Origin of the sequence: Actinoallomurus sp. CA-142502 (assembly GCF_050936355.1) — a bacterium.
Lineage (GTDB): Bacteria > Actinomycetota > Actinomycetes > Streptosporangiales > Streptosporangiaceae > Actinoallomurus > Actinoallomurus iriomotensis.
Genome location: NZ_JBNJMY010000001.1, coordinates 548,477 through 603,483, shown reverse-complemented (window position 1 = coordinate 603,483; position 55,007 = coordinate 548,477). Strand labels below are relative to the sequence as shown.

Sequence of the window (55,007 nt, the reverse complement as noted above, 5' to 3'; positions counted from 1 at the left end):
CGGCACCATCCGCCTGTGGGACCCGGTCGAGCGGCACCACATCGCCACGCTCACCGGGCACACCGCCGTCGTCGGCTCCGCGGCGTTCAGCCCGGATGGCAAGACTCTCGCCACCAACGGCTCCAACCGGGTCTGGCTGTGGAACCCGGCCAAGCGGCGTCGCGTCGCCGCCCTCAGCGACTACGGAGCCAGTGTCAACGCCGTGGCGTTCAGCCCCGACAGCAAGATCCTCGCAACCGGCGACGGCGACAGAACCGCGCGTCTGTGGGACGTCGGACGCCGACGTGTCGTGGCCACTCTCACCGGGCACACCGGCGCGCTGTCGGCCGTGGCGTTCAGCCGCAATGGTGGTTTCCTCGCCACCGGCGGCACGGACCGGACAGTACGGGTGTGGGAGATGGCCGGCCGACGCGCCATCGCCACCCTCACCGGGCATACCGGTTACGTCGAGGGTGTGGCGTTCAGCCCCGACTACACGCTGGCCAGTTGCAGCGACGACAAGACGGTCCGGCTGTGGACGTTCCGATGAACGTGACGCCGTCAGTGAGCCGGTTTCTTCGGTTCGATGGCCGGGCGTTCCCGGTGTTCGCCGTTCGGTAGCGGTACGAGGTCCTCCGTGTACAGGCGGTTCAGGCGGCGGCGGAGGCGGGCCGTCGGGCGGCGGGCCTCCTTCGGTTCGACGCCGGCGCTGTCCGGTCGCGGTTCGGGCAGCCGGTGGGGCAGGCGGCGGCCGCGGAGGACCGCTTCCTCGTCGGCGTCGAGGGGGCGGTCGGCCTCCTCGTACTCGCCGGAGGGGCGGCGGATGATCCTGCCGGTCTCCACGCCGTGTTCGAGTGTCTCGCGTTCGCGCCGCTGGAGGCCCAGGGCGATCCGGCGGGAGATCATGAACGCGAGGATCGGGCCGATGATGATCGCGATCCGGAAGAACCACGTCGTGCCGAACAGCGGGATGTTGAACGTCTTGGCGATGATGTCGTTGGCGCCGGCCGCCCACAGCAGGCCGTAGAACGTCACACCCGCCATGCCGATGCCCGTACGGGCGGGCACGTCGCGTGGCCGGTCGAGCAGGTGGTGGATCTGGTAGTCGCCGATCGCCCAGCGTTCGAGGAACGGGTACACGGCGAGGAACGTGAAGAGCAGGCCCGGGATCGCCAGTGCCGGGATCAGGACGTTCATCGGGATCGTGTGGCCGAAGGCGTTGATCTCCCACGACGGCATGAGCCGCAGCGAGCCCTCCAGCCAGCCCATGTACCAGTCGGGCTGCGAGCCGGCGCTGATGTGACCCGGGTTGTACGGGCCGAACAGCCAGATCGGGTTGACCTGGAAGGCCACCGAGAGCAGCGCGATCCCGAAGAACACCCACATCTGGAACGCCAGCGTCTTGATGACGAAGGACGGCCAGAACACCTTGCCCACGACGACGCGGTCGGTGCGGCCCTTGCCGGGGAACTGGGTGTGGGTCTGCCGCCAGGTCAGCACGACGGCGTGCAACGGGATCAGGGCCAGCAGGATCAGCGGGATCAGCAGCACGTGGATGGTGAACAGCCGCGGGATGATCGCGTCGCCCGGGAACGTCCCGCCGAACAGGAACATCGTCAGGTACGACCCGACGATCGGGATCGCCAGCAGCACGCCCTCGAGGATGCGGATGCCGGTGCCGGACAGCAGGTCGTCCGGGAGCGAGTAGCCGAACAGGCCGTTGAGCATGACCAGCAGGAACAGGATGACGCCGATCACCCAGTTCAGCTCGCGGGGCTTGCGGAAGGCGCCGGTGAAGAAGTTCCGCAGCATGTGCGCGATGATCGCGCTCAGGAACACGATCGTGCCCCAGTGGTGGAGCTGCCGTACGAGGAGGCCGCCGCGCACGTCGAAGCTGATCCGCAGCGTCGACTCGTACGCCTCGCTCATCCGGACGCCGCGCAGCGGCACGTACGAGCCCTTGTAGACCACGTCGGTCATGCTGGGTTTGAAGAAGAGCGTCAGGAAGATCCCGGTCAGCACGATGATCACGAACGAGTACATCGCGACCTCGCCCAGCAGGAACGTCCAGTGATCGGGGAAGACCTTCCTCAGCGCCTTCTTCAGGAAGCCGGCGAGCCCGAGGCGTTCGTCGATCCCCCGGGCGACCTCGCTCAGCGGTCTAGCAGCCATACCGATCTCCAGATCCGACGGCCGCGCGACCGTCTTCGGTTATCGGGCGCCCTCATCCATTAATACCCCTGTGACCTGCGCGAATCCGCATCTACCCGCCCATCCGCCGCCAGGCCGTCCTGCCGGTCGCGTACCTTTTCGGCGTGGACAGGTTCGTACGGCGTGGTGATCTGGTGCTCGCCGCGGTCGTCGGAGCGGTGGTGCTGGCCGGCACCGTGTTCTACACCGACGGCTTCCACATCGGTGACCTCAAGGCGTACGCGATGGTCGTCGTGGGGGTCGCCGCGCTGACCGTACGGCGACGGTTCCCCCTGTTCGCCGTCACCCTCGCGGGCCTGTCGACGGGGTTCTACTACGTCGGGCCGTTCCCCGACGGGCCGGAGATGCTCACGTTCGCGGTCGCGTCGTTCCTCGCGGTGGCGGAGGGGCACCGGCTCGCCGGCTACCTCGGCACGGCCGCCGGGCTGGCGGTGTTCGGCTCGGCGGAGTTCGCCGTCGGCCCGCCCCACGTCGGGCGGTTCGTGAGCGTTCTGGCCTGGGTGCTCGTGGTGCTGTGCGCGGGCGAGGTGTTCCGCTACCACCGCGCGTACGTCATCGAGGCCCGGCGGCGCAAGGACGAGGCGGAGCGCACCCGCGAGGAGGAGTTCCGGCGGCGCGCCACCGAGGAGCGGCTGCGCATCGCGCGCGAGGTGCACGACGTGCTCGCCCACCAGATCTCGCTGATCAACGTGCAGGCCGGCGCCGCGCTGCACCGCCGCGACCCCGAGCAGGCGTACGCCGCGCTGGACGCGATCAAGGACGCCAGCAAGCAGACGCTTCGGGAGCTGCGGCGGACGCTGGGCGTTCTGCGGCAGGTCGACGAGGCGCAGCCGCTCAGCCCCGCGCCCTCGCTCGACCGGATCGACGACCTGATCTCCCAGACCAAGGACGCCGGGCTGCCGGTACGCCTCGTCGTGTCCGGCGAGCAACGAGACCTGCCCACCCCGGTCGACCTGGCGGCCTACCGCATCGTGCAGGAGGCGCTCACCAACGCCGTACGGCACGCCGGCGAGGCGACCGCGACGGTCCTCGTGCGCTACGGACCCGACCAGGTGGTGGTCGAGGTGTGCGACGACGGCGCGGGCACCGGTGCGGCCGAGGGCAACGGAATCCGGGGAATGCGGGAGCGGGCGGCTACGCTGGGCGGCACGCTGGCCGCGGGTCCGCGCCCCGGCGGCGGCTTTCTCGTACGCGCCTCGCTGCCCCTGACCGAGACGGTGTGATCATGACCGACGTGGGCCCCCCGATCCGGGTCATGCTGGCCGACGACCAGAAGCTCGTACGGGCCGGTTTCCGCTCGATCCTCGACGGCGAGGACGACATCACCGTGGTCGCCGAGGCGGGTGACGGCGCTGAGGCGGTGCGCATCGCCGCGCAGACGCGGCCCGACGTCGTCCTCATGGACGTCCGGATGCCGGTGCTGGACGGGCTGGAGGCGACCAGGCGGATCGTCGCGGACCCGCGGCTGTCCGACGTGCGGGTCGTGATCCTGACCACCTTCGACCTCGACGACTACGTCTACACCGCGCTCAAGGTGGGGGCCAGCGGCTTCCTGGTCAAGGACACCGACCCGATCGAGCTGATCCACGGGGTGCGCGTGACGGCGCGCGGCGACGCGCTGCTCGCCCCGTCGGTGACCCGGCGCCTGATCGCCGAGTTCGCCACCCGCATCAAGCTCCCGCCGCCCGCACGCGACCTGGAGCAGCTCACCGAACGCGAGCGCGAGGTCATGACGCTGGTCGCCGGCGGCCTGTCCAACGACGAGATCGCCACCCGGCTCGTGGTCAGCCCGGCGACGGCCAAGACCCATGTCAGCCGCGTGCTGACCAAGCTCGGCGCCCGCGACCGCGCCCAGCTCGTCGTGCTCGCCTACGAGTCGGGGATGGTACGGCCCGGCTGGCTCGGCTGAGCACCCCCGGCCTCACCTCATGAACCCTTGGGCGACTATTCATTGAATGTATAGTTGCTCGTATGTCTATCGGGCATGTCCTACTCGGCCTGCTCACCGAGCGGCCCAAGCATGGTTACGAGCTCAAACGCGAGCACGATGATCGGTTTCCCGGGGTGAAGCCGATCGCGTACGGACAGGTGTACGCCACCTTGCAGCGCCTTGAGCGTGACGGAAAGGTCGCCGTGAGCGGCACCGCGAAGGAGGGCGGGCCCGAACGCGTCGTCTACGAGATCACCAGCGTCGGCACGGACGAGGTGCGCCGTTGGCTGGCCGAGATCGAACCGCCCGCGCCCTACGTCTCCAGCGCGCTGTCCACGCGGGTCGTCCTGGCGCTGATCGTCGGGGGAACGGCGGATGGATACCTGCTGCGGCAGCGTGCCGCCCACCTGGAGCGGATGCGCGAGCTGACCGCCCGCAAGAACACCGCCGGGATCTCGGCCGGCGAACTGCTCGCCACCGACTACGCCCTGCATCACCTCGACGCCGACCTGCGCTGGCTGGAGACGGCCCGGCAGCGCATCGGCGAACTCACCAAGGAGATCCGCCCATGACCCTGCTGGAAGCCCGCCGTATCGAGAAGACGTTCGGCCGTACGCACGCCCTGCGCGGCGTGTCCGTCGCGATCGAATCCGGCGAGGTCGTCGCGATCACCGGGCCGAGCGGCTCGGGCAAGTCGACGCTGCTGCACTGCCTCAGCGGGATCATGTGCCCCGAGGCCGGCGAGGTCCACTACGACGGGCGACGGATCGACACGCTCGACGAGGCGGCGCGCACACGGCTCCGCCGTGATGCGTTCGGCATCGTGTTCCAGTTCGGCCGGCTCGTCCCTGAACTGACCGCGGTGGAGAACGTCGCGCTGCCGCTGCTGTTCAACGGTGACGGTCGCGAGAAATCCGCGACAGTGGCCCGCGACTGGCTGGAGCAGATGGACGCGCTCGACGTCGCGGACGCGCGGCCCGGGGAACTGTCCGGGGGCCAGCTCCAGCGTGTCGCGATGGCTCGCGCCCTGGTCACCGGCCCGAAGGTGGTCTTCGCCGACGAGCCGACAGGAGCGCTGGACTCCCTCGCCGGCGAAAAGGTGCTGGGCCTGCTGCTGGAAGCCGCCCGGGTGAACGGCTCCACGGTCGTACTCGTCACCCACGACAATCAGGTCGCCGCACATGCGGACCGGGAGATCGTGGTACGCGACGGGGCCGCTGCCGGGGTGGTCGCGTGATGACCTTGCTGCGGGTCGCGGGAATGCTCGGACGCGGCGGGTCACGTGCCGAGCGCGCCCGCGCCCGGCTCGTCGCCGTCGGTGCGGCGCTCGCCACCTGGTTCCTGTTCGGCGCGGCCAACGTGCTCGCCCTGCACGGGCAACTCGACGACCGGCTAGGCCCCATCGCCAACCGGGGCACGCGTCCCGGCACCGCCTTCGCGTTCGGCCTGATGATCCTTCCGATCGCCGCCTTCCTCCACCAGACGGGGCGGCTGGCCTCGGCGGACCGGGAGCGACGGCTCGCCGCGCTTCGGCTTACCGGGGCGACACCGGCACAGGTGAGGCTGCTCGGTGCGTTGGAGACGACCCGCTCCGCCGCGCTCGGCACGGTGTGCGGCGCCATCGCCTACGTCCTACTGGAATGGTCGATCCGCGGGCTACTGCTGCACCTGCCGACGACGGCGGCCGGGGTGCCTCCGGCCCTGGGCCTGGCCGCCATGGCGCTGGTCATCGCCGTCGCCGCCGTCTCCGGCCTGCTCGCCGGGCGCCATGTCGTCACCAGCCCGCTCGGCGTGACCCGCCGTGCCACCCGGCGGCGACCCGGCCGGCGTGTGCTCCTGGTTCCCGTACTGGGCTGCGTTCCCATGGTCGCCCGGTTCGCCGGTCTTCCGGTCCCGTACCGCCCGTACTCCCTCCTGCTCGGCGCCGGATTGTTCGCCGTCGGGATGATGCTCTCCACGAGCCTGCTGGTCTGGGCGTCCGCCCGGGTCGCCGGGCGCCGAGCACGATCGGCGGAAACGCTGCTCGCGGCCCGCGCCCTGGAAACCGACGCCCGCCCGTGGGGCCGCACGATGTCCGTCCTCGGCCTGGCCGTGGCCATCGGCAGCGGCACCGGGTGGATCGAAGCGGGGATCATGGACGACCGGCACACGCTCGATCCGTTCTGGCTGACCAGCTTCACCCTCGTCGACCTGGCGCTGCTTGTGGCGATGGCCGTGACGGCCGCCGCCCTTCTCGTGCACCAGGCCGAGTACCTCATGGAGCATGGCCCGGTGCTGGCCACACTCCGAGCCACCGGCGTCGCCGACGGCGACTTGCGCCGTGTTCTCCTGCGGCAGGGGATCATCGCCGCGGTCCTGCCCTGCTCTGTCGCGGCGCTGATCGGCCTCCTCGGCCTGACCGATACCGGGGGACTGCACAACGAGACCTGGGCGTGGTGGCCGGTGACGAATGCGGTCCTCATGGCCGCCCTCGGCGTGCTGGCGGCGACGCTCACCACCAAGGCGTCACAGCGCCGGCTCCAACGCGCGGTCTCCCCCGGCCGCCTCCGCACGGAATGATCAGCGCACCGGCCGGCGGCCCAGGGTCGATCCCGGCCGGTGCGGCCCCCGGGTGACCGAGACCTCCGGTTCCCTGGACGCCGTCGCCTCCGAACTCGACTCCAGACAACGCGAAACGCTCGGCCGGCGAACGCCGGCCGAGCGCATCGCTGAATTCCTCACCACAACCAGCTGACCACCGATGTCGCGACGACCGGTTGAATCCGCCGGTTATGACGTCAAGCCGGGAACAGAGGTCCTTGGCGCCCGAGGGTCATCGGGAGGTCTCGGTGATCGTGCCGTTCAGCACCTGCCGGCTTTGTGCCGTGCCATCGCAGATCAAGTTGTACTGCGTGCCGGCCGGCACGGCCGTGGCGAGGATGACCGGTGCGGTGTCTCCGGCGGCGATGGTGCGAGACCGGCCGAGGTCGACGCCGTCGCGCTGTTCGGCAAAGCAGGACAGGCCGTGGTGCTTGGAGGTCACCCGGACGGCGATCTGGTATCGACCGGCCGAGGACGGCGTGGAGCCGTTGCGCAGGAACACGATCTGGCCCTTGGCCGGCTCGATCTGGTTGAACCAGTGCGACGCGGTCCGGCTCGCCTTGAGCGCTGGGGTGCCGGCCGAGGCCTCGTGGGTCCAGACGCCCGTCGTGACAGCGGCGGCCAGCACGGCCGCGCCCGAGCCGAGCAGGACTCCGAGAGATCGACGTTGCATGACGAAATCCCTTCTATTCACTGAATGTATACTCGTAGTGAATAGCACCTTGAGACTCCCTGTCAAACGCGTCGTCGGCGCCGAATATCACGTGTCGGACGGTCCGGCCGGGCGGGCTGAGAGGCTCGTACATTCCGCGATGTACGCCGCCACCTCCCCTGCATCTCCGGATGTACGTGGCATGTAGCGCGCAGCCGGACGCGTTCGCGGGGGTTCCTCCGGTTGAGTGAGACCGGCCGGTGTCGCCTGGCCGCACTCGACCTGGAGGGCTTCCGTTGAGCACACTGTCGCTCGCCCGGCTGCTGTTCGCGATCACGGCGGGCACCCACTTCCTGTTCGTCTCGCTGACGCTGGGGCTCGCCGCGCTCGTCGCGATCACGCAGACGCGGGCGGTCGTCACCGGCGACCCGGTGAGGCTGCGGATGGTGCGCTACTGGGGCCAGCTGTACGTGATCAACTACGCGGTCGGGATCGTGACCGGGCTGCTCATGGAGTTCCAGTTCGGGCTGAACTGGCCCGGTCTGACCGATCACGCGCAGGACGTGTTCGGGGCGCCGCTCGCGTTGGAGACGCTCGTCGCGTTCTTCGTCGAGGCCACGTTCCTCGGGCTGTGGATCTTCGGCTGGGACCGGCTGAACCGCTACGCGCACCTCGCGGTGATCTGGGTCGTGACGCTGACCGCGTACGTCTCGGCCTACTTCGTCCTGGTCGCGAACGGCTTCATGCGGCGTCCCGTCGGCTTCCTCCGCGTGGGCGACGAGCTGCGCGTCCACAGCGCGGCCGACCTGCTCACCAACTCCGCCGCGCTGCTGCCGCTCGCGCACGTCACCGCCGGGGCGTTCCTGGTCGCCGGGTTCTTCATGGCCGGGGTCAGCGCCTGGCACCTGCGGCGCGCCCGTATCGGCGAGCCGGTGGACCTGGAGTTCTTCCGGCGCTCGCTGCGGATCGGCCTCGTTTCGGCCGTCGTCGCCGTGGTGCCGTCGGCCGTGTTCGGCGGCCTGCAGTTCTCGATCATCCCGGACGGCGACGGCAAGTCCGTGCTCAGCGGGATCGCGAGCGAGGTGATGATGGCGGCCTGGCTGTGGATGTTCGGTGTCGCGGTCGCCGCGCTGGTCAAGCTGCCGTTCACCGGCTGGCTGCTGCGCGGGCGGGCCTTCCTGCGCACGGTGATGATCACCCTGCCGGTGCCGTACGCCGCCATGATGTTCGGCTGGATCTACCGCGAGGGCGGCCGGCAGCCCTGGCTGATCCAGGGGGTGCTGCGCACCGAGGACGCCGTACGGCCGATGGGGCACGGCGCGATGCTCGCCACGACGGTCGGCGTCAGCGCGCTGTTCGCCGTCCTGGCGGTCGTGAACATCGTCCTGCTGCGGCGGTTCGCCCGGCGGGGACCGGACGCGGCCGCGCTCGGCCGCCCGGCGCCCGCCGAGAGCCTCGAGCCCGTTCCCTCCTTCTGAGGAGCTTCTTCCGTGGACACCCTCGCGTACGCGCTGCTCGGCTTCTTCGGCGTCGGCTACTTCGTCCTGGGCGGCGCCGACATCGGCGTCGGCATGCTGTTGCCCTTCCTCGGCCGCGACCGGCGGCTGACGCTCGCGGCGATCGCGCCGTTCTTCCTCGGCAACGAGGTGTGGCTGGTCGCCACGGGCGGCCTGCTGACCGCGCTGTTCCCGGGCCTGGAGGCCGAGGTGTTCGGCCGGATCTGGGGCGCGCTCGTCGTGCTGATCGCCGCCTGGATCGTCCGCGACATGGGCCTGTGGCTGCGCGGCCGGGGCGACGGCGCGGCCTGGCGCACGTTCTGGGACGGGGCGACCGTGGCGGGCAGCTGGGCGGTCGCGGCATCGTGGGGCGTCGCGGTCGGGCTGCTGATGGGCGGCGGCGCGCCGCTGTTCGCGGTGACGTCGTGCGGGGTGTTCGCGCTGCACGGGGCGGTCTTCGCGGCACTGCGGCTCGGCACGCACACGCCGCTCGCCCGCCGGCTCGCGCCCGTCGCGCTGGTGACCGGGGTGCCGTGCGCGCTCGGCGCCGGGGCCGGCCACCTCGGGCGAACCGCACCGTACGCCGCCGGGCTCGCCCTGCTGCTGGTGCTCGCGTGGGCCGCGCTGGGCGCCCGGCGGTACGGCGCGGCGCTGGCGTCCTCCGGGCTCGCCATCCTCGTCGTGCCGCTGCTCGCGGCGGTGAACCTCCCGGACGCCACCGCCGCCGAGGACGCCGGGCTGACCGTGACCGTGGCGTTCGTGATGCTGCCGCTGCTGGTCGCCGCGCAGGCATGGGTGTGGTGGACGTTCCGCGGCCGGGTCGACGGACCCTCGTACCTGTGACGTACGTGCTGCTCGCGCTCGCGCAGGGCCTCCTCGTGGTGGCCCAGGCCGACCTGCTGTCCCGGGTGCTGGCCGGGAGCGCCCTGCTGCTGCCGCTCGCGGCCGTCGTCGCCGGACGCGCCGTGCTCACGCTGGGCCAGGGGACGGTGGGCGGATGGACCGCCGCGCGGCGCAAGCGGGCGCTGCGCGGGCGGCTCCTCGAACGCGGCGCCGACGTCACGCTGCTCGGCCGCGGCCTGGACGCCCTGGACCCGTACTACGCCGGCTACCTGCCGCAGCGGTACGCCGCGGCGGTGGTGCCCCTCGCCGTGCTCGTACGGCTCGCGGTCGCGGACCCGCCGTCGGCGCTGATCGTCGCGGTGACGCTGCCGCTGATCCCGGTGTTCGGGGCGCTCGTCGGCCTACACACGCGGCGGGCGACCGAACGCCAGTGGGCGTCGCTGCACCGGCTCGGCGGGCACTTCCTCGACGTCGTGACCGGGCTGGGCACCCTGCGCGCGTACGGCCGGGACCGGGCGCAGGCCAGGGTGGTGCGCGCGATGGCCGACGGGCACCGGAGGGCGACCCTGCGGACGCTGCGGATCGCGTTCCTGTCCTCGTTCGTGCTGGAGATCGCCGCCACGCTGTCGGTGGCGCTCGTCGCGGTGCCGGCCGGGCTGCGGCTACTCGACGGCTCGCTGGACCTGCGGACGGCGCTGCTCGTGCTGCTGCTCGCGCCCGAGGCCTACCTGCCGCTGCGGTCGCTCGGCACGCGCTTCCACGCGGCCGCCGAGGGCCGCGCGGTGCTCGATCAGGCCGAGGCGGTGCTCGCCGGGGACGGTCCGGCGACCGGTGCCGTACGGGTCCGGCCGGGGCGGATCGCGGTGGAGGACATCGTCGTGCGCTACGCGGATGACCGCGCGCCGGCGCTGGAGGGGTTCTCGTTGACCGTGGAGCCGGGCGAGCGGGTGGCGCTCACCGGGCCGAGCGGCGCGGGCAAGAGCACGCTGCTGCGGGCCGTGCTCGGCTTCGCCCGGCCGGAGTCCGGCCGGATCCTCGTGGACGGGGTCGACCTCGCCGAACTGGACCTGGCCGCGTGGCGGCGGCAGGTCGCGTACGTGCCGCAGGCGCCGCACCTGTTCGCCGGGACGGTCGCCGACAACATCCGGCTCGGCCGCCCGGAGGCGAGCGACGCCGAGGTCCGCCGGGCCACCGAGGCCGCGTGCGCGCACGAGTTCGTCGCGGAGCTTCCGGACGGGTACCGCACCGTGCTGGGTGAACGCGGCCTCGGGCTGTCCGCCGGGCAGCGGCAGCGCCTCGCGATCGCCCGCGCCCATCTGATGGACGCGCCGGTCGTCGTGATGGACGAGCCGACGGCCCGGCTCGACCTGCGCGGCGAGGCGCTCGTCGCCGAGGCCGCGCGGCGGCTCCTCGACGGGCGCACCGCGCTGCTCGTGGCGCACCGCCCGGCGCTGCTGTCGGTCGCCGACCGGGTCGTCCACCTGACCCTGCCCAAGGTGGCCGCATGATCGCCCGCGTGATCGGAAGAAGACACATGGCCGCGCTGGCCTGGGCGGTGGCCGCGGGCGTGGGCGGTGAGCTGTCCGCGGTCGGGCTGACCGCCTGCGCGGCCTGGCTCATCGCGCGGGCCGGGCAGCAGCCGCCGCTGTCCGCGCTGGCCCTCGCCATCGTGGGCGTACGGGCGTTCGCCCTGTTCCGCGGCGGTCTGCGGTACGTCGAGCGGCTCACCGGCCACGACGCCGCCCTCCGCGTCCTCGCCGACCTGCGGGTGCGCACGTACGACGCGCTGCGTCGCTCGGCGGACCCGTCCCTGGGCGCGGTGGGCGCGGGCGGGCGGGACGCGGACCTCGTCCAGCGGATGGTCGCCGACGTGGAGTCGGTGCAGGACCTGCTGCTGCGCTGTCTGCTGCCCGCGATGGTCTCCTGGGCGGTGGGGCTCGCCGCGGTCGTCCTCAGCGTCGTGCTGCTGCCGGCCGCCGGCGCGGTGCTCGCCGCCGGGATCGTCCTCGCCGGGGCGGCGCTGCCGGCCGTGGCCGCGCTCGCGTCCCGCGCGGGCGCGCGAAGAGTCGCCGCCGCCCGCTCCGACCTGGCCGTACGCGGCCTGGACGTGGCGCGCGGCGCGACCGACCTGGCGGCGTTCGGGGCGACGGAGCGGTTCGTCGCCCGCGCCGAAGAGGCCGCCGCGCGGCTGGAACGCGCCGAACGCCGGTCCGCGGCGGTCGAGGCGACGATGAACGCCCTGGGCACCGCCGTCCAGGGCCTGACCGCGCTCGCCGTGCTGTGGGTGGCCCGGCGACACGGCGCGGACGCCGTGCCGGTCACAGTGCTCACGCTGACGGCACTCGTGGCGGTGGAGGCCGTCGTGCCGGTGGCCGACGCCGCGCGGCGGTTCGTCGAACTGCGTCCCGCCGCCCGCCGCGTCACCGCCCTGCTCGCCTCCGCTCCGCCCGAACCGGCCGTCGCGCGGCGCGTGCGGGTTCCCGCGCGGCCCGGCATCGAACTGGCCGGGGTGCGCGCCGCGTACGGGAGGGCGGTCGCGCTCGACGGCGTCGACCTGCGCGTGCCCTTCGGCCGCAAGGTGGCGATCGTGGGGGCGAGCGGCGCGGGCAAGAGCACGCTGCTCGGGGTGCTGGCCGGAGAGACGCGGGCGCGCGGAGCGGTGCTGCTCGGGGGCGCGCCGCTGGACGCCTACGACGCGGCGGACGTCCGCGCGGCCGTGCGCGGCCTGACGCAGGACGCGCACGTGTTCACCGCCTCGATCCGGGCCAACCTCGCGCTCGCGCGGCCCGACGCGTCCGCCGCCGACCTGGAGGCCGCCGCGCGCCGCGCCGGACTGCTCGGCTGGATCGGTTCACTGCCGGACGGCTGGGACACGCCGGTGGCGAACGACGGGCTGTCGGGCGGCCAGCGCCAGCGGCTGCTGCTCGCCCGCGCCCTGCTCGCCGACCCGCCGGTGCTGCTGCTGGACGAGCCGGCGGAGGGACTGGACCTGTCGACGGCCGACCGGCTCGTCACCGACGTGCTCGGTGACGAGCGCACGGTCGTCCTCGTCACTCACCGCCTCGCTCCCCTGAAGGCGGCCGATGAGATCGTGGTCCTCGACCGAGGCAGGATCCTTCAGCGCGGTCCCCACGACGCGCTGGCCGCTGTGCGCGGACCCTACCGTGACCTGTGGGAGGCCGAACGCCTCCACACGGATCACTCGGTGGGCGTGAAGACCTGATGAATGATGCCGCGGCGGTGCCGGCCGTGGTAGGACGTCTCCGCCTCCCCCGCCGGGTCGATCTTGGCGAGGTACTCACTCTCGGCGTCGATGAGGCGCTCGAGCTCACCACGGTCGAGGAAGACCCCCTGGCAGCCCGCACACTCCTCGATCACCACTCCGTTGCGGTCGTGCGTGTCCCACTTTCCCGCGCACTTCGGACAGTACAACCCCGTGTCAGCCATCGTTCGGCTCCCCTGAATACGAATCGTGCGATTCCGCAAGCGTAGTGACGAGTGCTCCCACAGGGAATCGCCATCTCAGGGACGAATGCGGGAGACAAGGGGCCTGAGTGCCCGCCGTCCGGACCGCCGGGAGGAGGCGCCGAGGGCGCGACGCCGGCGCATCACCGTCAGCCCGGCGACGAGCCAGAGCAGCCCGGCCTCGGTGACGACCGCGATCGCGATCAGGGTCGCCCAGGAGGTGCGTCCGGCCTGCATCGCTCCGGCCGGGGAGAGCGTGTCCAGCTGGGAGACGCCCTCGTGCGGGTTGCCCGGCGCGATGCGCGGCGTCGACGGCGTCGCCGAGATGGTGGGCAGCGGCAGCGGAGGGCCGCCGAGCGGCGGGTTGGCCGCGGATGACGCGGAGGCCTCCGGGCTCACCGACACCTGCGGGATGGCCGGCGCGCCCGCCATCGGCGCCGGGCCGGCCTGCGGCGGCGCCGGGGAGGGCGTGGCCGAGGCGGTGGGCCGGTGAGGCGGCTTGGCCGCGGGGCGCGGCGGGCGCGCGCGACGGGGCGGGACGGCCACGGCCGACCACGGTGCGGCCTCGGGTGAGACGGGTGCCGTGGAGAAGGACGGCGACGGCTCGGGCGACGGCGCCAGTGCCGGGGACGCCGCCGGTGCCGGGGACGTCCACGGCTCGGGTGACGCGTCCGTGCCGGGCGAGGACGACGGATCGGGTGCGCGGACCCGACGCACCATCCGGAAGGCGGCGGGGTGCGCGACGCCGAGCGACGCGATGACCGAGGGAGCGTTCGCCGCGCCGGCCTGCGCGACGACCGGCACCTGCGCGGGACCGCCCGGCCCCGGCCGGGCGGTGACGTGCAGCGTGCGGCCCCGCTGCGGGCTCAGGTCGCCCAGGTCGCAGGCCATGGCGGTACGGTCGGCGCTGGACAGGCAGCCCGGTGCCGCGGCCGCCCAGGCGGCCGGAGCGAAGGTGCTGAGCACGAGCGTCGCCGCCCGGGCCGTGCCGCCGACCGGGCGCACCGAAACGGCGTAACGGGTCCCCTCCGGCGCGCGGGAGAGGGTCTGGATCGAGGTCACCAGGTGGACGGCGGGCGCCGCGACCGCGGCGAACCGGGCAGGGCCGAAAGTCCCGCCCGTCGTGGCGAGCACCGCCGTGGCGAGCAGCGTGCCGGATGTCACCTTCATGGCGGGACGTCCCCCAAGGTGTGGGATAGCCGGGTGGCCTTCGAGGGGGACGGGCGGGTGGACGCCCGCAAGGCGAGTCGCTACGTCTTATAGCCGAGTCACCACGCATTGTAACCCGCGGGACTCTCCCAGTTTTTTCGCCTGACGAAAGTAGGATGTCGTCAACGGGAGAGGAGAAACAGGGTGACGGGGGATGACACGGGAGCGCGGGCCGCGTCCGGCGTACGCTCGCTGGAGCGGGCGTTCGAACTGCTCGAACACCTCGCCGACGCGGGCGGCCGACTGGCCCTGACCGAGCTGGCGGAGACCTCCGGGCTGCCGATGCCGACCATCTACCGGCTGATGCGCACCCTGGTCAACCGCGGATACGTCCGACAGGAGCCGTCCAAGCGGTACGCCCTCGGACCCCGCCTCATCCACCTCGGCGAGACGGCGGAGCGGCTGCTGGGGTCCTGGGCGCAGCCCTCGCTCGCGCAGCTCGTGGACGAGGTCGGCGAGACCGCCAACATGGCCGTACTGGAGGGCGACGAGGTGGTCTACGTCGCGCAGGTGCCCTCCAAGCACTCGATGCGCATGTTCACCGAGGTCGGCCGGCGCGTGAACCCGCACTGCACCGGCGTGGGCAAGGCCCTGCTCGCCCAGCTCCCCGACTCCGTGGCCGGTGAGATCATCGGCCGTACGGGCCTGCCCGCGCACACGCCGCACACCATCACCGACCCGGCGGCGCTGCTGAAGCAGCTGGGCACGATCCGGCGGCGCGGATACGCCCTCGACGACGAGGAGCAGGAGATCGGCGTGCGCTGCGTCGCCGTGCCCCTCACCGGCACGCCGACCCTGGCCGCGATCTCGATCTCCGGGCCCCAGGGCCGGCTGCCCCTCAACGTGATCGACGACGTCGTACCGATCATGCGCCGTACGGCCGGACGCCTGGCGGAGAGCCTCTCGGCGTGACGCTCGTCTCCGCCGAGATCATCCCGGCGAGGGTGGGGTAGAAGTGATCTCATGGACAATTTGACCGTTGCCGTACTGGGAACCGGGATCATGGGCGAGCCCATCGCCCGTAACCTGCTGCGCGCCGGCCTCGGCGTGCGGGCCTGGAACCGTACCCGCGCCAAGGCCGAGCCGCTCGCCGACGACGGCGCGGTCGTGTGCGACGAGGCGGCCGAGGCGGCCGACGGCGCGGACGTGGTCGTGACCATGCTGCTCGACGGCGACGCCGTCGAGCAGGTCATCGCGGGTGTGCTGCCCGCGATGGAAGAGGGCGCGATCTGGGTGCAGATGAGCACCGTCGGCGCCGAGGCCGCCGACCGGCTGGCCGAGCTCGCCCGGTCGCGCGACGTCCCGTACGTGGACTCCCCCGTGCTCGGCACCCGCAAGCCCGCCGAGGACGGCGCCCTGGTCGTGCTGGCCTCCGGCCCCCGCGACGAGCGCGTCGACCGCGTTTTCGAGGCGATCGGATCGCGCACGATGTGGATCGGCGAGGGCACCGAGGCGTCCCGGCTCAAGCTCGTCGCCAACAGCTGGGTCCTGGCCCTGACCTCGGCGATCGGCGAGGCGGTGGCGCTCGCGGAGGCGTTCGATCTCGACCCGCGTCTGTTCCTGCGGGCGATCGAGGGCGGCCTGATGGACACGCCGTACGCGCACCTCAAGGGCGAGGCCATCATCAAGCGTGAGCTGCCGGCGTCCTTCCCCCTGACCGGCGCCGCGAAGGACGCCGGCCTGGTCGCGGCGGCCGGCCGCGCCGCCGGGGCGAACCCGCGGATCGCCGACACCGCACGCGAGCAGTTTCGCCGCGCGATCGAGCTGGGTCACGGCGACGAGGACATGGCCGCCGTCTACTACGCGGCGCGTCGAACGGATGGCGCCGAAATCCGCGAATAGTCCCTACCGAATGTCGGTGATTGGGAGGATAGTCACATAGCGGAACCCTCGGGCATCTGCCCGCGTCCCACCTGTCTAGCCGACGGGGAAGCGAAACATGACTGTATCCACCCAGCAGGTCAAACGGCCGGACGCGACAGAACTTCATATCGGAAGGCTCGATAACGCGCAGGTACGTGTGTCGCTGGACCCGTACCTGTCCGTGCTGGCGCTCACGACCGACGCCCTCGGCGGACGCCGGCGCGGCGCGCCGGAGTCGTGGCGGCGGCACATCCGCTCGGTCGTCTCGCCCGCGCAGGCCCAGGCGGTGTGGCCGCTCGTGGCACCGGGACACTCGGTCACGCCCGACTGCGTGAGCCCGCTCAACCCCATCCTGGAGACGTCGGTCGACGAGCAGATCGAGCGGTTGCGGGACCTGTCGCCCGACGACCTTCTCGCCGACCTCGACGGCGTCTTCGGCTCCTCCGGGCCGCCTCCGCACTGGCGTACGGTCGCCCGGCAGCCGCGTAACTGGCTGCGCGCGTACGCCTCCGCGACGAGCCAGGTCTGGGCGGCGATGCGGCCGGCGTGGCGGGACGCGCGCCCGCTGCTGGACCGCGAGGTCGCGCGCGTGGGCGCGGCGGCGATGCGCGGCCGGCTCGACGTGATCCTCGGCGGCATCCATCCGAGCAGCCGGTTCGAGGACGGCGTGCTGAAGATCCGCGACCCCGAGCCGGCCCGGTTCGACCTGGCCGGACGGCCGCTGGTGCTGGTGCCGATGGTCTCCGGCGGCGACGCGCTGATCTGCAGCCTCGACCGGCCGGACGCGGTGTGGCTGGGCTACCCGGTGCCCGGCGCGGGGCGGCTGTTCCGCAGCCAGCCCGCGCCGGAGAGCGACGGCGACGCCCTCGAACTCCTGCTCGGGCCGGTCCGCGCGCAGGTGCTGAGCGCGGTGTCCCAGCCGGTCACGATGGGCGAGCTGGCCGCGCTGACCCGGCTCACCCCCAGCGCGATCACGTACCACTGCGAACGCCTCGCGGCCGCCGGCCTCGTACGGCGGGAACGGCACGGCCGGGAGGTCCGGGTGTCACTGACTCCGCGTGCGGAACGGCTGACCGAACTGTTCGAGGACTGACCCTGGCGGGGCCTGACTTTACGTGTTACCAAGATATGTAAAGCCCGGTCTTCGCGGGAGGTTTCCCCCATGACGATGCGTGATCTGTACACGACCCCCATTCCGGAGAGCACGTGGCACGTGCCCGTCGCGGGGGCCGCGCGGTTCAACTGGGAGTACGACGACGGCCGCGACCGGCTGCTGTCGCTCTACCAGAAGGGCAAGGACAAGCAGTGGGACGCCCAGAAGCGCATCGACTGGGGCGTCGCGGTCGACCCGCACAACGTCGCCGGCTTCCCCGAGGACCTCAACCCGCTGGCCGGCTCGGACCTGTGGGACCGGATGCCGCAGGAGGCACGCGACGAGTTCGGCCGCCATCAGGGCACCTGGCTGTTCAGCCAGTTCCTGCACGGTGAGCAGGGCGCGCTGACGGTCGCCGCCCGCATCGTGGAGTCGGTGCCCGACATGGACTCCAAGTTCTACGCCGCGACCCAGGTCATGGACGAGGCCCGGCACGTCGAGCTGTACAACAAGTTCATCCAGGACAAGATCGGGATGTACTACCCGATCAACCAGGACCTGGCCAAGCTCCTGGAGGAGTCGCTGTCCGACGGCCGCTGGGACCTGCCCTACCTCGGCATGCAGGTGCTCATCGAGGGTCTGGCCCTCGCCGCCTTCGGCGTCTACCGCGACATGTCCACCAACCCGCTCGTCAAGCAGCTCCTCGCGTACGTCATGCAGGACGAGGCACGGCACGTGGCGTTCGGGCGGCTGGCGCTCAAGGACTACTACGCGCAGCTGACCTCCAAGGAGCGCGCCGAGCGCGAGGAGTTCGTCGTCGAGGGCTGCTACCTCATGCGCGACCGGTTCAAGGGCAAAGAGATCTTCGAGACGCTCGACATGCCGGTCAAGGAGTGCATGAACCTCGTCGACAACGGCCCGGTGTACCAGCTCTACCAGTCGCTGCTCTTCACCCGCATCGTCCCGTGCGTCCGCGACATCGGGCTGTGGGGCGACAAGGTGAAGAAGGCCTACGCCGACATGGGTGTGCTCGACCACGCCAAGGCCGACCTGGTCCAGCTCATGAAGCAGGACGAGGACATCGCCGAAGAGATCGACCGGGCCAAGGCCGAACAGGAGCTGGCGGTACGCCGCGAGGAGGTCCACGAGGCCATCGCCCAGGGCACCGAGGACTGACCCTGACAAGTCCTCACGAGGTCGATCCGATGCCCCGAACCGGCAACGACTCCGGTCGTCCCCCGCTCTCGGCGTTGATCCAGAAGATCGTCATGCGGCTCGTCTTCCGGCTCCCCGCACCCGTCAAGCGGCGCTTGGCCGGACCCGCCGTCCAGATCGACGGGCGGACACTGGGTCTCGACGCACAACTGCTGACCGAGATGAGCCGTCGCACCGGTTTCTCCCTCGTCGTCAACGAATCACCGGAAGAATCCCGCGCGGCCATGGAGAACGGCCGGCACGCGCTGGCAGGGCCGCGTTACACGGACATCCGCAGCGAAGACATCGCCATCGACACCGCTCACGGCGGCCTGGAGGCGACCCTCTACACGCCGCGCCACCTCACCACGCCCGCTCCCCTGCTGGTGTTCTTCCACGGCGGTGGATTCGTCATCGGCAGCCGCACCTCCTACGACTCCACCGTGTCCTTCCTCGCGCACCACGCGCAGGTGAAGATCATGTCCGTCGACTACCGCCTGGCACCCGACCATCCCTTCCCCGCCGCCGTCGAGGACACGATGGCCGCGTTCGAACATGCCCACCGGCACGCCGATGACCTGGGCGTCGACCGGTCACGGATCGCCGTCGGAGGCGACAGCGCCGGCGGCCATCTCGCAGCCGTACTCGCCCAGGTCGCCGCCCGCGGGGAAGGCCCGCGCCCGTCACACCAGTTCTTGTTCTATCCCGCCACCGACTTCACCCGGCGCCACCCGTCGCGGGACCTGTTCGCCGACGGGCTCCTCCTCACCGACCGGGAGATCACCTGGTTCGCGGACCAGTACGCCGCGTCGGCCGATCGGTCCGACCCGCGGCTCTCCCCGCTGCTGGGCGAGGTGGACGCCTCGATCCCGCCGGCGTACATCACGACCGCCGGATTCGACCCGCTGCGGGATGAAGGCGAGCAGTACGCGGAGAAACTGCGGCAGGCCGGCGCGACGGTGACCCTGCACCGCGAGGCCGACCTGGTCCACGGTTACCTGAGCTTCTTCGCCGTCGCGCCCCGCTTTCGGAAGGCGGCCCTGGAGTCCGCGCGAGCCATCCACGACCGCATGCACCACAGCCGCTGAACCGCCGCGACACTTCGCCACATTCTGCCTCCGGCGAGTAATACGATCATCGTTTCCGGGCCAACACGCCGTGAGATGGGGCACAAAAACCAGTGCCTTGGACGTGACCAAGCGGCGTGGACCCCTAGGGTCGGTGACTCGTGCGCGGGGCCTGGACGGCTCGTGTCGATCGGGGGCCGACGGTTCTGCCGGCGGGGCCCGATGTCCTGTCCCCGACCAAAGGACCCCTTTGTGGGTAGATCCGGCCGACATCGTCAGACTGAGACACCGAAGAGACTCCGTACCGCTCTCATCGCCGCCGCCGGGCTCGCCGTGGTCGCACTCGCCGCGATCACCGTCGCGGTGACCGGGGCCCGCTCCTCGTCGGCACAGCCGAAGGCCCGCGCCGCCGCCGACCCGCCGCGGCCGCTCGATCGGGCCAGCCGCGACCAGGACCGCACGCCGATCGCCACGCCGACGCCGGAGCCCAGCGACACGCCGACGGCGACGCCGGTCGCCAAGAAGAAGCGGCACGCCAAGGTCCTCGCGCACGGCGCGTGTGAGGCGTCCTACTACGGCACCGGCGGCGGGCGGACCGCGAGCGGGGAGGCGATCGATCCGGACGCCCTCACCGCGGCGCACAAGTCGCTGCCGATCGGCGCGAAGGTCCGGGTGACCAACCGCAACAACGACCGCTCGGTGGTCGTGCGGATCAACGACCGGGGCCCGTTCGTCGCCGGGCGCTGCCTGGACCTGTCCAGCGCGGCGATGCAGGCGGTCGGCGGCCTCGCCTCAGGGGTCATCCCGGTCAAATACGAGGTCCTCGCGAAAGTCTGAACGCTCAACAGAATCCGCGGGCCACACCAAGAAATGATCTAGAAACGGAAATGCGAGCGTTCGCGGGCGGTCGACTCCTTCCCCCAAAGAAGTCCCGACCCGCGAACGCTCGCTTTCCTGCGGCCTGGACGGGTACAGATCCAAGGCCCCTGGGAACGGCCTTCGCGTCGCGTCCCCCGTTGAATCCCCCAATTCATCGCGACGCGCCAGGCCTTTTTGTTGGTCTGTGGGGTCCTGCAGCCACTACGTTACGTAGCCCGCAAGGGTGAAGCCGTCCACCCCAGGGTGACACTTCGCCGTACAACCACGGTTGACCTGCTACTTTGCGGCTTCGTGGGCTCTACTGGGTGGTGGACCGCAGGTTTGGTCGGGCAGGCCCCGACCAAGGAACACAATGTGGCTGCGAAGGGGCGACCTTGAGGGCCAAACGGCTGGTCACCCCTGCCGACCTGCTCTTGTCGGCCGGGGTCTTCGCCGTGTATCTACCTTATCTACACGGGCGTGGTCATACCGCACCCGCGCTCATTCTGTCCGCGCTGGCCGCACTGGCACTGCTCGCCCGAAAGCGTTTCCCCATTCCCACCCTTATCGCATGTCTCATTCTCTCGGGTTTCATCGCGGCACTCCTGAGACACAGCTACCCGGCGAGTCCGGCGGACCTCGTCGCCCTCTACGCGGTCGGCCGTTACTGCGGGCGCGGCCAGGCGCTGATGACCGCGATCGCCACCCCGATCGTCGGCTTCGTCGTCGCCGAGATCTTCACGCGGATCCCCTCCTACGACATCGAGAACCTCGGCACCCTCGCGGCCGTTCCGCTGGCCGTGCTCGCCGGTGCCTGGGTGCGGATCCAGCGCACCTACGTCCTGGGCGCGGAGGAGCGCGCCGAGCGGGCCGAACGCGAGCGCGAGGACGAGGCGCGCCGGCGGGTCACCGAAGAACGCCTGCGCATCGCCCGGGAGCTGCACGACATCGTGGGACACGCGCTGATGTCGATCAGCGTGACGTCCTCGGTCAGCGCCCGGTTCGTCGAGGAGGATCCCAAGGCGGGCCGCGAGGCGCTGGAGACGATCAACGGCGTCAGCAACTCCGCTCTGGGGGAGATCCGCCGGACGCTCAGCCTGTTGCGCGGCACCGCGGAGCCGCTGAAACGCCCCGGGCTCGGCCTGGACGACCTGCCCGACCTGGTCCACCAGAGCCGGGCGGCCGGCCTGCCGGTGACTCTGCACGAGTCGGGGCGGCCCACCGAGGTCCCGGCGATCGTCGGGTTCACCGTGTACCGCATCGTCCAGGAGAGCCTCACCAACGTCAAACGTCACGCCCGCGACGTCATGAAGGTCGCGGTGACGCTCACCTTCGCCCCGGACAGCCTGGACGTCGCGGTCACCAATGACGGCAGGCCGGTCGAGATGAGTGATCAAGCCTCGTACGGCCTGGGTATCCAGGGCATGCGTGAGCGCGTCGCCGCGACCGGTGGACGTCTCAACACCACGGCACTGCCAGGCGGCGGCTTCCGTGTGCACGCCCGCCTGCCTCTGAAGGAGTCCCGTCCATGACGATCCGTGTCCTGCTGGCCGACGATCAGACGACCGTACGCGCCGGCTTCAAGCTCCTCATCGACTCGACCGAGGACATGCACGTGGTCTGTGAGGCCGCCGACGGCAAGGCGGCCGTCGAAGGGGCGCGTGCGACGTCGCCGGACGTGATCCTCATGGACATCCGGATGCCGGGAATGGACGGCATCGAGGCGACCCGCCGCATCACCGACGACCCGGCGCTGCGCGGCGCGCACGTGCTGATCCTCACCACGTTCGAGCACGACGACTACATCTTCGGCGCGCTGCGGGCGGGCGCCGCGGGCTTCCTGCTGAAGGACACCGCGCCCGATGAGCTGCTGGAGGCGATCCGGGTGGTCGCCTCCGGTGAGGGCCTGCTCGGCCGCGGCCTGACGGGCCGGGTGATCAGGGAGTTCGCCGCGCAGCCCGCTCCCGCCGAGCCGACGCCGGAGTTGGACATCCTCAGCGAACGCGAGCGCGAGGTGCTCACGCAGATCGCCGTCGGCCTCACCAACGAGGAGATCGCGGGCGCGCTGCACCTCAGCCCGGCCACCGCCAAGACGTACGTGCACCGGATCATGACCAAGCTCCAGGCCCGCGACCGCGTCCAGCTCGTGATCTTCGCCTACGACAAGGGTCTCGTACGGCCACGGCCGCAGTAGCGCCGGTTAGGCCTCCGAGTCCTTCGAGACCTGGATGAGGAGGTCATGGACGAAATACGCCTTCATCGGGCGTCCTTCGAGCTCGAACGGCACGACGTGGAAGTACGCGTTGGGCATCCGGGTGGGCTCCCAGCCGAAGAACGCCTCGGCCTCCGGCCGCAGGACGGACCACGGGCGCAGATCGTCCGCTGAGCGCATCGGCGCGCCCGACCTGCGCACGAACCGCCGGTCGACGACGTACTGCGCGACCTCGGTGTCCAGGCTCGTGTGCTCAAGCCAGAAGTCGGGCCACAGCGGAAGGGCGAACCGGTGCCGGGAGGAGCCGCCGCTGACCGGGTCGCCCAGGACCGCCGCCAGGTCCTTGATCTTCGGCATCTCCAGCGCGCTCCACCGGCCGGCGTCCTCCACCAGGTGAGCCGGCGGGTCGTCGTAGGGCGCCGGCGGGTCGAAGTGGGCCTCCGGAGCGATGCGGCGCATGACGTCGAGCACGGAGAGCTGGTAGCCCTCCACGGTCAGCGAGTGCGGGGGACGCGGTTCGGGGTCGGCGAACCTCTCGCACGACCAGCACCACCACGGCTCCGGTCCGCCCATGCACCCGCCGGTGAAGTAGATCTCGCGACGTTCGTGGCGCCGGTACGGCTCGTCGTCGATGGGCATGCCGTACTCCACGGGGACCAGCGGCCCGTCACACCGTTCGCATCTTGGGCTCATGCCCCCTCAGACGCCACCGGCCTCCCCGGGGTTCGACGAACTGGTGGACACGACAGGGGCCTCGGTACGGCCACGTCCGCCGGAACGGTGACATAGCGACGGCCACCTTCGCGCGTCTGAGGAGTAGACAGACCCGGAGGTGGCGATGGACGCGGTGGTCGAGCGTGATTTTCGTGAGTTCGTGGAGGCGCGGTCGCCCGCGTTGATGCGTCTCGCCTTCCTGCTCACCGGGGGCGATCAGCACGCCGCCGAGGACCTGCTGCAGACCGCGCTCGCGAAGCTGGCGACGCGCTGGCGGTCCGTCGACAGCCCCGAGAGCTACGTCCGGCAGGTGATCTACCGCCAGCAGGTGAGCTGGTGGCGGCTCAAGTGGCACCGGCACGAGACCAACGTCGCCGCGCCTCCCGACGAGGCGCGCGAGGACGGCACCTCCGCGGTGGACCTGAGGATGGCCGTACGGGCGGCGCTGTCGCGGCTGACGTCCCGGCAGCGCGCCGTGCTCGTGCTCCGGTTCTTCGAGGACCTGCCCGAGGCGGAGGTCGCCCGGCTGCTCGACTGCAGCGTCGGCACCGTCCGCAGCACCACCCACCGGTCGCTCGCGCGCCTGCGCGTCCTGGCCCCCGAGCTGAAAGAGACCTTGAAGGAGGTCCGGCAGTGAACACCGAGACCTACGTACGGCGGGTCCTCGACGAATGGTCCACCGAGGCACGGGTGCCGGGCGGGCTCGCCGACCGGGCGCTGGGCCGGCGCCGCACCGGACGGCGGACGACGAGGGCCGTGCTCGTCGTCGCGGCGGCGGTGCTCCTCATCGTCGCCGGAGTGACCGTCGGCGTGCAGGGCGGGCCGCGTCCGGCGACCCACCCCGTGGACACCTCGCTGCGGACCGACCCGAACGACGCGCCGCCCAAGCGTCTCGTCGCCGCCGGCCAGGTCGCCCTCTCCACCTACCGGACACTCCGGGTCAGCGGGAAGAAGGTCGTCTACACCTGGTACCTCTACGATCCCGCGTCGGGCGGATACCGGAAGGTCCCCTGGGCGTGGCTCGCGGTGGCGCCGGGCCTGCGGCAGGCCGCCGTCCTCGACGGGCCGCTGCCGTCCGCGCGTGTCGGCATCCTGGACATGAAGACGCAGCGGGTGACCCGCTGGATCCCGCTCAAGGCGGCGGCGGGCGGCCTGGCCTGGTCTCCGGACGGGCGGCGGCTGCTCGTGACGACGTACGCCACCGACCCGGACGCGCAGTACCACCAGGGCACGGGAGCGCGAACCGGGTTCATCGTGGTCGATCCCCGGTCCGGGGAGGCGCACTTCCACAGCCTCCTGTTCAACCGCGCCGACCCCAACGGGCGACAGGACCTCGGCTGGAGCAAGGACGGCACCCTGATCTGGGCCACGACCATGAGCTTCAACCCGCCCACCAGGCTCTTCTACGACCTGAACGGAGTACGGCGGCCGGCCCCCGCGCACGAGGCGGACTCGCTGGAGGAGGCCGGGATCTCCCCGAACGGCCGCCTGATCGCCACGCACGGGGGTGCGTCACCCGGCCTCGGCATCGCGGACACGAACGGCCGGACGGTGAGCCGGCTCCCGGTCATGCAACTGGTCGCCTGGGCCGACGACACCCATCTCATCGCCGTGACGTGTGACCTGGCCAAGTGCGGCGGACCGCGCACGCTGAGCCACCGGTACGTCCTGATGAGCGTCGACGGCAGGACGAGCGTTCCGCTCACCGGCTACAAGGCGCTGGGCATCGTGAACTCGTGGGATCCGGTGTTCACCCGCCGCTAGTGCCTCATCAGGCCACGTTTGCTCTCGTCAGATGCGGTTGGATGGAGGGCCGGTTTTTGTCGTAGGCGCTTGCTGTAATCGTTTGGTGCCTCGACGTGATGATGGTGGGCGGGTGGTGATGCGGACCGCCCGGGTGGGTCTGCGTGTGTCGGCCGGGCAGCGGCGTCGGTGTTTCGGGTTGCTGGTCTCGGCGGGGGATGTGTGGGCGTGTGTGCTTGATATGAACCGGTGGCGGCGGCAACGCGGGCTGCGGCCGGTAACGGGTTATCAGGAGTTGTGCCGGGAGTTGTCGGCGTCGGGGCCGGGCACGTTCGGAGAGCTGGACACCGCCGGAGCGCGGTCGGTGCTGCGGCGGTACAGCGACGCGTGGTTCGTCACCGCCGCGCGCCGCAAGGGCGGTGACGTGGCGGCGCGGTTCCCTCGGCGGAAACGCCGGTTGATGCCGGTGCGCTACTACCACGGCACATTCACTCTCGATGGGCTGCGGCTGCGCCTGCCGGTCAGTCGCGTGCGCACTCCGTTCTGGGTGCGGTTGGACCGGCCGGTTCCCTACCCGCCCGAGCAGGTGCGCTCGGTGACGCTGGTGGCCGAGGGCGGCCGGTTGTTCATTGATGTCACCGCTGAAGTCCCCATCGCGGCTTATCCGCCGGGTCAGGAGCCCGATCAGCACCGCGTCGCGGGAGTCGATCCGGGGGTGATCCACCCGTTCGCGGTGGCCGGGCCGGATGGTGAGGGGCTGGTGGTGTCGGGGCGGGCGATCCGTGCCGAGACCCATCTGCATCTGCGCGACGCGAAGTACCGGCGGCGTGCGGTGGCGCGGCGGGCCCCGAAGCCGGGGCAGGCCGGATCACGGCGATGGCGAAAGTATCGGGCCCGGCAGCGCAAGGTCGAGGCCCGCCACCGGCGGCGGGTCCGCCAGGCACAGCACGAGGCCGCCCGTCAGGTCATCACGTGGGCGGTCGCACGCCGGATCGGGACGCTCGTGGTCGGGGACCCGCGCGGTGTGCTCAACCTCGAAGCAGAGCGGCGGCACAACCGGCGGGTCCGTGATTGGCGGATCGGGCACCTGACCCGGTGTCTCAAAGACAAGGCCGAACAGGCCGGTATCGACCTGACGCTGGTGGATGAGCGAGGCACGTCCTCGACCTGCCCCGCCTGTCACCAGCGGGTTCCCAAACCCAGCAACCGGAATTTCACCTGCACCTGGTGCGGGTTCAGCGGGCACCGCGACCTGGTCGGCGGCGCCAACATCGCCCGGCGCGGACCGGGCGGCACCATCACCACCGGCAATCCGTTTCCGGTGGTGATCACGCACCGTCGAGCCGGACGGCACCTCCCCGGTGCCGGACGGTCCCGGCGTGACCCCAGGCGGTCCCCCCATCACGGCACCGCACACGGGGTCCCTCGGCCGGCCGTGGCCCGCCCCACCCCGCGTGGGGAGTCGCTCGCCCACCACAGCGAGGATCAGCCAACCCCGCCTCTCCTCGAGGCAAACGTTGACTGACACGGCACTAGAACCTCGCCCCGGTCCCGTACGAATGAAGTCACGGGACCAGGGATGACAAATGTCATCGCGAACCCGGGATTCGCGGCACTACGCGTCTGACCTGCGCGAACCTAGCGTTATCCCCATGAACGCGATCACTTTCACGGGAGTGTCGAAGAGCTACGGCGCGGTCCGCGCCGTCGAGGCTCTGGACCTGGAGATCGCCGCGGGACAGGCCGTCGCGCTGCTGGGTCCCAACGGCGCCGGCAAGTCCACCTCCATCAACATGCTTCTCGGCCTCATCCGGCCCACGGCCGGGACCGTCGGCGTCTTCGGCCAGGCCCCGGACGCCGCCGTACGCGCCGGGTGGATCGGCGCGATGCCGCAGGACGGCGCGCTCGTCCCCGGGCTGACCGTACGGGAGGTCGTGGAGTTCGTCCGGAGCCTGTACCCCGAGCCGATGCCGCTCGATGAGGTGCTCTCGCTGGCGAACCTGACGTCCCTGGCCAAACGCCGCGCCGACCAGCTGTCCGGCGGACAGGCGCAGCGGGTGCGGTTCGCCATCGCCGTCGCGGGCGCGCCCCGGCTGCTGGTGCTGGACGAGCCGACCGCGGCCATGGACGTGGAGTCCCGGCGGTCGTTCTGGGCGAGCATGCGCGCGTACGCGGCGGGCGGCCGGACCATCCTGTTCGCCACGCACTACCTGGAGGAGGCGGACGAGAACGCCGACCGGGTCGTCGTGATCAGCCACGGGCAGGTCGTCGCCGACGGGACCGCCCAGGAGATCAAGTCCGCCGCCGGGGGCCGTACGGTGCGCTTCACGATCGGCGACCGGCCCACGGCCGGGCTCGACACGCTCCCCGGTGTGACCGGCATGGAGGTGCGCGGCGGCTCCGTACGGCTGCGCACCACCGACCCCGACGCGACCGTACAGGCGCTGTACGCCTCCGGCGTCGAGGTACGGGACCTGGAGGTCAAGGGCGCCGACCTGGAAGAGGCGTTCCTGTCCCTCACCGGCGACAACTGACCCTCGAAAGGACTCCTTCGATGCTTCGCTATCTCGCGCTGGAGATCCGGCGGATGTACCGCGACCGGCGCTTCGTGTTCTTCACCATCGCCCTCCCGGTCGGCTTCTACCTGCTGTGGTCCAACATCTTCGCCAAGGGCGACGTGGACGCCGATACCGGGCTGGACGCCAAGACGTACCTGCTGGTCTCGATGGCCGCCTTCGGCGCCCTCGGCGCGTCGCTGACCACGACCGGCGCGCGGCTGGCCGCCGAACGCCAGAGCGGCTGGCTGCGGCAGCTCCGGGTGACGCCGCTGCGGCCGTGGGCGGTGATCATCGCCAAGGTGGTCGCCTCGATGTGCCTGGCGCTGCCGGCCATCGTCCTGGTGGGGGTCGTCGCGGCCGTGACCCAGCACGTCCACCTGACCGTGGGCGAGTGGGCGGGAATGATCGGCGCGATGTGGCTCGGCACGCTCCCGTTCGCCGCGCTCGGCACCCTGATCGGCTCGCTCGTCGGCCCGGACGCGGCGCAGCCGCTCACCATGGCCTGCTACCTCCTTCTCGCCATCCTGGGCGGAATGTGGATGTCGGTGAGCCTGCTGCCGAAGACCCTGCGGCACGTCGCACACTGGACTCCCTCGAATCGCTTCGCCGACCTCGGCTGGAGCATCGTCGCCGGGCACACCCCGCCCGCCTCGGACGTCCTCGTCCTCGCGGGCTGGAGCGTGGTGCTCGGCACCCTTGCGACGGTGGCCTACCGCCGCGCTACCGTTCGCTCCTGATGAGCATCCTCACCCCCAAGGACCCTGGGTGGGAGTCCTCCCCCAGGCCCTGGCGAAGGGCCGCGTGGACCTCACTCGGGCTGGTCTACCTGCTCCTGCCGACGAGCAGCCTGTTCGGCCACGGCCACAGCGTGCCGGCGAGCATCGTCCAGCTGGCGGCGCTGCTCTCCTACGCCGCGAGCTTCATCGCCCTGGTGCTCGCCAACAACCCGTGGACCGGCGAGACGAACCGCCGCACGTACGTCCTGATCGGTGTGCTGTTCGTCCTGGCGATCGGCTACCCGCTGCTGTTCGGCCCCGACTGGGGCGGGCTGCTGGTCTACTTCGGCGTCGCCTGCGCCATGGCCCTCCCGCCGCGGTGGGCCGGGCGCGGGGTCGTCGCCGCCGCCGCGCTGACGGCGATCATCTGCGCCTCACTGGGCGTCCGGAACAGCAGTCTGGCACTCGTCACCTTCGAGACGCTGACCGTCGGCCTGCTGCTGTTCGCGTTCCGTACGAGCCGGATGCTCGTCGTCCAGCTCCGGGAGGCGCGCGGCGAGGTCGCCCGCCTCGCCGCGAACGAGGAGCGGCTGCGCATCGCCCGTGACCTGCACGACCTGCTCGGGCACACGTTGTCGCTGATCGTGCTCAAGAGCGAGGTGGCCACCCGGCTGGCCGAACGCGACCTGGACCGGAGCGTCGCCGAGGTGCGCGACATCGAGGCCGTGGCCCGGCAGGCGCTCGCCGACGTGCGCGAGGCGATCTCCGGCTACCGCCAGCGCAACCTGACCGACGAGCTGGAGAACGCCCGCAGCGTCCTGGCCGCCGCCGACGTCGAGCTGACCATCAAGTCCTCGGGCACTCCGCTGCCCGACCAGGTCGACGGCCTGTTCGGCTGGGCCGTACGCGAGGGCGTCACCAACATCGTCCGGCACGCGCGCGCCCGTACCGCCGCGATCACCGTCCGCAGGCAGGACGGCACGGCCGTTCTGGAGATCATCGACGATGGCACGGGCGCCGGTGAGGCGCCGACCGGCAACGGCCTGCGCGGGCTCGGCGAACGGGTCACGGCCTCGGGTGGCGCCGTCGAGGCCGGTGCCCGCGCGGACGGCGGGTTCCGCCTGGCCGTACGCGCGCCGCTGACGCCGACGACGCCGCGTGAGCCGGCCGGAGAGACTGCTTGATCGCCGTGTCTTCATCTAGAGTCGCCAGCGTGATCCGGGTGCTGCTGGCCGAGGACCAGGGCATGGTGCGCGGTGCGCTCGCGACCCTGCTGAACCTCGAGGACGACATCGAGGTGGTCGGCGAGGCGGCCGACGGCGACGAGGCCCTCACGGTGGCCGCGCGCACCCGGCCCGACGTCGCGCTCCTCGACATCGAGATGCCGGGCAAGGACGGCATCACCGCCGCCGCGTCGCTGCGTGAGGCGCTGCCCGACTGCCGGATCGTCATCCTCACGACGTTCGGCCGGCCGGGCTACCTGCGCCGCGCGATGGAGTCGGGCGCGTCGGCGTTCCTGGTCAAGGACAGCCCGGCGAAGGAGCTGGCGGCGGCGATCCGCCGCGTGCTCGCGGGCGAGCGGGTGATCGACCCGGCCCTGGCCGCCGCCGCGTTGAGCGCCGGCCCCAACCCGCTGTCGCCGCGCGAACGTGACGTGCTCGCCGCCTCGGCCGACGGTTCGACGATCGGCGACGTCGCCGGACGCCTCCACCTGTCGGAGGGCACGGTGCGCAACTACCTGTCCTCGGCGATCCGCAAGACCTCCGCCCGCAACCGCATCGAGGCCGTCCAGACCGCCCAGCGCCAGGGCTGGCTCTGAGCATCCTCACGCAGGTCGCAGGCCGGCCGCGGCCCAGAGCGTACGGGCGCACAGGTCGCACAGTTCGTCCCGGGTGATGGCCGGGTCGTCGAGCCATTCCAGGATGGCGACGGGGACGAAGGCCAGCCAGCCGGTGACCGCGATGCGCGTCTGTTCGTCCACGGTCGTCACCGCGCTCAGTCCGGCGAGGATGCGGTCGCGCAGGGCGGTGATCCGCGATCGCTGGATGCGATGGAGGTCGTCGTCGGTGGCGGCGGCCTGGTGTGCCACCCGGAAGCCGTCGGGATGGCGTTCGGCGTAGCCGATGTAGATCTCCAGGCCCGCCTTGAGCTGGTCGAGCGGCGGCAGCGTCGGGTCGGGCGCGCTGGCCTGCAGAAGCTTGGCGCCCTCGGCCTCCACGATGGCCAGGAAGAACGCCCGTTTGCTGGGGAAGTAGTGGTACAGCAGCCCCCGGGAGACCTCGGCGATGTCGGCGACCTCGTCGATCCACACGTCCTCGTACGGGCGGCGGGCGAACAGTTCGGCGCCGATCGTCAGCAACTGCGCGCGCCGCTGCTCGGTGCTCAGCCGTCTCCGCATGACGCCGATCATATTGACTTGAGTTCAACAAGCGGCGCATCGTGGGGTTACTGAACCTGATTCAATAGCTGGGAGACACGTGTGGACACCACCGGCATTCCGCATCCGCCGCACCGCCTGCCGCTGCTGGGCGACGTGGTGGGCCTGGATCCCCGCGCCCCCGTCCAGTCGTCGTTGCGGCTGGTCCGCGGCCTCGGTCCGATCTCGGTCCGCAGGGTCCTCGGCACGGAGATCATCACCGTGGGCGGGGCCGACCTGGCGGCCGAGCTGAACGACGAGACCAGGTTCGGCAAGCACGTCGGGCTGAGCCTGCGTCCGCTGCGCCGCATCGTTGGCGACGCCCTGTTCACCGCCGAGGACGGCGAGCCGAACTGGCGCCTGGCGCACGACATCCTGCAGCCGGCGTTCACCCGCGACGCGATGCGCGGCCATCACGCGATCATGGTGGAGGTGGCCCGGGAGCTCCTGGACCGTTGGGACGCGGTGGCCGACCACGGCGGGCAGGTCGACGTCACCGGCGACATGACACGGCTGACGTTGGAGACCATCGGCCGCGCGGGGTTCGGCTACCGGTTCGGTTCCTTCGACCGCGACCGCCCGCACCCGTTCGTGACCAGCATGACCCGGGCGCTGCGCCACGCCAACCTGTCGGTGGCCCCGCCCGTGCGCCGGGTGCTGGCGGGCTCGGCCCGGCGGCACCGGGCGGACATCGAGGCGATGAACCGTCTCGTCGACGACGTCATCCGCGCCCGTCGCGGTGGACCGACCCCCGAGGCGTCCGACCTGCTCGACCTGATGCTACGGACCGCCCATCCGGAGACCGGCCGCCACCTGGATGTGGTCAACATCCGTCGGCAGGTCATCACCTTCATGGTCGCGGGCCATGAGACGACCTCCGGCGCGCTGTCGTTCGCTCTCTACCACCTCACCCGCGCCCCGGAGGCTCTGGCGCGTGCGCAGGCGGAGGTGGACGCCCTGTGGGGCCGGGCCCACGATCCCGTCCCCGCCTTCACCGACATTCCCAGGCTGCGATACACACGCGCCGTGCTGGACGAGGCGCTGCGGCTGTGGCCGACGGCGCCCGGCTACCTGAGGGCCGCTCGCGCCGACACCGTGCTCGGCGGCCGGTATTGGATGAGCAAGGGCGACTGGGCTCTGGTGATGCTGCCGCTGCTCCACCGCGACCCGGACGTGTGGCCCGATCCCGACCGGTTCGAGCCGGAGCGGTTCGCCCCCGGCCGGGCCAAGAAACGCCCCGCCCACGCGTACAAGCCGTTCGGGACCGGGCAGCGCGCCTGCATCGGCCGCCAGTTCGCCCTGCACGAGGCCGTTCTGGCACTCGGACTCGTCCTTCACCGCTACCGCCTGGTTCCCGACGACGGCTACCAGCTGAAGATCGCCGAGTCCCTCACGCTCAAACCTCAGGGCTTTCGCCTCGCCCCGCGCAGGCGCTGACGCCGGGCCGCCTACAGGTGGCCCGCCTTGCTCTCGGTGAGGTCGTTGAAGCGGGCGAGCATCCGGCCCAGCACGCGGACGTCCTCGGCCGGCCAGGTGCCGAGCATCGCGTGGAAGCGTTCCTGCCGGGCGGTGCGGGCGGTCTCCACCCTCCGGCGTCCCTCCTCCGTGAGGACGAGCAGGTGGGCGCGGCCGTCATCGGGGTCGGGCCGGCGCTCGATCAGTCCGAGCTCTTCGAGGCCCTTCACCTGGCGGCTGATGGTGGCCTTGCCGACGCCGAAGTAGTCGGCCAGATCGCTGGGGCGCGAGCGGGCACAGTCGTGCATGCCGATGAGCAGGCCGTACGCCGCGGGCTCGAGTTCGGGGTGCACCTCGCGCGCCACCTCGGTGGACAGCGCCCGGGCGCGGCGGAACAGCACGCCGAGCTCGTGCTCGACGGCCTGGTACGCCTCGTGCTCGCGGCCGACCGTGGTCATCTCCGTCATCGTTCCCTCATCTGCCCTCATACCCGGCGGTTTCCGCCGGACCGCCCCCTCCGGCGGCCCGGCGGACCCATGTCATCCGGCGGGGTGGCCGAGCCACAGGTCGTGCGCGTCCTCGCCCTGGCGTGCCAGGTCGACTCCGCTCGTGACCTGCGGGTACCCGGTGGCCGTGACGGTGTACTCGCCCTCCCTCAGGCCGGTGAAGGCGTACTCCCCGTCGGGACCGGTCATCGTCACGCCGACGACGTTCCCGGCCGCGTCGAGCAGCGTGACGCGCGCGTCGGGGATCGGGCCACGGCCCTCCGCCCGGATCGTGCCGTGCACCCGTACGCCGGGCAGGAGCTCGATCTCCTGGCGGGTCAGGCCGTTGCCGACCTCGACCGGCACGGCGGCCGGGCGGTACGAGGTGGCGCTGACCGCGAGCGTGTAGACGCCGGCGGTCACCGCCGGGAAGAGGAAGCCTCCTCCGGCGTCGGTCGTGCCGCCGGCGACGACCTCGCCGTGTGCGTCCGTGACGACGACCATCGCGCCTTCGACGGGTGCGCCGCCCGCGCCGCGGACGGTGCCGGCGAGGCCGCCGGAGCCGGTGAGCGTCACGTCGAAGTCGATCGGCCGGTCGCCGACCACGAGGGTCGCGGCCTGCGGGTCGTGGTCTCCCGCCGCGGCGATCAGCACGTAGGTGCCGCTGCCGGGGGCGGGCAGGGCGTACCGTCCGTCGTCACGGGTGGTCGCGCGGCCGATCTGGCGCCCCCGGACGTCGATCAGTGTGATCACCGCACGGGCCACCGGAACACCGCCGTTGCGGACGACGCCGCGGATCGCGCCGGCGTCCGGCGACTCCTCGACTCCCGTCGCCAAGGCGGTGACCTGGCCGTCGACGGCCGGGACCGGGTTGCCGACGCCGGCCGGGACCAGCTCCGGCTCCCGGCGCTGGGCGTGCCGACCCGAGGGGGCCACGCCGGCCGGCGCCGGCTGGGTGTTGGACGTGCGCAGCGGCACCTCCTTGATGAACAGGATCACGATCACCGCGATCAGCGCGCACGGCGCGGCGTACAGGAAGACGTTGCCGATGCCGTGTCCGTACGCGTCCTGGACGACCCGGCGGACCGGGGCGGGAAGGGCGGAGAGCTTCGGGAGCGAGCCACCGGTGCCGGAGGTGTGCACGCCGATGCGCGCGAGGCCGTCCATCATGTAGTGGGTGATGCGGTTGCCCAGCGCCGCGCCGAGCGCCGAGACGCCGATCGCGCCGCCGAGCGAACGGAAGAAGGAGACGGTCGAGCTGGCCACTCCCAGCTCCTGCGTCCGCACCTGGTTCTGCACGCACAGCACGAGGTTCTGCATGGTCATGCCCAGGCCCGCGCCGACACAGAACATGTAGACGGCGACCTGCCAGTAGGCGGTGTCGTAGCGGATCGTGCTCAGCAGGGCGTACCCGACGGTCATCGACGCGGCGCCGAGCACCAGAATGTACTTCCAGCGTCCGGTCGAGCTGACGATGCGCCCGGAGATCGTGGAGGCGACGGCCAGGCCGCCGATCATCGGCAGGGTCATCAGGCCCGCCTTCGTCGGCGAGTCGCCGCGGGCCAGCTGGAAGTACTGGCTGAGGAACGTCGTCGCGCCGAACATCGCGACGCCGACGAACAGGCTGGCCAGCGTGGACAGGGACAGCGTGCGGATGCGGAACAGGCGCAGCGGCACGATCGGCTCGCTCGCGAAGGTCTCGGCCACGACGAACAGCACCGCCAGGACGACCGCGCCGCCGATCATCGCGGCGGTCTGCCACGACAGCCAGTCGTACTTGTCGCCGGCGAAGGAGACCCAGAGCAGCAGCAGAGCGGCCGCGCCGGAGAACAGCGTCGCGCCGAGCCAGTCGACCTTGACCTTCCGCCGGGCCGTCGGCAGGTGCAGGGTCTTCTGCAGGACGATCAGCGCGATGACGGCGAACGGCACGCCCACGTAGAAGCACCACCGCCAGCCGAGCCAGGAGGTGTCGACGATGACACCGCCGATGAGCGGACCGCCGACCGTGGCCAGGGCGAAGACCGCACCCGTGTAGCCGGAGTAGCGACCGCGCTCGCGTGGCGAGATCATCGCCGCCATGATCACCTGCACCAGGGCGCTGAGCCCACCGGCGCCGAGGCCCTGCACGACGCGGGCCGTGATGAGCATGGCGGGGTTGTGCGCCTGACCGGCGATGGCCGAGCCGGCGACGAAGATCACCAGCGCGAGCTGGATCAGCAGCTTCTTGCTCACCAGGTCGGCGAGCTTGCCCCAGATCGGGGTGGTGATCGTCATCGAGAGCAGCGTCCCGGTGATCACCCAGGTGTAGGTGGTCTGGCTCGCGTGCAGATCGGCGATGATCGTCGGCAGCGCGTTCGACACGACGGTGGACGACAGGATCGTCACGAACAGGCCGAGCAGCAGCCCGGACAGAGCTTCCATGATCTGCCGATGGGACATCGGGACACCTGAGGAATCAGGTGCCGCCGCCCGCACCTCGGCCGGTGCTGCGGTTGCCATCAATCTCCTTTCGCGCGCCCGGAACGTGCCCCGGGCGGGGGGACGGTGCTCGCTCGCTGCGCGGCGACACTCGCGTGAGCCGGCCGCTGAGGGCCGGGGAGCGTCGGCGACGCGCCTGCCGGCAACCGGCGGTGCGACGTCGGGCGGTCTCTCCCGGATGCGCGGCTCGCCGTCTCGGCGCGGCACCACGACGTCGGGCGCGTGGCCTGTTCGGGCGGCGTATCGCCGCCTGACGGCTCGATCACCATGCCCGACCCACCCAGCCGCGCGAGCGGTTCGTGACAGCGGTCCTCCGATGCCACGACGGACACTCGCATTTGGTTGCCTGAGGCAAGTATGCCACAAATTGGTTGCCGCAAGCAACCTTCTCCCCGACCGTCCGTGGGTCAGGGCGCGCTCAGGCAGGTGAGGTGGAGGAGACGGCCGGCGAGGGTGTCGGCGTGAGGGCTTTCGCGGTCAGAGGGCTCTCGTCATGAAGACGCTGTGCGGGTCGGGCCGGTAGTCCGCGAAGGGCTCGCAGTAGTCGAAGCCGAACTTCTCGTACAGCTTCCTCGCCGGGAGGAAGAACTCGGCCGAGCCGGTCTCCAGGCTCAGCCGGCTGAAGCCCATGAGCTCGGCCTCGGCGAGGATGTGCGCCAGCAGCAGGGACGCGACCCCGCTCCGCTTGCGCGTCGGCGCGGTGCGCATCGACTTCAGCTCGGCGTGGGCCGCGTCCAGCCTCTTGATCGCGCCGCAGCCCACCACCGAGTCGCCGTCCCGCACCGACCAGAACGTGACCTCGGGTGCGCGCAGCCCGTCGAGGTCGAGGGCGTGCTTGCTCTCCAGCGGCGTGATGGCCCGCATCTGCTGGACGTGCTCGTGGAGGAACGCGGCGATCTGCGGGCCGGACAGGTCGTCCACGACGATGTTCATTCCGCTCCTCCGTGCTACTCGCAGGTCAGGGCGACGGTACCAAGGTTGGCGAAACGGGCGCGGATGGTACTGCCGGGCTGCGCGAACACGGCGTCGGTCAGCCCGCCGGTCAGTACGAGCCAGCCGGGTTCGAGGGTGATCCCGCGCCGGGCCAGAGTCCTCCGAGGGCGCGGTGATGGGTGCCTTGGCGGTGGTCGGTTCGATCCACGACCTTCCCGCCGAGCCCGACCCGGACGTCACCGCCACCGTCCTGCACGCGGCGGGCGAACTGTCACGCCGCGGCCTCTACCATCCGCCGGGCGGGTAGGAGGACCTCGTGCGCGCGTTCGGTGCGATCACTCCCGCTCCGCACCGTGCCGCCGTTCATACTCCTGAAGTGCGAGGGCCGCCGATGAAGTACCTGGATACCGACGAGGCCGCGCACGTCCGATCCCTGTTGCCGCGGTCGAGCCGGGTGTTCATTCCGGCCTTGGTCGATGCCGTTGCTCCAGAGCCAGAAATCTCCGATCTGTCGACCGATCCGGATGGTGTGCGGGTGCCTGACCACCGAGAATCTCGGCGCGGACGAACCACGGCAGGCCCTTGCGGCGGCGCTGGAGGAGATCGACGACTGGCGGTGGGACGTCGCTCCCTTCGACGTGGAAGCCGATCGCGGCGGTCAGGGCGGAATTCCGCACTTATGCCACAGGCACGGAGAACGCGCCGCGGCACTTGCCCGCCGTGGCAGACCAGTACCGCTGCTGATCGCGACCTGGCCGACGAGACCGGTGAGGTCGACGCGCCGCGAGGCTTGCCGGACTCCCGTCTCCTGTCAAGTGCGCGGCTGGAATTTCGCCGGGTCGGCCTCATACGCTGTTACGGCGGCGTTGACGGAGTAGAACGAGGAGAATTCGACAACCTTTCCATCTCCGCGGCGTACCAGGATCGGGCCGTTACCGATCAAGGAGTGGCCCATGTTGCCCATTTCGAGCGCCTGCACTGCATTATAGAAAAAGAACCAGCCATACGGTCGTTCCACCGTTTCGCTCTCTACTACAGCGACCGTGGGGAAGCCACCTTCCAAAGGGTACATATTATTCAAGTAATCTTGTACTATTCGCTTCGCCTCTGCTGCCATCACAAGCCGGATACCCCCGTCTTGAAGTAGTAGAAATTCATTTCATGCGAGAACGCTTCAGCGGATAGTTCGGTCCCCATCGTCTGGGTCTGGACATCGATATATATCGGGAACTTGCTTGTAGTCACAACATTAATTACGTGTCCCGGGGTGTTTGGCGCCACCGGGTCCCACATAAGCATTCCGGTGGTTCCATGCTTTTCCGTCGATATCCGATTTGCGATGGATTGGAGGTCGCTCGACTTGAGGTAGTCGGTCACTCCTCCCAGCCGATAGGCTCTTCGAGTCATCGTTGGAAGTTGTTCGCTAACTTTGATCGCAAGACTCGGCCCAGCCACCCGGGGAGTGCCGTGCACTATATCGTCCAACGCGAAGGCACACTCCTTGCAGTTGTTCTTGAAGTCGCCCGGATTGACGTGAGGCAGGATTTCGCGCATATCGTCTACCGACAACGAACTTCCGCGCGCTCTCGCTTTGTCAAGAACATCGGAAATCGCCGCATAGTGTTCCCGGTAGGAATAATCCAAAAGCAGTTCTCTGTCGGGAAATTTTGCAGCTTCGTGCGGTCGAAACTCAAGCAACCGGCCGCCACCTCCGACGTCTGCCGGCTCGCGCCAGAAGTCCGCAGCAGCATGGAATATTCCGATCTTTTCGACGGCTTCTCTTGCTACGCTTTCGGCGCCACCGACGTCCACACTATTCCTCACCTCTCTAAACGGCGCTCGTCACTGTTCTTAGACGACGCCCGCTTGTCGCACGCCCCTTGCGCGAGGCCCAGCCCGACCGACAGTGCTGACGGGTGTCCCCAGCGTCACGCCCAAGCCGACCACGCAGCGGCTCGCGACATCGATCGCCGCCGTGACGTACGGACGTCCGATCGGCAGCCGGTGCCGCTCGTCCACCATGATCGACCACCGTGTGATCGATCTGCACCTGTTCCCCGCAAGTCCTCGATCTCCGGTTGGGGTCCGCCCGCCGGACCCAGCGCCCGCGCCGCGTCCGAGCCCTCCCGCGCCGACACCACTGCCACCGGATCCAGCCAGCCGATCCGCCGTTCCAGCGTCCCCCGTGACGGCGGGGGGCAACCCGCGGGCGCGGCACAGCCGGACGACCTCCTTGCGCACCGCCGTCACGAACGGCGTTGCCTACGCAAGTACCGCTGCCGGATCACCTCGGCCGGCAGCGCCTCCACCTCCCCGGGCAACCGGCCCCGGCCACGCCCACCGCTGGATCGCCCGGGAGGCAGATCCGAGACGACGCCGTCACCCTCCCGCCAACGGCGCAGCAGCACATACACCTGACGGCGTGAAAGTCCCAACTCACTGGCCGCAGAGTCGCCCGCCTCCACACCGGGCCGATCCTCCCGTGCCAACCGGCCAACCACCTCAGCACGCCGAACCGCGATGGGCCAGGCCTCGTCCGAGGCCGTCAGCACGCCCCGCTCAACGACTCGGCCGACCCGCCGTCCCAGGTCCGGCGCAGGAGGCCTCTGACCAGATCGTCGAAGAGCGCGGCGAGTTCGTCGTCGGTGATGGCGTCGGGGCGGGTCAGCACCAGATGTCCGAAGTGCTCGGCGGCGGCGACCACGGCGTGGGCCGTCCAGCGGTGATGTCGGGCGGTGGCGGCGTCCAGGTCGCGGCCCCTGCCGATGAAGTCGGCGATGGCTTCGCGTACGACCTCGCGCCCCTGCTCGATCCGGTCGAGGACGGGCGCCGGTGTCTGCGCGCCGGTGCTCAGGACGGGCGTCCAGGTCTGCGGGTTCTCTCGTACGGCCCGCGCCCACGCGCGAGCGATGTCTCGTGCGAGGTGCTTCGAGGTGAGGTGACGCGGCTGGCGGTCGAGGGCTTCGAGGTACCTCACCTGGCGCCGCCGCCGGCCAGCGGCATCAAGACGCTCGGGCCGATGACGATCTACACCGGCGGCGATCACCCGTCGTCGGCGACGATGCCGGTGCGGAAGTAGCGGTCTGGCTCAGTCGTCGGCATCAGCCGTTCGGTGGAGTCACCCCAGCTCCACGCCGTGCTGCTGTTCATACTCCCGAAGTGCGGCTTCATTGGTGTAGATCGACGTGTACGGGATGAGCCGGCCGTCCTCGCGCAGTATGAGCAGGGGTCCCACCCCGGCCAGCCCCTGGTCCGGGTCACGGGTTCTCACATAGGTCGCGGTCGCGCAGGTGAACAGCCAGCCGTACGGCCTTTCGATGGTGGCCGCGTCGTCGATGACGATGTCCTCAGCGCCCTCCATAGGCGGAAACTCCCGGGCGACGTAGTCCCGGGCGATACGATCCGCCTCGTCCCTGCTTATCACTGCCAACACCGCCTCATGCCGTGCGATAGAAGTCGAACGCCTTGAAATTGTCGACGTAAACCGGACGGGTCTCTTCGAGGACCGACCCGTACTGGCCATCAAGGTAGGTCAGCCGCCCATTCACATTGGCGACGTTGAAGATATGGTTCCGCCCAGGCCCATCGTGCGCGATGATGATGCCACGCGATCCCGTATTGCTGCGGATCATGTCTTCCACGCCGTCCAGCCCGCTCAGCCCACCGTAGGTCTCGATGGCACGCGTTCGGTAGACGCCTCGCGCGAGTGGAGTCATCGAGCCCTGCAGCGGACCGGCGACAGCGGGCCTGCCGCGCAGGATGTCGTCGACGGCCAACGCGGCCTCTGGGCAGTTTCGCATGCTTCTGAGGGTGTCGAGATTGACACTTCTCGTCGCGTTCACCTGCCTCACGGCGACCCGGAGGTCCAAGGCGGAGAGAGGACGGTCTCCGGCCTCTTCCAGAACGCGACTGACCTTCGCGTGCGCTTCCCGCATCGCCGCCTGCTCGGCCTCTGTCAGCGGCGCGGCGGCCCGATCGAACATCTCCACGCGCTGCGGACGCAGTTCGGCGAGCGGCACCTTGCCCCGGCGTACGTCGCTGAACTTCCCGAAGTCGTCGATTCCGGCCGCTTCGTTGTCCAACCGATTCGGCCGAGCGACGCGCTTGAAGAACGGCAGGACACGGCGGAAAATCCCCGCGCTCGCCTCTGATAACAGCCGCCCCTCGGTCATCGGTCACCGTCCGGCGCAGCCCCGTGACACGGCGGAAAGCCCCCTGGCATCGCTTCACCAATCGCGGACGACACGGTCGTTCTTCAAAGGTCTAGGGCAGGGATAAGCGCTTGTCAATGAAGGCCGAAAGAGCCGGCCCGGCTCCGGAGGTACATCACACCGGCGTCGGTCGACCTGAATCCGCATGCGTCGAAGTAGAAGCCGCGCAGGTGCGGCTCGAAGTCCACGTGCAACCATTCACAGCCGGCGTCGCTGGCGGCCGCCGCCGCCCGACGGACGAGTTCGGTCCCGATCCCCAGGCGTTGGTGGTCCGGCCGCACCTTGGGATCGAGAAGAAACGCGTGGTCACCGCCGTCCCACGCCACGTTGGCGAAGCCGATCAAGGTCGCGTCGTCACGATGCGCGCTCACCCAGCCAAGACTGTGCTCGCGGACCCGATCCCACCACCCCGGCTCCACCCGGCCGCCGTGAGACGCGGTCAGCACGACCAGCGCCTCGTCGGACAACTCCGCACGCCAGCGGTAATCGATCTCGAGCTCCACCCTGCGACGGTCTCACGGCCGACGAGGTCAGGCGGCCGGGCCGGTCGTCCAGAGGCGGAACTCGTGGAGGGCTTCGGCGAGGTTGGCGGGGCCGCAGGCGGCCTGGAAGGTGGTGTCGTCGGTCCAGGTCACGCACCAGTCGTCTTCGCTGCGGTGCACCTCGCGGCGGGTGTAGGTGTCGGGGGCGAGGCCGGTGTCGGTCAGGTCGACGGTCACCTGCCAGCCGGGGTTGTCGAGAGTGGTGATGGTGATGCCGTGGCCGTGTTCCCAGTCCCCGTCGCACTGGGCGACGTACCAGGCCTGCAGCCAGGTCCACACGTCGGGCCGGTCGGGGTCATACCGAAGGTCGGGGGCCATGCCGCGAGAGTAGGCGCCGGTCCGACCGGGCGCTGCTGCCCCTCAGCCGAGGCCGAGGGGCAGCAACAGGCCTATGCCGTGACGACGGCCACCTCGACGCATTCGCCTCCGCCGTTGCTGTGGCTGCTCTTTCGCCACTCCGCCATCTCGTTCACGTTTTGAACTCCCTTGCTGCTTCGTGAAGGAAACTCATGCTTCGGGCTTCGTTGCGCGCCGACGTCCAGATGGCGTTGAACGCCATGTCGTAGCGCTCGATCTCCTCGGGTTTGTCGAGATACAAGGCACCGGTGAAGCCGTCCACATAGACCGTGGGCGGCTCTCTCTCCCGACCGTCACCCGTGGTCGGGAATCGCATCATGACGAACGGCCCGGACAGGAGCCCATCGTGGAAGCCCGTCTCGAAGGGAACGACGCGGAGGGACACGTTCGGCTGGTTCGTCGCCGCGATGAGCCGTTCGAGCTGGCCCGCCATCACCTCCTCGCCGCCGACCGCACGACGTAGGACTGCTTCGTTGAACGCTACCTTCACGGTAGGCCCCGCGGTGCCCCTGGTAAGGAGTGACTGGCGCGCGATACGTACCTGGACCAACCGTTCAATGTCCTCCTCGCTTGCGTGCGGGTAGTGGGCGCGGATCAACGTCCGGGCATAGTCGGGGGTTTGGAGCAGTCCCGGTACCAGTTCGGACGTGTACCAGGAGAGTTGCGACGCGGCCTCCTCCAGGCCGATATACAGATCCAGGCTGTCTCTGATGACGTCGCCGTACGCGTGCCACCAGCCGCGGGCCTTGGTCTCCTTGGCCAGGGCCATCAGGGCCTCGGTGACGTCCGGCGGGGCGCCGTAGACGCGGCACATCGCTTCCACGTCGAGGCTGCGGAGTGAGGTCTGGCCGGTCTCGATGCGCCAGAGCTTGGTCTCGGACCACTCCAGCTTGTCCGCCGCCGTTCTTACGGTGAGACGTGCCCGGTTGCGCAGTTCGCGTAGATGGCGACCGAGTTGTCTGCGTGGCACCGTCGAGCCCGTCGGTCCGTCGGTCATTGGATCCGCCTCTCACTCGCTATGGGGGATGTCTTTCACTCGTTTTGAAAGCCTCGGAGCCCTCGATTAGCAATGACATACGTCAAATGCGTGATCGTTTTGAGGTACTCCCGGTGAAGCCTTGCAGAGCGCCTTCGTCAACTGCTTCACTCAAGCACATCACGCACCGGGAAATGAGGATATCGATGGCCACCGTCATTTTGGGGGCGCTCGACATCGTCGGCCTACCTGCGGAGGTGGCGCCGGCGCGGCACTGGCTCCGTAAATTGCTCGCCGACGATCACGCGGAAATCGTCGACGACGTCGTGCTCATGGCATGCGAGGCGGTGACCAATTCGATCTGCCATTCCGACTCCGGCCGTCAGGTCCAGTACGGCGATCCGGGGACCGTCGCGCTCGTCGTTTCCGCCACTCGCGGCATAATGCGCGTCGCGGTGACCGACGCCGGCTCACGGACGAAAGTCCCGCACGTCGCCGACGACGGTCCGGACGCCGTCAACGGCCGTGGTCTGCACCTGATCGACCTGCTGAGCGGCGGCCGCTGGGGCACCTCCTGCCACGACGGCGGCCGTACGGTCTGGTTCGAGGTTCCGATCGGCCGGGGTGCGTAGGGATGCACGACGACGACCTGCTCACTCCCCGGGAGGCCGCCCGGCTGCTCCGCGTCAGCGTGCCGACCCTGGCCTGGTGGGCTCGCATCGGCGCGCTGAAGCCGGCGCTCCACACCCCCGGCGGCCACCGGCGCTACCGCCGCGCCGACGTCCTCGCCTTCCGCGAGAGCGCGGACCGCGAAGATCCCGAGCGCGAGCGCAGGGAGCAGGACGCGGTGCGCCTGTACGAGCAGGGCTGGTCGATCCGCCAGGTCGCGGACCGCTTCGACTGCGGCTACGGCGCGATGCGCCGCATCCTCATGCGCCGTACGACCCTGCGTGGCCCGAATGACCGGCACCGGCCGTACTGACCAGGGCACGCCGCCGTACGGGCCGGACAAAGGCCGAGCACGGATCTTTGGCGGGGCCGCCACGCGCCTTCCTCACGAGGTAGAGCGACAATTGTCCGGTTGGCCCTCGAAAGGAAGGTTCCACGTGTCCAACCCCCAGGCTGCAGTGGCACGTCCGGCGGTGCTCGGCGACCTCGTCCCGGGCCGCTTGGTCCGTGACGTCGCGCTCGTCATCGGCGCGGCCGTGTTCGTCGGTATCGCCGCGCAGATCAGTGTGCCGTTGCCGGGTACCCCGGTGCCGGTGAGCGGGCAGACGTTCGCCGTGCTGCTCTCCGGCGCCGCGCTCGGGCTGAACCGTTCGGCCATCTCGATGGCCCTGTACGCGCTCGCCGGCACGCTCGGCGTGCCGTGGTTCGCCCCGGGTGCCCCCTCCGGCTGGCACTTCGCCTCGTACGGCTACATCCTCGGATTCGTGCTGGCGGGCGCGGTCGTGGGTGCGCTGGCCGCACGCGGCGGTGACCGGTCGCCGCTGCGCACCGTCCTGACGATGACGTTGGGCACCGTGCTCATCTACGCCGTGGGCGTGCCGTGGCTGATGGCCATGACCCACTCCGGCTTCGGCGCCGCCCTCTCGATGGGCGTCCGTCCGTTCCTCATCGGTGACGCGCTGAAGGTGCTGCTCGCCGCGGGTCTGCTGCCCGCCGCGTGGCGACTCGTGCGCCGCTGATCTTCGGTGAACCGGCCCGGCGGATCTCGCCGGGCCGTTTCGCGTTGAGGCCGGGCTTGAACCTCACACTGGTGTGAAGTCTTACCGTCCCGGCATGACGAACACCACGGAGAACGAGCTCTTCGACTACAGCCCGATCACCGAGCGGCCGGCGATCAGCTGGCCCGGCGGCGCCAGAGTCGCCGTCTACGTCGGGCTCAACATCGAGCACTTCCTGATCGACCGCCCGTCCACCAGCATCTGGCCCGGCACGGTGGACCTGGTCCCCGACGCCCTCAACCACGGCTGGCGCGACTACGGGGTACGGGTCGGCATCTGGCGCACGATCGAAAGCCTCGACCGGCACGGCATCCGGCCGAGCGTGCTGCTGAACTCCGAGGTCGCCGACCACTATCCCCAGATCATCAAGGCGGGCCTGGACCGGGACTGGGCCTGGCTGGCGCACGGGCGGACCAACTCGATCCTCCACACCGGCATGGACCGCGACGAGGAGCGCCGCGTCCTCACCGAGATCGTCGACACCATCACCGCCGCCACCGGCCGCCGGCCGCACGGCTGGATGGGACCGGGACTGACCGAGACGTTCAACACCGCCGAGTTGCTCGCCGAACTCGGTCTGTCGTACGTGCTCGACTGGACCAACGACGACCAGCCCTACCGGTTGAACGTGCCCGGCATGATCAGCGTCCCGTACTCGGTGGAGCTCAACGACCTGAATCTCTTCGGCAAGGGCACCACCGGGCCGGAGTTCGTGCAGATCGTCAAGGACCAGTACGAGCAGTTGAGCGCCGACTCCGCGCACAGCGGCCGGGTGATGGCGCTGGCCCTGCACCCGTTCGTCACCGGCCAGGCGTTCCGGGCCAAGTATCTCGACCAGGCGCTGGAGTACCTCGCCGGACGACCCGACGCGTGGGTGACCACGAGCGACGAGATCGCCGAACACTACGTGCGCACCTCCGCCGAGACGCGGTGAGACTCATCGCGCGCCGAGGGCGGCGACGCCGCCGACGTACAGGTGGGCACCTCCCGGGCCGGTCTCGGCCGTGATGGAGGAGGGGGATCCGACGGCGTCGCCCATGTCGACGGTGACGGTGGTGAAGCCCTGGTGGGACAGGTGGGCGGCCAGACAGCCCGTGCTGTTGGCGTTGGCGATGTCCTCGGGAACGCCGATCGACGGGGCGAACATGCGTGCGGCGGCGTGCCCGTCCGCGGCGGGGACGGTATGGACGTAGCAACCGAGCAGGCCGAGACGGTCGCAGGCGTCGCGCAGCCGGTCCAGGTCGGGAGCGAGGGCGGCCAGGTCCGCGCGGGTGGGGACCGGGATGAGCATCCGGGGCCGTCCCACGGAGGCGACGACGGCCGGCCCGGCGACCGCCGGAAAGAGGGGAAGGATCAGGTCGCGCTCTGGTGCGGTGGTGACCCGGAGCGTGACCGGGCCCGGATCGAACGACGCCTCGAACCCCTCGGATCGCCGCACGGCCCGGCCGCTGAAGGAGCGCCCACCCGCGTACAGGGTGGTCCGGTACTCCGGCAGACCGGACCGCTCGGCGAGAACCGCGAGCGCCGCGACCGTTCCGTGGCCGCAGGCGGGAAGCTCGCCCTCGGTGGTGAAGAATCGCAGCGCCACCCGCCCGTCGCGGACGGAGAAGAACACGGCATGCGAGGCGCTCCACGCCGCCGGCACGGCACGCCGCTCGTCGTCGGTGAACGGACCGTCCGGCACGACGGCGGTCGGGCTGCCGCCCCGGCCGTCGCGCAGACAGGCATGCACGATCACGGTACGACGCTCAGGACTCGAAGTGGCGGGCCAGGTAACCGGTGATGAGCTGCTCCGCCTCGGCGAGCAGAGCCGGGTCGCCGTCGCGTTCGGTGCGGAAGGCCAGCTTCAGCACGGCGTCGGCGGCCTCGACGGCCACCGCGAGGGCGCGGGAGAACTCCTCGGTGTCGGGCACCTCGAACGCCTCGACCAGCAGGCCGCGCAGCCGGTCGGCGACGACCGCGTTGTTCTCCGCGCCACCGTCGAGGAGCCGGACGTCGGCGATGTCGCCGAAGCGCAGCACGCGGAAGCCGGGGACGGTGCGGTGCATGTCCACGAAGATCTCGATGACCGTGCCGACCGCGTCGTACCAGTGCGGAAAGCCACCCTCGGCCAGGCCCCGGGCCACCCGCTCGCCGAACATCTCCAGGTTGCGGAGCGCGAGCTCCTGCGCGATCGCCCGCTTGTCGGGGAAGAACTGGTAGACCGAGCCGATCGCGACGTCCGCGCGCTGGGCGACCTTGGTCGTGGAGAGGCCGTCGTAGCCGTTCTCGTCCAGGATGTCCGCGCAGGCGTCCAGCATGCGCTGCACCCGCTCGGCGCTGCGTCGCTGAGCGGGCCTGCGTCTCAGTGCCGAGGTATCCGTCGTCACACGTACAATCATGCCTTTTCCAGTGGCACACCGGCCCCGTAGGATCCGAAACCTCCTCACATTTCCGGGAGGTCGCGATGACGCTGGTACCGGGGTCGACGTCCGAGTTCCAGTGGGGTGTCGCCACCGCGGCGTTCCAGATCGAGGGGGCGACCGGCGAGGACGGCCGGGGCGCGTCGGTCTGGGACACCTTCTGCCGCGAACCGGGACGGATCCGCGACGGGCACACCGCCGACGTCGCCTGCGACCACTACCACCGCTGGCCGGAGGACCTCGACCTGATCGCCGGCCTCGGCGCGCGGGCGTACCGGTTCTCCATCGCGTGGCCGCGCGTGCAGCCGGACGGCTCCGGGCCGGTCAACGCCAAGGGCCTGGACTTCTACGACCGGCTCGTGGACGGGCTGGCCGAGCGTGACCTGAACGCCACGGCGACGCTGTTCCACTGGGACCTGCCGCAGCCGCTCGAGGACGCCGGCGGGTGGCTGAACCGCGACACGGCCGCCCGGTTCGCCGAGTACGCCGCGATCGTCGCCGAACGGCTGGCCGACCGCGTCGCGCTGTGGATCACGCTGAACGAGCCGATGGTCGTCATGGCCTACGGGTACGCGTTCGGCGTGTACGCCCCGGGCCGGACGCTCATGCTCGGCGCGCTGCCCGTCGCGCACCACCAGCTCCTCGGGCACGGCCTCGCCGTGGAGGCGCTGCGCGGCGCCGGCGCCCGGTCGGTCGGGATCGCCAACCACTACACGCCCGGGCGGGCGGCGAGCGACCGGCCCGAGGACGCCGCCGCCACTGAGGCGTTCGACAACCTGCTGAACTGGCAGTTCACCGACCCGATCCTGCGCGGCGGCTACCCGGACCTCGGCGTGGACCTGCCGCACGTACACGACGGCGACCTCGCGGTCGTCTCCGCGCCCATCGACGTCCTGGGCGTCAACTACTACAACCCGGTCGGCGTCGCGGCGCCCGCCGAGGGTGACGAGCTGCCGTTCACGATGACCGACGTGCCCGGGGCGCCGCCGGTGACCGGGATGGGCTGGCCGGTCGTCCCCGCCGCGCTGCACCGGCTGCTGACCACGTTGAAGAGCCGGTACGGCGACGCGCTCCCGCCGATCCAGATCACCGAGAGCGGCTGCTCCTACGACGAGGCGCTCGACGACCGGCCGCGCATCGACTACCTGTCCGCCCACGTCGACGCCGTACGGGCCGCGATGAACGACGGCGTGGACGTGCGCGGCTACTACGTCTGGTCGCTGCTGGACAACTTCGAGTGGGCCGAGGGGTATCACCCGAGGTTCGGCCTGGTCCACGTCGACTACGCGACCCAGCGGCGCACGCCGCGCGCCTCCTACGCGTGGTATCGCGACCTGATCGCCGCCTCGGGGCCGGACGGCCGGCCCCGCCGTCGGTAGCGGCTCGGGGACACGCCGGCGATGCGAGTGAAGGCGTGGCTGAACGAACTCTCCGATGCGTACCCGAGGCGCTCGGCCAGTGCGGCGACCGTCGTGTCGGTCTCGCGTAGCGCTCGCTCCGCGAGGCGGACACGCCAGTGCGACAGGTAGGTCAGCGGGGGCTGACCCGAGACCTCGCGGAACCGGTGGGCGAAATGGCTGCGCGACATCCCTGCCGCCGTGGCCAGGTCGGCGAGCCCCCAGGCGCGCCCGGGGTCGGCGTGCATGAGAGATACGGCCGGACGCAGTCGTGGATCCGCGAGCAGGCGAAGCCAGCCGGGATGTGAGACGGCCTCGCCCCGAAGACCGATGCGCAGGACCTGGAGCAGGAGGAGCTGCGCGTGCTGATCTATGGCGAAGCGTGCGCCCGGATTGTCGCTCGCGGTCTCGGCCATGATCTGTTCGAGCAGGCGACGCATCTCCGCCGCTTCGGTGCTGGCCGCGCTCGCGTGGGTCACGCCCGGCAGCGCCGACGTGAAGAGGCTCGCCGCGGCCGGGTCGAAATCCACGTGCCCGCCGATGATCACGACGTCGTCGCCGCTGCCGGGCCGGCCACGGTGATCCTGCTCCGAGGTGCGGATCTCCGTTGCCTCGGCCGGGCGTAGCCGTGGATCGCTGCAGAGCACCGTGGAGCCGACACCGTTGAGCACGACGGCGTCTCCGGCGACGAGTCGCGACGGAGGGCCGTCGTCGACGATCAGCCAGCAGGAGCCCCGGACGACGGCGTCCAGCTTGACCGGAGCGTCCGGCCGGAACCGGAACGCCCACTCTCCACCGGCCCGGAGCTCGCCCGAGATCAGACAGCGGGCGTTGACCAGCGCGAGCATCTCCGAGAGGGGATCGGGCATCACTATCGGACTCTAGCGCAAGAATTCGCCACTCTGGAGCATTCAAAGTCCACATCGGCGCGACCAGACTTGCCTTCGCGACAGTGAACCCCGATACCCGAAAGCAAGGTCCGCGATGAGGCACATCACTTTCAGGAACGGAAGCCGCGACATCGCGGGGATCCTTCATCTTCCCGCCGGCTTCGGGGAGGGCAGGAGATACCCGGCGATCGTTTGCGTCCATCCGGGCAGCAGCGTGAAGGAGCAGACGGCGGGCGTCTACGCCGGGCACATGGCGGAGAACGGATACGTGGCGCTTGCCTTTGACGCCTCTTTCCAGGGCGAAAGCGGCGGCGAACCGAGATACGCGGAGGACCCGGCCGCCCGTGTGGAGGACATTCGATGCGCCGTCGACTTCCTGACGACCCTGGACCATGTGGACGAGGACCGGATCGGCGTACTCGGCATCTGCGCAGGAGGCGGATACGCGGTCAACGCGGCCATGACGGAACACCGGATCAAGGCGGTCGGCACGGTCGTGGCGGTCAACATCGGCCGAGCACGCCGGACGGCCGGCGGCCCGGGCTCCGCGATCGAGATGCTGGAAGCGGTCGGGAGGCAGCGCACGATCGAGGCCCGCGGAGGAGAGCCACTGATCACGAACTGGATTCCCGACAGCCCGAAAGAAGCGGAAGAGGCCGGCATCACCGGCCTCGATTCGCTCGAGGCCGTCGACTACTACCGGACTCCGCGAGGCCGGCACGAGCGCGCGTCCAACCGGCTCCGCTTCACGAGCGTCGCGTCGGTTCTGGCGTTCGACGCCTTTCATCTCGTAGAAGAACTGCTGACACAGCCCCTGCAGATCATCGTGGGGAACAGAATCGGAGAGTTCGGCTCGTACGAGGACGGACACGAACTGTTCCAGCGGGCGACCTGCGAGAAGGACCTGTTCGTCATCGATGGCGCGAGCCACTATGACCTGTACGACCGGCCCGATCCCGTCGGCCGGGCCGTCGACAGGCTCACGGCCTTCTACGGAGACCACCTCGCCGCCGCCGCCTCAGGGCCGGGCGGTCAGCCCCGTACAGCGCCGTAGGGCGTTCCACTTGGTCAGCGCCTGCACCCGTGCGGCGCCGGTGAGCAGCCGCGGCACGCCGCCGGAGATCGTCCCGGGCCGCCACTGCGCCTTGAGGACCTTGCGCCCGCTGAGCGTCACCTCGAGGATCCCGGTGTCGGCGGTCTTGCCGCTGGCGGCGTAGAAGAAGAAGTTGCCCATGCCGTAGTCGATGTAGCGGCCGTGGAAGAACCCTCCGCCCAGCGGGATGTGGGCGTGGCCGCCGACGATCACGTCCGCGCCCGCGTGCACGAGCTGGTTCGCGAGGTGCTTCTGGCGCGGCAGCGGGCAGGGCTCGAGCTCCTGACCCCAGTGCAGGTAGACGATGACCGCGTCGGCCTGCTTGCGCGCCTTGCGCACCTCCTGGATCAGGCGCGGGGCGTTCTTGGCCGAGGCGAGCCCACCGTGGGTGTTCGTGGCCGACCAGGCGCTGATCAGGTTGTCGTCGAGCACCTGGGTCGCGCCGATCACCGCGAGCCGGGTGCCCTTGACCGTCGCGTAGTACGGCTTGTACGCCTCGGCGGCGTTCTTGCCGATGCCGACGACCGGGTAGCCGGACCGTTTGATCGCCGCGAGCGAGTCGGCGAGCCCGACCTCGCCGAAGTCCATGCCGTGGTTGTTGGCCATGGACACCACGTCGACGCCGGCCGCCTTCAGCGCGGTGAACGCGCTGGCCGGAGCACGGAAGTTGTACTGCTTGGGCGCCTTCGTCCCTCGTGTGGTGATCGCCGTCTCCAGGTTCACCATCGTGAAGTCGGCCCTCTTGAGCCACGGGATGGTCGGCCCGAGCGCGGTGCTCGGGGTGGCCAGCCGGGAGGAGAGCTGGGCGTAGAAGTGCGTGTCACCGGCGAACGCGATGGTGATCGGCTCCTTGGCCGCCTCCACCCGTGCCGAGGGCGAACCGGACGCCGACGGGGTCAGCTTCATCGGCGGCATGTTGGCGTCGCTCTTGTCGCTACAGGCCGCCGCGCCGGCCGCCAGGGTGACCACAACGGCCACGGCGACAGGCAGCGGGAATCGCCGCATCACGTTCACCACCTCGGGGTAGATCGCACAGAATGCCACGTCCGGGGCCCTTGACGCCTCTTCGCGGCCACGTAGCGTGCGGGAAGGCCGTTGTACCAGGAGGGGCGTTTTGCTGGATATTGCACGTCTTCGTGGGGAAACACCGGGTTGCGCGGAGGTTGTCCACTTCAACAACGCCGGGGCCGCGCTGCAGCCGCGGCCGGTACTGGACACGATCCGTGCCCACCTCGACGCCGAGGCGTTGATGGGCGGATACGAGGCGGCCGACGCCGCGACGGACCGGCTGACCGGCGCGTACGCCTCGCTGGCCCGGCTCGTCGGCGCCCACCCGGACGAGATCGCCATCACCGAGAACGCCACCCGCGCCTGGGACACCGCCTTCTACGGCACCCGCTTCCGGCCCGGTGACCGGGTGCTCACCTCCGCCAGCGAGTACGGCAGCAACGCGATCGCCTTCCTGCACGCCGCCCGCGACCGCGGCCTGAAGGTCGAGGTGCTGCCCGACGACGAGCACGGCCAGGTCTCCCTCGACGCGCTCGCCGCCACGCTGGACGACGACGTACGGCTCGTCGCGGTCAACCACGTGCCGACCCACGACGGGCTGGTCAACCCGGTCGCCGAGATCGGCCGCCTGACCCGCGCGTCCGGTGCGCTGTTCCTCGTCGACGCCTGCCAGTCCGTCGGGCAGCTCGCGGTGGACGTGGAGGAGATCGACTGTGACTTCCTGTCGGCCACGGGCCGCAAGTTCCTGCGCGGACCGCGCGGCGTCGGCTTCCTCTACGTACGGCGGGCCGCGCTGGAGCGGATCGCCCCGACCTTCCTGGACGACCGGAGCGCCGAGTGGACCGGGCCGGACTCCTACACGATGCGCGACGACGCCCGCCGGTTCGAGAGCTACGAACGGTCGGCGGCGCTCCAGCTCGGCCTCGGGGCGGCGGCGGACTACGCCCTGGCGCTCGGGACGGAGGAGATCGAACGGCGGGTGACGGCGCTCGCGGAGACGCTGCGCGGCGCCCTCACCGAGGTGCCCGGCGTCACGGTCCACGACCGGGGCGCGCGCCGGTCCGGCATCGTGACCTTCACCCGGCAGGGCCACGCGTCGGCGGACATCGTCGCCGCGCTCGCCCGCCAGAAGATCAACGTACGGCTGTCCGCGCAGACCTACCGGTACGACGGAGGCGCCACACCACCGCCCCGCGTCCGCGCGTCGGTCCACTACTACAACACCGAGGAGGAGATCTCCCGGCTCGTCGAGGCCCTCTGACCTGCGGTCGAGCGCCCGGCGGGCACAGAAACTGATATTGCTCATTGTCTTGAATGATTCAGGTTTAGCGCATACGCTCGGTCATGTGAAGGACACGGGACACCCACACGGGGCCGCCGCCGAGCTGCGCTCGGCCGGGCTCAGGGTGACGGCCGCCCGGCTCGCCATCCTCGACGCGGTGCGCGCCGGCGACCATCTGGACGTCGACGCGGTCACCTCTCAGGTACGCGAGCGGCTCGGCCACGTCTCGTTCCAGGCCGTCTACGAGGCGTTGCACGCGTTCACCGCGACCGGGCTCGTACGGCGGATCGAACCCGCGGGAAGCCCGACGCGCTTCGAGTGCCGGGTCGGAGACAACCACCATCACCTTGTCTGCCGACAGTGCGGCCGCGTCACGGACGTCGACTGCACGGCCGGGGAGGCGCCGTGCCTCGAACCCGCCGATGACGCCGGATTCCTGGTGGACGAGGCGGACGTCACCTTCTGGGGTTTCTGTCCTGACTGCCGTCGGGACTCTGAGGAAGGAAGTACGCATGACTGACCAGAGGCCGATCACGACCACTGACGCCGGCATCCCCGCGCCCAGTGACCACGACTCCCTGTCCGTGGGGCCGAACGGGCCGCTGCTGCTCCAGGATCACTACCTGATCCAGAAGATGGCGCAGTTCAACCGCGAGCGGGTGCCCGAGCGCGTCGTTCACGCCAAGGGCGGCGGCGCCTTCGGCTTCATGGAGATCACCGAGGACGTCAGCCAGTTCACCAAGGCCAAGCTCTTCCAGAAGGGCGCCCGCACCGACCTGCTGCTGCGGTTCTCCACGGTCGCGGGCGAGCTCGGCTTCCCTGACACGGTCCGCGACCCGCGGGGCTTCGCGCTGAAGTTCTACACCGAGGACGGCAACTACGACCTCGTCGGCAACAACACGCCGGTCTTCTTCATCCGCGACCCCTCGAAGTTCTCCGACTTCATCCACTCGCAGAAGCGCCGGTCCGACAACCACCTGCACGACCACAACATGCAGTGGGACTTCTGGACGCTGCGTCCCGAGTCCGCGCACCAGGTGACCCTCCTGATGTCGGACCGCGGCACGCCGTACTCCTGGCGCCACATGAACGGCTACGGCAGCCACACCTTCATGTGGATCAACGCCGCCGGCGAGAAGTTCTGGGTGAAGTACCACTTCAAGACCGACCAGGGCATCAAGAACTTCACCGACGCCGAGGCAGCCGAACGGACGGCGCTCGACCGCGACCTGCACCTCCGCGACCTGAGCCAGGCCATCAGCGCGGGCGACCACCCGTCGTGGACGGTGCAGGTGCAGGTCATGCCGTTCGAGGACGCCGCCGGCTACCGGTTCAACCCGTTCGACCTGACCAAGGTCTGGCCGCACGGCGACTACCCGCCGATCACCATCGGCCGGTTCGTGCTGAACCGGAACCCGGACGACTACTTCACCCAGATCGAGCAGGCCGCGTTCGAGCCGGCCAACATGGTGCCCGGCATCGCGCCGAGCCCGGACAAGATGCTCCAGGGCCGGCTGTTCTCCTACCCGGACGCCCACCGCTACCGGATCGGCCCGAACTACCTGCAGCTCCCGGTCAACCGGCCGAAGGTGCCCGTCCACTCCTACAACAAGGACGGCGCCATGCGGTACGAGAACTACGGCGACCCGGTGTACGCGCCGAACACCGTGGGCGGCCCGCAGGCCGACCCGTCGCTGTACGAGGGCGAGAGCTACAGCGTCACCGGCGAGATCGTCCGCGCCGCGTACACCCTGCACGCCGAGGACGACGACTACGGCCAGCCGCGCGCGCTGTACGACGACGTCATGTCCGACAACGACCGCGCCAACCTCGCGGGCAACATCGTCGGCCACGCCTCCCGCCCGGAGGTCACCGCCGAGATGAAGACGCGCGTCGTGGAGTACTGGCGCAACGTCTCCAAGTCCCTGGGCGACGACGTCGCCAAGGGCCTGGGCGTCAACGGGAGCTGAGTCTCCCCCTCCCCCCGAGGGAAGGGGCGGCCCGCACGTGCGGGTCGCCCTTTTCCGGCTCTTTACCTGTTCTGTTCGGTCATGATCACGCCGTGTGACGCGCACTGACCCGCACTTCCCCCGGGTATCTGATAGGCAGGCGACATGACACTCGTGGAGAATCCGATCTTCGCTCGCCTGTACGGCCCGATCGCCGCACGGCAGGAAGAACGCGGTAACCGTGCGTTGCGCAACGAGCTGCTCGCGGGCCTGTCCGGCCGGGTGATCGAGGTCGGACCCGGCACGGGGCTGAACTTCGCGCGCTACCCGACGGAGGTCTCCGAGGTCGTGGCCGTCGAACCCGAGCCGCACCTGCGGGCGCAGGCCACCGAGGCGGCCCGGACCGCGCCCGTACGGGTGCGGGTGGTGGACGGCACGGCCGCGCGGCTGCCCGCCGAAGACGGCTCGGCGGACGCCGTGGCGATCTCCGGCCTGCTGTGCTCGGTGCCCGATCCCCGGGCCGCGCTGGAGGAGTTCCGCCGGGTGCTGCGGCCGGGCGGGCAGCTCCGCTTCTATGAGCACGTGCGCAGCCACGACACGGCGTTCGCCACCGCACAGCGGCTAGCCGACGTGGTCTGGCCTCGGCTGATGGGCGGGTGTCACGTCACGCGCGACCCGCTGCCGGACATCCGGCGGGTGTTCGAGGTCGAACGCTGCCGCGGCTTCCGGTTCCCCGCGACCGCCTGGTGCTCCCCCGTGGCGCCGCGGATCATCGGGAGCGCGCGCAAACCCCGCTGAGCGTCGTCAGGACACCTGGGAGGCCACGCGCCGCTCGGCCTCGATCTCGGCGCGGATGGCGGAGTAGAGCGCGTCGGAGGTGTCCGCCTGGACGATCAGCCGGCAGCCGGCGCGCAGCTGTTCGATGGTGAGGGCACATGCCTCCGTACGGAAGGCCCACCACCGGCCGGTGTCGCTGATCCACAACCGCCAGCCGGGAAACTCGGCCTCGAGCCTCCGCATCGT

General features: G+C 70.5%; 60 protein-coding genes (1 of these 60 cut by a window edge). 37 read left to right on the top strand and 23 right to left on the bottom strand.

The genetic code is table 11. The features are described from left to right. Positions 1-529 carry the 3' portion of a protein kinase domain-containing protein gene (locus ACQEV1_RS03360; RefSeq protein WP_433391006.1) on the top strand. The gene continues 1,604 nt to the left of window position 1, outside the view, so the window shows 529 of its 2,133 coding nt (coding positions 1,605-2,133); its start codon lies beyond the left edge, outside the window; its stop codon occupies positions 527-529. A gap of 11 nt (positions 530-540) precedes the next feature. Here the strand turns inward: ACQEV1_RS03360 and qcrB are convergent, their stop codons facing one another. Then, on the bottom strand, positions 541-2,151 hold the full coding sequence (qcrB, locus tag ACQEV1_RS03355; RefSeq protein ID WP_285635059.1) for a cytochrome bc1 complex cytochrome b subunit: 1,611 nt from the start codon (positions 2,149-2,151) through the stop codon (positions 541-543). Between the two features lie 143 nt (positions 2,152-2,294). On the opposite strand from qcrB, the gene ACQEV1_RS03350 reads away from it, so the two are divergent. The 5 genes from ACQEV1_RS03350 to ACQEV1_RS03330 all read left to right on the top strand — a co-directional run bounded on the left by ACQEV1_RS03350 (position 2,295) and on the right by ACQEV1_RS03330 (position 6,679). Then, entirely contained in the window at positions 2,295-3,413 is a 1,119-nt protein-coding gene (locus tag ACQEV1_RS03350; RefSeq protein ID WP_285635056.1) for a sensor histidine kinase, read from the top strand. Between the two features lie 2 nt (positions 3,414-3,415). After that, positions 3,416-4,099: a response regulator gene (locus tag ACQEV1_RS03345; protein ID WP_433391002.1), complete on the top strand. Its 684-nt coding sequence runs from the start codon at positions 3,416-3,418 to the stop codon at positions 4,097-4,099. 62 nt (positions 4,100-4,161) lie between these two features. Next, positions 4,162-4,692, top strand: a complete 531-nt coding sequence (locus ACQEV1_RS03340) for a PadR family transcriptional regulator (protein ID WP_285635054.1) — start codon at positions 4,162-4,164, stop codon at positions 4,690-4,692. After that, positions 4,689-5,357, top strand: a complete 669-nt coding sequence (locus ACQEV1_RS03335) for an ABC transporter ATP-binding protein (protein ID WP_433390998.1) — start codon at positions 4,689-4,691, stop codon at positions 5,355-5,357. Before ACQEV1_RS03340 ends, ACQEV1_RS03335 begins: the two co-directional genes overlap by 4 nt. After that, entirely contained in the window at positions 5,357-6,679 is a 1,323-nt protein-coding gene (locus ACQEV1_RS03330; RefSeq protein WP_433390995.1) for an FtsX-like permease family protein, read from the top strand. The genes ACQEV1_RS03335 and ACQEV1_RS03330 overlap by 1 nt, the downstream gene beginning before the upstream one ends. Positions 6,680-6,932: 253 nt before the next feature. Here the strand turns inward: ACQEV1_RS03330 and ACQEV1_RS03325 are convergent, their stop codons facing one another. Further along, the gene (locus tag ACQEV1_RS03325; protein ID WP_433390993.1) at positions 6,933-7,373 is read right to left on the bottom strand and encodes a hypothetical protein; all 441 of its coding nucleotides are present in this window, start codon (positions 7,371-7,373) and stop codon (positions 6,933-6,935) included. 275 nt (positions 7,374-7,648) lie between these two features. Here ACQEV1_RS03325 and ACQEV1_RS03320 point away from each other — a divergent pair, with 275 nt between their 5' ends. From ACQEV1_RS03320 to cydC, 4 genes are read left to right on the top strand one after another with little or no spacing between them, the layout of a single operon-like run. Beyond that, a complete protein-coding gene (locus ACQEV1_RS03320; protein WP_433390990.1) occupies positions 7,649-8,830 on the top strand; it encodes a cytochrome ubiquinol oxidase subunit I in 1,182 nt (393 codons plus the stop codon). Positions 8,831-8,842: 12 nt separating this feature from the next. Then, the gene (locus ACQEV1_RS03315; protein ID WP_433390988.1) at positions 8,843-9,691 is read left to right on the top strand and encodes a cytochrome d ubiquinol oxidase subunit II; all 849 of its coding nucleotides are present in this window, start codon (positions 8,843-8,845) and stop codon (positions 9,689-9,691) included. Beyond that, positions 9,688-11,199 carry a thiol reductant ABC exporter subunit CydD gene (gene cydD / locus ACQEV1_RS03310; protein ID WP_433390985.1) on the top strand — a complete coding sequence of 504 codons (1,512 nt, stop codon included), beginning with the start codon at positions 9,688-9,690 and terminating at the stop codon, positions 11,197-11,199. The genes ACQEV1_RS03315 and cydD overlap by 4 nt, the downstream gene beginning before the upstream one ends. Next, a complete protein-coding gene (gene cydC, locus ACQEV1_RS03305) occupies positions 11,196-12,914 on the top strand; it encodes a thiol reductant ABC exporter subunit CydC (protein WP_433390982.1) in 1,719 nt (572 codons plus the stop codon). The genes cydD and cydC overlap by 4 nt, the downstream gene beginning before the upstream one ends. Here cydC and ACQEV1_RS03300 read toward each other — a convergent pair. Together ACQEV1_RS03300 and ACQEV1_RS03295 are read right to left on the bottom strand one after the other, a co-directional pair. Further along, the gene (locus ACQEV1_RS03300) at positions 12,890-13,138 is read right to left on the bottom strand and encodes a zf-TFIIB domain-containing protein (protein ID WP_285574509.1); all 249 of its coding nucleotides are present in this window, start codon (positions 13,136-13,138) and stop codon (positions 12,890-12,892) included. The genes cydC and ACQEV1_RS03300 overlap by 25 nt on opposite strands. Before the next feature lie 75 nt (positions 13,139-13,213). Continuing rightward, positions 13,214-14,326, bottom strand: coding sequence for a hypothetical protein (locus ACQEV1_RS03295; protein WP_433390978.1), 1,113 nt, complete (start codon positions 14,324-14,326; stop codon positions 13,214-13,216). Positions 14,327-14,509: 183 nt separating this feature from the next. On the opposite strand from ACQEV1_RS03295, the gene ACQEV1_RS03290 reads away from it, so the two are divergent. The 8 genes from ACQEV1_RS03290 (at position 14,510) to ACQEV1_RS03255 (ending at position 22,634) form a co-directional block, all read left to right on the top strand. After that, entirely contained in the window at positions 14,510-15,277 is a 768-nt protein-coding gene (locus ACQEV1_RS03290) for an IclR family transcriptional regulator (protein WP_285635026.1), read from the top strand. A gap of 51 nt (positions 15,278-15,328) precedes the next feature. Further along, on the top strand, positions 15,329-16,207 hold the full coding sequence (locus tag ACQEV1_RS03285; protein ID WP_433390975.1) for an NAD(P)-dependent oxidoreductase: 879 nt from the start codon (positions 15,329-15,331) through the stop codon (positions 16,205-16,207). A gap of 97 nt (positions 16,208-16,304) precedes the next feature. Continuing rightward, entirely contained in the window at positions 16,305-17,321 is a 1,017-nt protein-coding gene (locus ACQEV1_RS03280; RefSeq protein WP_433390972.1) for an ArsR/SmtB family transcription factor, read from the top strand. 69 nt (positions 17,322-17,390) lie between these two features. After that, the gene (locus ACQEV1_RS03275; protein ID WP_433390969.1) at positions 17,391-18,497 is read left to right on the top strand and encodes a ferritin-like domain-containing protein; all 1,107 of its coding nucleotides are present in this window, start codon (positions 17,391-17,393) and stop codon (positions 18,495-18,497) included. A gap of 29 nt (positions 18,498-18,526) precedes the next feature. Beyond that, on the top strand, positions 18,527-19,603 hold the full coding sequence (locus ACQEV1_RS03270; RefSeq protein ID WP_433390966.1) for an alpha/beta hydrolase: 1,077 nt from the start codon (positions 18,527-18,529) through the stop codon (positions 19,601-19,603). Between the two features lie 231 nt (positions 19,604-19,834). Then, positions 19,835-20,419 carry a septal ring lytic transglycosylase RlpA family protein gene (locus ACQEV1_RS03265; RefSeq protein ID WP_433390963.1) on the top strand — a complete coding sequence of 195 codons (585 nt, stop codon included), beginning with the start codon at positions 19,835-19,837 and terminating at the stop codon, positions 20,417-20,419. Between the two features lie 416 nt (positions 20,420-20,835). Continuing rightward, complete coding sequence (locus tag ACQEV1_RS03260) at positions 20,836-21,972, top strand: sensor histidine kinase (protein WP_433390960.1); 1,137 nt, start codon at positions 20,836-20,838, stop codon at positions 21,970-21,972. Then, a complete protein-coding gene (locus ACQEV1_RS03255; protein ID WP_285635004.1) occupies positions 21,969-22,634 on the top strand; it encodes a response regulator transcription factor in 666 nt (221 codons plus the stop codon). The genes ACQEV1_RS03260 and ACQEV1_RS03255 overlap by 4 nt, the downstream gene beginning before the upstream one ends. A 6-nt stretch (positions 22,635-22,640) precedes the next feature. Here the strand turns inward: ACQEV1_RS03255 and ACQEV1_RS03250 are convergent, their stop codons facing one another. Further along, positions 22,641-23,291, bottom strand: coding sequence for a hypothetical protein (locus tag ACQEV1_RS03250; RefSeq protein ID WP_433390957.1), 651 nt, complete (start codon positions 23,289-23,291; stop codon positions 22,641-22,643). Between the two features lie 199 nt (positions 23,292-23,490). On the opposite strand from ACQEV1_RS03250, the gene ACQEV1_RS03245 reads away from it, so the two are divergent. The 7 genes from ACQEV1_RS03245 (at position 23,491) to ACQEV1_RS03215 (ending at position 30,202) form a co-directional block, all read left to right on the top strand. Further along, the gene (locus ACQEV1_RS03245; protein WP_433390954.1) at positions 23,491-24,003 is read left to right on the top strand and encodes a SigE family RNA polymerase sigma factor; all 513 of its coding nucleotides are present in this window, start codon (positions 23,491-23,493) and stop codon (positions 24,001-24,003) included. After that, positions 24,000-25,130 (top strand): hypothetical protein, encoded by a 1,131-nt coding sequence (locus ACQEV1_RS03240; protein ID WP_433390952.1) that lies wholly within the window; start codon positions 24,000-24,002, stop codon positions 25,128-25,130. Before ACQEV1_RS03245 ends, ACQEV1_RS03240 begins: the two co-directional genes overlap by 4 nt. A gap of 31 nt (positions 25,131-25,161) precedes the next feature. After that, on the top strand, positions 25,162-26,634 hold the full coding sequence (locus tag ACQEV1_RS03235) for an RNA-guided endonuclease InsQ/TnpB family protein (protein WP_433390949.1): 1,473 nt from the start codon (positions 25,162-25,164) through the stop codon (positions 26,632-26,634). A gap of 127 nt (positions 26,635-26,761) precedes the next feature. Further along, entirely contained in the window at positions 26,762-27,643 is an 882-nt protein-coding gene (locus ACQEV1_RS03230; protein WP_433390946.1) for an ABC transporter ATP-binding protein, read from the top strand. A 20-nt stretch (positions 27,644-27,663) separates the two neighbouring features. Continuing rightward, positions 27,664-28,404 (top strand): ABC transporter permease, encoded by a 741-nt coding sequence (locus ACQEV1_RS03225; RefSeq protein WP_285634986.1) that lies wholly within the window; start codon positions 27,664-27,666, stop codon positions 28,402-28,404. Next, positions 28,404-29,567 carry a sensor histidine kinase gene (locus ACQEV1_RS03220; protein ID WP_433390943.1) on the top strand — a complete coding sequence of 388 codons (1,164 nt, stop codon included), beginning with the start codon at positions 28,404-28,406 and terminating at the stop codon, positions 29,565-29,567. Before ACQEV1_RS03225 ends, ACQEV1_RS03220 begins: the two co-directional genes overlap by 1 nt. A gap of 29 nt (positions 29,568-29,596) precedes the next feature. Further along, positions 29,597-30,202, top strand: a complete 606-nt coding sequence (locus ACQEV1_RS03215) for a response regulator transcription factor (protein WP_285634980.1) — start codon at positions 29,597-29,599, stop codon at positions 30,200-30,202. A 6-nt stretch (positions 30,203-30,208) separates the two neighbouring features. Here ACQEV1_RS03215 and ACQEV1_RS03210 read toward each other — a convergent pair whose 3' ends face one another. Continuing rightward, entirely contained in the window at positions 30,209-30,781 is a 573-nt protein-coding gene (locus ACQEV1_RS03210) for a TetR/AcrR family transcriptional regulator (RefSeq protein ID WP_285634977.1), read from the bottom strand. Between the two features lie 81 nt (positions 30,782-30,862). On the opposite strand from ACQEV1_RS03210, the gene ACQEV1_RS03205 reads away from it, so the two are divergent. Next, positions 30,863-32,236, top strand: coding sequence for a cytochrome P450 (locus ACQEV1_RS03205; RefSeq protein ID WP_433390939.1), 1,374 nt, complete (start codon positions 30,863-30,865; stop codon positions 32,234-32,236). 11 nt (positions 32,237-32,247) lie between these two features. Here the strand turns inward: ACQEV1_RS03205 and ACQEV1_RS03200 are convergent, their stop codons facing one another. The 3 genes from ACQEV1_RS03200 to ACQEV1_RS03190 form a co-directional block, all read right to left on the bottom strand. Then, positions 32,248-32,721, bottom strand: a complete 474-nt coding sequence (locus tag ACQEV1_RS03200) for a MarR family winged helix-turn-helix transcriptional regulator (protein ID WP_285574451.1) — start codon at positions 32,719-32,721, stop codon at positions 32,248-32,250. A gap of 72 nt (positions 32,722-32,793) precedes the next feature. Then, complete coding sequence (locus ACQEV1_RS03195) at positions 32,794-35,178, bottom strand: MFS transporter (protein WP_433390934.1); 2,385 nt, start codon at positions 35,176-35,178, stop codon at positions 32,794-32,796. A 516-nt stretch (positions 35,179-35,694) separates the two neighbouring features. After that, a complete protein-coding gene (locus ACQEV1_RS03190; protein ID WP_433390931.1) occupies positions 35,695-36,150 on the bottom strand; it encodes a GNAT family N-acetyltransferase in 456 nt (151 codons plus the stop codon). 175 nt (positions 36,151-36,325) lie between these two features. Here ACQEV1_RS03190 and ACQEV1_RS03185 point away from each other — a divergent pair, with 175 nt between their 5' ends. Next, positions 36,326-36,457 (top strand): hypothetical protein, encoded by a 132-nt coding sequence (locus ACQEV1_RS03185; RefSeq protein WP_433390928.1) that lies wholly within the window; start codon positions 36,326-36,328, stop codon positions 36,455-36,457. A 504-nt stretch (positions 36,458-36,961) separates the two neighbouring features. Here ACQEV1_RS03185 and ACQEV1_RS03180 read toward each other — a convergent pair. The 9 genes from ACQEV1_RS03180 to ACQEV1_RS03140 form a co-directional block, all read right to left on the bottom strand. Continuing rightward, the gene (locus ACQEV1_RS03180) at positions 36,962-37,267 is read right to left on the bottom strand and encodes a YrhB domain-containing protein (protein ID WP_433390925.1); all 306 of its coding nucleotides are present in this window, start codon (positions 37,265-37,267) and stop codon (positions 36,962-36,964) included. After that, a complete protein-coding gene (locus ACQEV1_RS03175; RefSeq protein ID WP_433390922.1) occupies positions 37,267-37,962 on the bottom strand; it encodes a toxin glutamine deamidase domain-containing protein in 696 nt (231 codons plus the stop codon). The genes ACQEV1_RS03180 and ACQEV1_RS03175 overlap by 1 nt, the downstream gene beginning before the upstream one ends. 733 nt (positions 37,963-38,695) lie before the next feature. Further along, positions 38,696-39,127: a hypothetical protein gene (locus tag ACQEV1_RS03170; protein ID WP_433390919.1), complete on the bottom strand. Its 432-nt coding sequence runs from the start codon at positions 39,125-39,127 to the stop codon at positions 38,696-38,698. Between the two features lie 141 nt (positions 39,128-39,268). Beyond that, complete coding sequence (locus tag ACQEV1_RS03165; protein ID WP_433390916.1) at positions 39,269-39,673, bottom strand: YrhB domain-containing protein; 405 nt, start codon at positions 39,671-39,673, stop codon at positions 39,269-39,271. Further along, positions 39,588-40,322, bottom strand: coding sequence for a toxin glutamine deamidase domain-containing protein (locus tag ACQEV1_RS03160; RefSeq protein ID WP_433390913.1), 735 nt, complete (start codon positions 40,320-40,322; stop codon positions 39,588-39,590). The genes ACQEV1_RS03165 and ACQEV1_RS03160 overlap by 86 nt, the downstream gene beginning before the upstream one ends. A 113-nt stretch (positions 40,323-40,435) precedes the next feature. After that, a complete protein-coding gene (locus ACQEV1_RS03155) occupies positions 40,436-40,864 on the bottom strand; it encodes a GNAT family N-acetyltransferase (protein ID WP_433390910.1) in 429 nt (142 codons plus the stop codon). 27 nt (positions 40,865-40,891) lie between these two features. Beyond that, the gene (locus tag ACQEV1_RS03150; protein WP_433390907.1) at positions 40,892-41,221 is read right to left on the bottom strand and encodes an immunity 53 family protein; all 330 of its coding nucleotides are present in this window, start codon (positions 41,219-41,221) and stop codon (positions 40,892-40,894) included. Between the two features lie 71 nt (positions 41,222-41,292). Next, complete coding sequence (locus ACQEV1_RS03145; protein ID WP_432705672.1) at positions 41,293-41,367, bottom strand: DUF397 domain-containing protein; 75 nt, start codon at positions 41,365-41,367, stop codon at positions 41,293-41,295. A 5-nt stretch (positions 41,368-41,372) separates the two neighbouring features. Beyond that, positions 41,373-42,257: a helix-turn-helix domain-containing protein gene (locus ACQEV1_RS03140; RefSeq protein WP_433390904.1), complete on the bottom strand. Its 885-nt coding sequence runs from the start codon at positions 42,255-42,257 to the stop codon at positions 41,373-41,375. 86 nt (positions 42,258-42,343) lie between these two features. Here ACQEV1_RS03140 and ACQEV1_RS03135 point away from each other — a divergent pair, with 86 nt between their 5' ends. The 4 genes from ACQEV1_RS03135 to ACQEV1_RS03120 all read left to right on the top strand — a co-directional run bounded on the left by ACQEV1_RS03135 (position 42,344) and on the right by ACQEV1_RS03120 (position 44,897). Further along, positions 42,344-42,868: an ATP-binding protein gene (locus ACQEV1_RS03135; RefSeq protein WP_433390901.1), complete on the top strand. Its 525-nt coding sequence runs from the start codon at positions 42,344-42,346 to the stop codon at positions 42,866-42,868. Between the two features lie 2 nt (positions 42,869-42,870). Then, entirely contained in the window at positions 42,871-43,218 is a 348-nt protein-coding gene (locus ACQEV1_RS03130) for a helix-turn-helix domain-containing protein (protein ID WP_285634947.1), read from the top strand. 124 nt (positions 43,219-43,342) lie between these two features. Continuing rightward, the gene (locus tag ACQEV1_RS03125; protein WP_433390898.1) at positions 43,343-43,924 is read left to right on the top strand and encodes a biotin transporter BioY; all 582 of its coding nucleotides are present in this window, start codon (positions 43,343-43,345) and stop codon (positions 43,922-43,924) included. 94 nt (positions 43,925-44,018) lie between these two features. Next, complete coding sequence (locus ACQEV1_RS03120) at positions 44,019-44,897, top strand: polysaccharide deacetylase family protein (protein WP_433390895.1); 879 nt, start codon at positions 44,019-44,021, stop codon at positions 44,895-44,897. 3 nt (positions 44,898-44,900) lie between these two features. On the opposite strand, the gene ACQEV1_RS03115 is transcribed toward ACQEV1_RS03120, so the two are convergent. Together ACQEV1_RS03115 and ACQEV1_RS03110 are read right to left on the bottom strand one after the other, a co-directional pair. Continuing rightward, positions 44,901-45,701 carry a PhzF family phenazine biosynthesis protein gene (locus ACQEV1_RS03115; RefSeq protein WP_433390892.1) on the bottom strand — a complete coding sequence of 267 codons (801 nt, stop codon included), beginning with the start codon at positions 45,699-45,701 and terminating at the stop codon, positions 44,901-44,903. 10 nt (positions 45,702-45,711) lie between these two features. Then, positions 45,712-46,263, bottom strand: coding sequence for a TetR/AcrR family transcriptional regulator (locus ACQEV1_RS03110; protein WP_285584632.1), 552 nt, complete (start codon positions 46,261-46,263; stop codon positions 45,712-45,714). Between the two features lie 146 nt (positions 46,264-46,409). Between ACQEV1_RS03110 and ACQEV1_RS03105 the strand changes: the two genes are divergently transcribed. Further along, positions 46,410-47,744, top strand: coding sequence for a GH1 family beta-glucosidase (locus ACQEV1_RS03105; RefSeq protein ID WP_433390889.1), 1,335 nt, complete (start codon positions 46,410-46,412; stop codon positions 47,742-47,744). On the opposite strand, the gene ACQEV1_RS03100 is transcribed toward ACQEV1_RS03105, so the two are convergent. Next, the gene (locus ACQEV1_RS03100; protein WP_433390886.1) at positions 47,681-48,631 is read right to left on the bottom strand and encodes an AraC family transcriptional regulator; all 951 of its coding nucleotides are present in this window, start codon (positions 48,629-48,631) and stop codon (positions 47,681-47,683) included. The two genes, ACQEV1_RS03105 and ACQEV1_RS03100, sit on opposite strands and share 64 nt — an antisense overlap. Positions 48,632-48,746: 115 nt before the next feature. Here ACQEV1_RS03100 and ACQEV1_RS03095 point away from each other — a divergent pair, with 115 nt between their 5' ends. Beyond that, entirely contained in the window at positions 48,747-49,706 is a 960-nt protein-coding gene (locus tag ACQEV1_RS03095) for an alpha/beta hydrolase (protein WP_433390883.1), read from the top strand. On the opposite strand, the gene ACQEV1_RS03090 is transcribed toward ACQEV1_RS03095, so the two are convergent. After that, positions 49,671-50,789 (bottom strand): CapA family protein, encoded by a 1,119-nt coding sequence (locus ACQEV1_RS03090; protein ID WP_285634927.1) that lies wholly within the window; start codon positions 50,787-50,789, stop codon positions 49,671-49,673. The genes ACQEV1_RS03095 and ACQEV1_RS03090 overlap by 36 nt on opposite strands. A 70-nt stretch (positions 50,790-50,859) precedes the next feature. Here ACQEV1_RS03090 and ACQEV1_RS03085 point away from each other — a divergent pair, with 70 nt between their 5' ends. The 4 genes from ACQEV1_RS03085 to ACQEV1_RS03070 all read left to right on the top strand — a co-directional run bounded on the left by ACQEV1_RS03085 (position 50,860) and on the right by ACQEV1_RS03070 (position 54,782). Next, positions 50,860-52,014, top strand: coding sequence for an aminotransferase class V-fold PLP-dependent enzyme (locus tag ACQEV1_RS03085; RefSeq protein WP_433390880.1), 1,155 nt, complete (start codon positions 50,860-50,862; stop codon positions 52,012-52,014). Between the two features lie 85 nt (positions 52,015-52,099). Next, entirely contained in the window at positions 52,100-52,555 is a 456-nt protein-coding gene (locus tag ACQEV1_RS03080; protein ID WP_285634921.1) for a Fur family transcriptional regulator, read from the top strand. Next, positions 52,548-54,005, top strand: coding sequence for a catalase (locus ACQEV1_RS03075; protein ID WP_433390877.1), 1,458 nt, complete (start codon positions 52,548-52,550; stop codon positions 54,003-54,005). The genes ACQEV1_RS03080 and ACQEV1_RS03075 overlap by 8 nt, the downstream gene beginning before the upstream one ends. A 144-nt stretch (positions 54,006-54,149) precedes the next feature. Further along, positions 54,150-54,782, top strand: coding sequence for a class I SAM-dependent methyltransferase (locus tag ACQEV1_RS03070; protein WP_433390874.1), 633 nt, complete (start codon positions 54,150-54,152; stop codon positions 54,780-54,782). A gap of 6 nt (positions 54,783-54,788) precedes the next feature. On the opposite strand, the gene ACQEV1_RS03065 is transcribed toward ACQEV1_RS03070, so the two are convergent. Further along, positions 54,789-55,004, bottom strand: coding sequence for a hypothetical protein (locus ACQEV1_RS03065; RefSeq protein WP_433390871.1), 216 nt, complete (start codon positions 55,002-55,004; stop codon positions 54,789-54,791). Between the last annotated feature and the right edge of the window lie 3 nt (positions 55,005-55,007).

Excerpts from the sequence above, each read along its gene's own strand:
- ACQEV1_RS03295 (WP_433390978.1), bottom strand. The coding sequence starts at position 14,326 with ATGAAGGTGACATCCGGCACGCTGCTCGCCACGGCGGTGCTCGCCACG.
- ACQEV1_RS03235 (WP_433390949.1), top strand. The coding sequence starts at position 25,162 with ATGCGGTTGGATGGAGGGCCGGTTTTTGTCGTAGGCGCTTGCTGTAAT.
- ACQEV1_RS03275 (WP_433390969.1), top strand. The coding sequence starts at position 17,391 with ATGACGATGCGTGATCTGTACACGACCCCCATTCCGGAGAGCACGTGG.
- ACQEV1_RS03160 (WP_433390913.1), bottom strand. The coding sequence starts at position 40,322 with ATGACCGAGGGGCGGCTGTTATCAGAGGCGAGCGCGGGGATTTTCCGC.
- cydC (WP_433390982.1), top strand. The coding sequence starts at position 11,196 with ATGATCGCCCGCGTGATCGGAAGAAGACACATGGCCGCGCTGGCCTGG.
- ACQEV1_RS03210 (WP_285634977.1), bottom strand. The coding sequence starts at position 30,781 with ATGCGGAGACGGCTGAGCACCGAGCAGCGGCGCGCGCAGTTGCTGACG.
- ACQEV1_RS03300 (WP_285574509.1), bottom strand. The coding sequence starts at position 13,138 with ATGGCTGACACGGGGTTGTACTGTCCGAAGTGCGCGGGAAAGTGGGAC.
- ACQEV1_RS03325 (WP_433390993.1), bottom strand. The coding sequence starts at position 7,373 with ATGCAACGTCGATCTCTCGGAGTCCTGCTCGGCTCGGGCGCGGCCGTG.
- ACQEV1_RS03150 (WP_433390907.1), bottom strand. The coding sequence starts at position 41,221 with ATGGCCCCCGACCTTCGGTATGACCCCGACCGGCCCGACGTGTGGACC.
- ACQEV1_RS03120 (WP_433390895.1), top strand. The coding sequence starts at position 44,019 with ATGACGAACACCACGGAGAACGAGCTCTTCGACTACAGCCCGATCACC.
- ACQEV1_RS03130 (WP_285634947.1), top strand. The coding sequence starts at position 42,871 with ATGCACGACGACGACCTGCTCACTCCCCGGGAGGCCGCCCGGCTGCTC.
- ACQEV1_RS03250 (WP_433390957.1), bottom strand. The coding sequence starts at position 23,291 with ATGCCCATCGACGACGAGCCGTACCGGCGCCACGAACGTCGCGAGATC.
- ACQEV1_RS03330 (WP_433390995.1), top strand. The coding sequence starts at position 5,357 with ATGACCTTGCTGCGGGTCGCGGGAATGCTCGGACGCGGCGGGTCACGT.
- ACQEV1_RS03200 (WP_285574451.1), bottom strand. The coding sequence starts at position 32,721 with ATGACGGAGATGACCACGGTCGGCCGCGAGCACGAGGCGTACCAGGCC.
- ACQEV1_RS03185 (WP_433390928.1), top strand. The coding sequence starts at position 36,326 with ATGGGTGCCTTGGCGGTGGTCGGTTCGATCCACGACCTTCCCGCCGAG.
- ACQEV1_RS03065 (WP_433390871.1), bottom strand. The coding sequence starts at position 55,004 with ATGCGGAGGCTCGAGGCCGAGTTTCCCGGCTGGCGGTTGTGGATCAGC.
- ACQEV1_RS03135 (WP_433390901.1), top strand. The coding sequence starts at position 42,344 with ATGCGTGATCGTTTTGAGGTACTCCCGGTGAAGCCTTGCAGAGCGCCT.
- ACQEV1_RS03255 (WP_285635004.1), top strand. The coding sequence starts at position 21,969 with ATGACGATCCGTGTCCTGCTGGCCGACGATCAGACGACCGTACGCGCC.
- ACQEV1_RS03230 (WP_433390946.1), top strand. The coding sequence starts at position 26,762 with ATGAACGCGATCACTTTCACGGGAGTGTCGAAGAGCTACGGCGCGGTC.
- ACQEV1_RS03165 (WP_433390916.1), bottom strand. The coding sequence starts at position 39,673 with ATGGCCAGTACGGGTCGGTCCTCGAAGAGACCCGTCCGGTTTACGTCG.
- ACQEV1_RS03340 (WP_285635054.1), top strand. The coding sequence starts at position 4,162 with ATGTCTATCGGGCATGTCCTACTCGGCCTGCTCACCGAGCGGCCCAAG.
- ACQEV1_RS03190 (WP_433390931.1), bottom strand. The coding sequence starts at position 36,150 with ATGAACATCGTCGTGGACGACCTGTCCGGCCCGCAGATCGCCGCGTTC.
- ACQEV1_RS03335 (WP_433390998.1), top strand. The coding sequence starts at position 4,689 with ATGACCCTGCTGGAAGCCCGCCGTATCGAGAAGACGTTCGGCCGTACG.
- ACQEV1_RS03285 (WP_433390975.1), top strand. The coding sequence starts at position 15,329 with ATGGACAATTTGACCGTTGCCGTACTGGGAACCGGGATCATGGGCGAG.
- ACQEV1_RS03075 (WP_433390877.1), top strand. The coding sequence starts at position 52,548 with ATGACTGACCAGAGGCCGATCACGACCACTGACGCCGGCATCCCCGCG.
- qcrB (WP_285635059.1), bottom strand. The coding sequence starts at position 2,151 with ATGGCTGCTAGACCGCTGAGCGAGGTCGCCCGGGGGATCGACGAACGC.
- ACQEV1_RS03100 (WP_433390886.1), bottom strand. The coding sequence starts at position 48,631 with ATGCCCGATCCCCTCTCGGAGATGCTCGCGCTGGTCAACGCCCGCTGT.
- ACQEV1_RS03095 (WP_433390883.1), top strand. The coding sequence starts at position 48,747 with ATGAGGCACATCACTTTCAGGAACGGAAGCCGCGACATCGCGGGGATC.
- ACQEV1_RS03280 (WP_433390972.1), top strand. The coding sequence starts at position 16,305 with ATGACTGTATCCACCCAGCAGGTCAAACGGCCGGACGCGACAGAACTT.
- ACQEV1_RS03345 (WP_433391002.1), top strand. The coding sequence starts at position 3,416 with ATGACCGACGTGGGCCCCCCGATCCGGGTCATGCTGGCCGACGACCAG.
- ACQEV1_RS03105 (WP_433390889.1), top strand. The coding sequence starts at position 46,410 with ATGACGCTGGTACCGGGGTCGACGTCCGAGTTCCAGTGGGGTGTCGCC.
- ACQEV1_RS03195 (WP_433390934.1), bottom strand. The coding sequence starts at position 35,178 with ATGTCCCATCGGCAGATCATGGAAGCTCTGTCCGGGCTGCTGCTCGGC.
- ACQEV1_RS03180 (WP_433390925.1), bottom strand. The coding sequence starts at position 37,267 with ATGGCAGCAGAGGCGAAGCGAATAGTACAAGATTACTTGAATAATATG.
- ACQEV1_RS03245 (WP_433390954.1), top strand. The coding sequence starts at position 23,491 with ATGGACGCGGTGGTCGAGCGTGATTTTCGTGAGTTCGTGGAGGCGCGG.
- ACQEV1_RS03110 (WP_285584632.1), bottom strand. The coding sequence starts at position 46,263 with ATGCTGGACGCCTGCGCGGACATCCTGGACGAGAACGGCTACGACGGC.
- ACQEV1_RS03140 (WP_433390904.1), bottom strand. The coding sequence starts at position 42,257 with ATGACCGACGGACCGACGGGCTCGACGGTGCCACGCAGACAACTCGGT.
- ACQEV1_RS03220 (WP_433390943.1), top strand. The coding sequence starts at position 28,404 with ATGAGCATCCTCACCCCCAAGGACCCTGGGTGGGAGTCCTCCCCCAGG.
- ACQEV1_RS03270 (WP_433390966.1), top strand. The coding sequence starts at position 18,527 with ATGCCCCGAACCGGCAACGACTCCGGTCGTCCCCCGCTCTCGGCGTTG.
- ACQEV1_RS03225 (WP_285634986.1), top strand. The coding sequence starts at position 27,664 with ATGCTTCGCTATCTCGCGCTGGAGATCCGGCGGATGTACCGCGACCGG.
- ACQEV1_RS03070 (WP_433390874.1), top strand. The coding sequence starts at position 54,150 with ATGACACTCGTGGAGAATCCGATCTTCGCTCGCCTGTACGGCCCGATC.